General features: G+C 56.6%; 47 protein-coding genes and 2 riboswitches (1 of these 49 only partly in view). Of the genes, 32 read left to right on the top strand and 15 right to left on the bottom strand.

Going from position 1 to position 57,671, the window contains the following annotated elements:
* Positions 1-203: 203 nt before the first annotated feature.
* The 15 genes from MKZ35_RS17925 to MKZ35_RS17855 all read left to right on the top strand — a co-directional run bounded on the left by MKZ35_RS17925 (position 204) and on the right by MKZ35_RS17855 (position 17,347).
* Positions 204-593, top strand: a complete 390-nt coding sequence (locus MKZ35_RS17925) for a gluconate 2-dehydrogenase subunit 3 family protein (protein ID WP_482514552.1) — start codon at positions 204-206, stop codon at positions 591-593.
* Positions 512-802 (top strand): gluconate 2-dehydrogenase subunit 3 family protein, encoded by a 291-nt coding sequence (locus tag MKZ35_RS17920; RefSeq protein WP_482514790.1) that lies wholly within the window; start codon positions 512-514, stop codon positions 800-802. Before MKZ35_RS17925 ends, MKZ35_RS17920 begins: the two co-directional genes overlap by 82 nt.
* An 82-nt stretch (positions 803-884) precedes the next feature.
* On the top strand, positions 885-2,192 hold the full coding sequence (locus MKZ35_RS17915) for a GMC family oxidoreductase N-terminal domain-containing protein (protein WP_482514551.1): 1,308 nt from the start codon (positions 885-887) through the stop codon (positions 2,190-2,192).
* Positions 2,114-2,557: a GMC family oxidoreductase gene (locus MKZ35_RS17910; protein WP_482514550.1), complete on the top strand. Its 444-nt coding sequence runs from the start codon at positions 2,114-2,116 to the stop codon at positions 2,555-2,557. The genes MKZ35_RS17915 and MKZ35_RS17910 overlap by 79 nt, the downstream gene beginning before the upstream one ends.
* 311 nt (positions 2,558-2,868) lie before the next feature.
* The gene (locus tag MKZ35_RS17905) at positions 2,869-4,209 is read left to right on the top strand and encodes a family 1 glycosylhydrolase (RefSeq protein ID WP_482514789.1); all 1,341 of its coding nucleotides are present in this window, start codon (positions 2,869-2,871) and stop codon (positions 4,207-4,209) included.
* A gap of 282 nt (positions 4,210-4,491) precedes the next feature.
* The gene (locus MKZ35_RS17900) at positions 4,492-5,925 is read left to right on the top strand and encodes a M16 family metallopeptidase (protein WP_482514549.1); all 1,434 of its coding nucleotides are present in this window, start codon (positions 4,492-4,494) and stop codon (positions 5,923-5,925) included.
* A 187-nt stretch (positions 5,926-6,112) separates the two neighbouring features.
* Positions 6,113-7,468: a M16 family metallopeptidase gene (locus MKZ35_RS17895; RefSeq protein WP_482514548.1), complete on the top strand. Its 1,356-nt coding sequence runs from the start codon at positions 6,113-6,115 to the stop codon at positions 7,466-7,468.
* A 186-nt stretch (positions 7,469-7,654) separates the two neighbouring features.
* Positions 7,655-8,824 (top strand): signal peptidase I, encoded by a 1,170-nt coding sequence (lepB, locus tag MKZ35_RS17890; RefSeq protein WP_482514547.1) that lies wholly within the window; start codon positions 7,655-7,657, stop codon positions 8,822-8,824.
* Positions 8,825-9,049: 225 nt separating this feature from the next.
* A riboswitch (SAM riboswitch) is annotated at positions 9,050-9,156 on the top strand.
* Positions 9,157-9,211: 55 nt separating this feature from the next.
* On the top strand, positions 9,212-12,940 hold the full coding sequence (metH, locus tag MKZ35_RS17885; RefSeq protein ID WP_482514788.1) for a methionine synthase: 3,729 nt from the start codon (positions 9,212-9,214) through the stop codon (positions 12,938-12,940).
* A gap of 357 nt (positions 12,941-13,297) precedes the next feature.
* Positions 13,298-14,254 carry a methylenetetrahydrofolate reductase [NAD(P)H] gene (gene metF / locus MKZ35_RS17880; protein WP_482514546.1) on the top strand — a complete coding sequence of 319 codons (957 nt, stop codon included), beginning with the start codon at positions 13,298-13,300 and terminating at the stop codon, positions 14,252-14,254.
* 194 nt (positions 14,255-14,448) lie between these two features.
* Entirely contained in the window at positions 14,449-14,646 is a 198-nt protein-coding gene (locus MKZ35_RS17875; RefSeq protein WP_482514545.1) for a hypothetical protein, read from the top strand.
* Positions 14,643-14,924 carry a hypothetical protein gene (locus tag MKZ35_RS17870; protein ID WP_482514544.1) on the top strand — a complete coding sequence of 94 codons (282 nt, stop codon included), beginning with the start codon at positions 14,643-14,645 and terminating at the stop codon, positions 14,922-14,924. Before MKZ35_RS17875 ends, MKZ35_RS17870 begins: the two co-directional genes overlap by 4 nt.
* Positions 14,925-15,406: 482 nt before the next feature.
* On the top strand, positions 15,407-15,976 hold the full coding sequence (locus tag MKZ35_RS17865; RefSeq protein ID WP_482514543.1) for an energy transducer TonB: 570 nt from the start codon (positions 15,407-15,409) through the stop codon (positions 15,974-15,976).
* Between the two features lie 87 nt (positions 15,977-16,063).
* Positions 16,064-16,615 (top strand): hypothetical protein, encoded by a 552-nt coding sequence (locus MKZ35_RS17860; RefSeq protein WP_482514542.1) that lies wholly within the window; start codon positions 16,064-16,066, stop codon positions 16,613-16,615.
* A 195-nt stretch (positions 16,616-16,810) separates the two neighbouring features.
* Entirely contained in the window at positions 16,811-17,347 is a 537-nt protein-coding gene (locus MKZ35_RS17855; RefSeq protein WP_482514541.1) for a hypothetical protein, read from the top strand.
* Between the two features lie 44 nt (positions 17,348-17,391).
* On the opposite strand, the gene MKZ35_RS17850 is transcribed toward MKZ35_RS17855, so the two are convergent.
* A complete protein-coding gene (locus MKZ35_RS17850; protein ID WP_482514540.1) occupies positions 17,392-18,066 on the bottom strand; it encodes a hypothetical protein in 675 nt (224 codons plus the stop codon).
* Between the two features lie 199 nt (positions 18,067-18,265).
* Between MKZ35_RS17850 and MKZ35_RS17845 the strand changes: the two genes are divergently transcribed.
* The 4 genes from MKZ35_RS17845 (at position 18,266) to MKZ35_RS17830 (ending at position 22,043) form a co-directional block, all read left to right on the top strand.
* Positions 18,266-19,765 (top strand): N-acetylmuramoyl-L-alanine amidase, encoded by a 1,500-nt coding sequence (locus tag MKZ35_RS17845; protein WP_482514539.1) that lies wholly within the window; start codon positions 18,266-18,268, stop codon positions 19,763-19,765.
* Positions 19,766-19,935: 170 nt separating this feature from the next.
* Complete coding sequence (locus tag MKZ35_RS17840; RefSeq protein WP_482514538.1) at positions 19,936-21,339, top strand: L-lactate MFS transporter; 1,404 nt, start codon at positions 19,936-19,938, stop codon at positions 21,337-21,339.
* Between the two features lie 43 nt (positions 21,340-21,382).
* Entirely contained in the window at positions 21,383-21,529 is a 147-nt protein-coding gene (locus tag MKZ35_RS17835; RefSeq protein WP_482514537.1) for an MFS transporter small subunit, read from the top strand.
* A 184-nt stretch (positions 21,530-21,713) separates the two neighbouring features.
* Positions 21,714-22,043 carry a putative signal transducing protein gene (locus MKZ35_RS17830; RefSeq protein ID WP_482514536.1) on the top strand — a complete coding sequence of 110 codons (330 nt, stop codon included), beginning with the start codon at positions 21,714-21,716 and terminating at the stop codon, positions 22,041-22,043.
* A gap of 214 nt (positions 22,044-22,257) precedes the next feature.
* Here the strand turns inward: MKZ35_RS17830 and MKZ35_RS17825 are convergent, their stop codons facing one another.
* Positions 22,258-22,938 (bottom strand): NHL repeat-containing protein, encoded by a 681-nt coding sequence (locus MKZ35_RS17825; RefSeq protein WP_482514535.1) that lies wholly within the window; start codon positions 22,936-22,938, stop codon positions 22,258-22,260.
* A gap of 192 nt (positions 22,939-23,130) precedes the next feature.
* Positions 23,131-23,221: riboswitch (SAM riboswitch) on the top strand.
* Positions 23,222-23,807: 586 nt separating this feature from the next.
* Here MKZ35_RS17825 and MKZ35_RS17820 point away from each other — a divergent pair.
* Genes MKZ35_RS17820 through MKZ35_RS17810 form a run of 3 tightly spaced genes read left to right on the top strand, consistent with a single transcriptional unit; the run spans position 23,808 to position 25,806 of the window.
* Positions 23,808-24,566, top strand: a complete 759-nt coding sequence (locus tag MKZ35_RS17820; RefSeq protein ID WP_482514534.1) for an ATP-grasp domain-containing protein — start codon at positions 23,808-23,810, stop codon at positions 24,564-24,566.
* Positions 24,536-24,790, top strand: coding sequence for a hypothetical protein (locus MKZ35_RS17815; protein ID WP_482514533.1), 255 nt, complete (start codon positions 24,536-24,538; stop codon positions 24,788-24,790). Before MKZ35_RS17820 ends, MKZ35_RS17815 begins: the two co-directional genes overlap by 31 nt.
* Positions 24,787-25,806, top strand: a complete 1,020-nt coding sequence (locus MKZ35_RS17810; RefSeq protein ID WP_482514532.1) for an LLM class flavin-dependent oxidoreductase — start codon at positions 24,787-24,789, stop codon at positions 25,804-25,806. Before MKZ35_RS17815 ends, MKZ35_RS17810 begins: the two co-directional genes overlap by 4 nt.
* A gap of 171 nt (positions 25,807-25,977) precedes the next feature.
* Here the strand turns inward: MKZ35_RS17810 and MKZ35_RS17805 are convergent, their stop codons facing one another.
* Complete coding sequence (locus tag MKZ35_RS17805) at positions 25,978-27,195, bottom strand: molybdopterin molybdotransferase MoeA (protein WP_482514531.1); 1,218 nt, start codon at positions 27,193-27,195, stop codon at positions 25,978-25,980.
* Positions 27,196-27,519: 324 nt separating this feature from the next.
* Between MKZ35_RS17805 and moaC the strand changes: the two genes are divergently transcribed.
* Positions 27,520-28,011 carry a cyclic pyranopterin monophosphate synthase MoaC gene (gene moaC, locus MKZ35_RS17800; RefSeq protein ID WP_482514530.1) on the top strand — a complete coding sequence of 164 codons (492 nt, stop codon included), beginning with the start codon at positions 27,520-27,522 and terminating at the stop codon, positions 28,009-28,011.
* 573 nt (positions 28,012-28,584) lie between these two features.
* Positions 28,585-29,199: an NTP transferase domain-containing protein gene (locus MKZ35_RS17795; RefSeq protein WP_482514529.1), complete on the top strand. Its 615-nt coding sequence runs from the start codon at positions 28,585-28,587 to the stop codon at positions 29,197-29,199.
* A gap of 248 nt (positions 29,200-29,447) precedes the next feature.
* Here MKZ35_RS17795 and MKZ35_RS17790 read toward each other — a convergent pair whose 3' ends face one another.
* Together MKZ35_RS17790 and MKZ35_RS17785 are read right to left on the bottom strand one after the other, a co-directional pair.
* Positions 29,448-29,864 carry a molybdenum cofactor biosynthesis protein MoaE gene (locus tag MKZ35_RS17790; protein WP_482514528.1) on the bottom strand — a complete coding sequence of 139 codons (417 nt, stop codon included), beginning with the start codon at positions 29,862-29,864 and terminating at the stop codon, positions 29,448-29,450.
* Positions 29,865-29,978: 114 nt separating this feature from the next.
* Positions 29,979-30,221, bottom strand: coding sequence for a MoaD/ThiS family protein (locus tag MKZ35_RS17785; RefSeq protein ID WP_482514527.1), 243 nt, complete (start codon positions 30,219-30,221; stop codon positions 29,979-29,981).
* A gap of 155 nt (positions 30,222-30,376) precedes the next feature.
* Here MKZ35_RS17785 and moaA point away from each other — a divergent pair, with 155 nt between their 5' ends.
* From moaA to MKZ35_RS17770, 3 genes are all read left to right on the top strand, one after another.
* Positions 30,377-31,366, top strand: a complete 990-nt coding sequence (moaA, locus tag MKZ35_RS17780; RefSeq protein WP_482514787.1) for a GTP 3',8-cyclase MoaA — start codon at positions 30,377-30,379, stop codon at positions 31,364-31,366.
* 217 nt (positions 31,367-31,583) lie between these two features.
* Positions 31,584-31,787 (top strand): hypothetical protein, encoded by a 204-nt coding sequence (locus tag MKZ35_RS17775; protein ID WP_482514526.1) that lies wholly within the window; start codon positions 31,584-31,586, stop codon positions 31,785-31,787.
* 395 nt (positions 31,788-32,182) lie between these two features.
* Entirely contained in the window at positions 32,183-32,557 is a 375-nt protein-coding gene (locus tag MKZ35_RS17770; RefSeq protein ID WP_482514525.1) for an alpha/beta hydrolase, read from the top strand.
* Between the two features lie 264 nt (positions 32,558-32,821).
* On the opposite strand, the gene MKZ35_RS17765 is transcribed toward MKZ35_RS17770, so the two are convergent.
* From MKZ35_RS17765 to moeB, 3 genes are all read right to left on the bottom strand, one after another.
* Entirely contained in the window at positions 32,822-33,982 is a 1,161-nt protein-coding gene (locus MKZ35_RS17765) for a putative sulfate/molybdate transporter (RefSeq protein WP_482514524.1), read from the bottom strand.
* A 66-nt stretch (positions 33,983-34,048) separates the two neighbouring features.
* On the bottom strand, positions 34,049-34,477 hold the full coding sequence (locus MKZ35_RS17760) for a hypothetical protein (RefSeq protein ID WP_482514523.1): 429 nt from the start codon (positions 34,475-34,477) through the stop codon (positions 34,049-34,051).
* Between the two features lie 84 nt (positions 34,478-34,561).
* Positions 34,562-35,671 carry a molybdopterin-synthase adenylyltransferase MoeB gene (gene moeB, locus MKZ35_RS17755; protein ID WP_482514522.1) on the bottom strand — a complete coding sequence of 370 codons (1,110 nt, stop codon included), beginning with the start codon at positions 35,669-35,671 and terminating at the stop codon, positions 34,562-34,564.
* Between the two features lie 202 nt (positions 35,672-35,873).
* Between moeB and fdhD the strand changes: the two genes are divergently transcribed.
* From fdhD to MKZ35_RS17740, 3 genes are all read left to right on the top strand, one after another.
* Positions 35,874-36,806: a formate dehydrogenase accessory sulfurtransferase FdhD gene (fdhD, locus tag MKZ35_RS17750; RefSeq protein ID WP_482514521.1), complete on the top strand. Its 933-nt coding sequence runs from the start codon at positions 35,874-35,876 to the stop codon at positions 36,804-36,806.
* Entirely contained in the window at positions 36,790-37,113 is a 324-nt protein-coding gene (locus tag MKZ35_RS17745; protein WP_482514520.1) for a DUF7009 family protein, read from the top strand. Before fdhD ends, MKZ35_RS17745 begins: the two co-directional genes overlap by 17 nt.
* A gap of 214 nt (positions 37,114-37,327) precedes the next feature.
* Complete coding sequence (locus tag MKZ35_RS17740) at positions 37,328-39,910, top strand: FdhF/YdeP family oxidoreductase (protein ID WP_482514519.1); 2,583 nt, start codon at positions 37,328-37,330, stop codon at positions 39,908-39,910.
* Positions 39,911-40,067: 157 nt separating this feature from the next.
* Here the strand turns inward: MKZ35_RS17740 and MKZ35_RS17735 are convergent, their stop codons facing one another.
* From MKZ35_RS17735 to MKZ35_RS17705, 7 genes are all read right to left on the bottom strand, one after another.
* Entirely contained in the window at positions 40,068-40,271 is a 204-nt protein-coding gene (locus MKZ35_RS17735; protein ID WP_482514518.1) for a helix-turn-helix domain-containing protein, read from the bottom strand.
* Positions 40,272-40,274: 3 nt separating this feature from the next.
* The gene (locus tag MKZ35_RS17730; protein ID WP_482514517.1) at positions 40,275-40,802 is read right to left on the bottom strand and encodes a DUF2975 domain-containing protein; all 528 of its coding nucleotides are present in this window, start codon (positions 40,800-40,802) and stop codon (positions 40,275-40,277) included.
* Positions 40,803-40,977: 175 nt separating this feature from the next.
* Positions 40,978-43,443, bottom strand: a complete 2,466-nt coding sequence (gene tamL / locus MKZ35_RS17725) for a translocation and assembly module lipoprotein TamL (RefSeq protein WP_482514516.1) — start codon at positions 43,441-43,443, stop codon at positions 40,978-40,980.
* Positions 43,444-43,543: 100 nt separating this feature from the next.
* Positions 43,544-48,040, bottom strand: a complete 4,497-nt coding sequence (locus MKZ35_RS17720; protein ID WP_482514515.1) for a translocation/assembly module TamB domain-containing protein — start codon at positions 48,038-48,040, stop codon at positions 43,544-43,546.
* Positions 48,041-48,054: 14 nt separating this feature from the next.
* Positions 48,055-48,726 carry a DUF748 domain-containing protein gene (locus tag MKZ35_RS17715; RefSeq protein ID WP_482514514.1) on the bottom strand — a complete coding sequence of 224 codons (672 nt, stop codon included), beginning with the start codon at positions 48,724-48,726 and terminating at the stop codon, positions 48,055-48,057.
* A gap of 262 nt (positions 48,727-48,988) precedes the next feature.
* Positions 48,989-50,617, bottom strand: coding sequence for a DUF4394 domain-containing protein (locus MKZ35_RS17710; protein WP_482514513.1), 1,629 nt, complete (start codon positions 50,615-50,617; stop codon positions 48,989-48,991).
* A gap of 424 nt (positions 50,618-51,041) precedes the next feature.
* Positions 51,042-52,667, bottom strand: coding sequence for a DUF4394 domain-containing protein (locus MKZ35_RS17705; protein WP_482514512.1), 1,626 nt, complete (start codon positions 52,665-52,667; stop codon positions 51,042-51,044).
* Positions 52,668-52,870: 203 nt separating this feature from the next.
* Between MKZ35_RS17705 and MKZ35_RS17700 the strand changes: the two genes are divergently transcribed.
* Both MKZ35_RS17700 and MKZ35_RS17695 read left to right on the top strand, forming a co-directional pair.
* A complete protein-coding gene (locus MKZ35_RS17700) occupies positions 52,871-55,618 on the top strand; it encodes a 4-alpha-glucanotransferase (RefSeq protein ID WP_482514511.1) in 2,748 nt (915 codons plus the stop codon).
* A 1,099-nt stretch (positions 55,619-56,717) separates the two neighbouring features.
* Positions 56,718-57,671 carry the start of a right-handed parallel beta-helix repeat-containing protein gene (locus MKZ35_RS17695; protein WP_482514510.1) on the top strand. Its footprint extends 3,531 nt past the window's final position, so 954 of the gene's 4,485 nt are visible here — the first part of the coding sequence; the start codon lies at positions 56,718-56,720; its stop codon lies beyond the right edge, outside the window.

Raw genomic sequence — 57,671 nt, 5'->3', positions numbered from 1 at the left:
CGTTCTGCGATACGCGAACTGAAAGTTCGCGCTACCAACAACGATTCCCCAAGCTCCAGCTTAGGGTTACATTTCCGGCAACTATAACCCCAGCTCATCAGTAAGCAAAAAAGCAGGCGCTGACGCAATACGAGGGTGCGGCGGGAAGTTTTGGCTTCCAGGCAGTTTACTACCTGTAGCTTCCCTTATCAGTTGCTTTGCCCATGACTTCTCCCCACTATCCGGACGGTACCGTGCGTGCTCTGCTCGACACTGAACTTGTAACCGAGGCTACCCGCGCCGCCCTTCTGGCTCGCCTTAATGCGCCCCCTTACGAGCCCCGGTTTCTGGAGGCTGCTACCTATGATTTGCTGCGCGCTGTGGCCGATTGTCTTTTCCCCCAGCCCGACCGCCCTGAGCCCATCGAGCTGGCTCCCGGCGTCGACCAACGCCTCGCCGAAGGCCGCAGCGACGGCTGGCGCTACGATACCATGCCCCCCGACCGCGAAGCCTATCGGCTAGGTCTGGGGGCATTAGTCAAAGCGCCCACGCTTTATTCCAGCAGGATTTTCGGGCCCTCACCCCCGACGACCGGGCTAGAGTACTCCAGCTAGTACAGGAAGGAAAAGCTCCCGGTGAAGCGTGGGAAATAGTGCCTGCGGTTCGGTTTTTTGAAGAAATGCTGGCCGAGCTTACCGAGCTCTACTACGCCCATCCCCTGGCTCAGGAGGAAATCGGCTACGTAGGCATGGCCGACGCGCTCGGCTGGACGCGGCTGGGTTTGAATGAGTTGGAGCCCCGCGAGCCAGAACCAGGTGAATGAGTGAATAGGTGAATGAGTGGATGCTTATCACTCTATCGCCTACCCACTTATTCACCTATTTACTCATTCACCCATTGTCCTCATGCCCGACGAAGAAATCATAGAAGAAGGAGTATTGAATCCGCTGAAGCCTACGGTGCAGGACCCTCTGCTCCAGCAGATTCTGCAGGAATCGGCTCTCGAACCCGAGCCGCAGCCCGCCGAAATTCCTCTACCCACCGATGAGGTTGATTGCCTGGTTATCGGGACAGGGGCTGGCGGAGCGCCGCTTTTAGCGCGCCTAGCTATGGCCGGCCTGAAGGTGGTAGCCCTGGAAGCCGGCCCCTGGCACGACCCCAAAACCGACTTCGCCACCGACGAAAAAGCCCAGGAGTTTCTATTCTGGAACGATGAGCGCCTTTCGGCGGGCCAGGACCCCGTGGCCTTCGGCAAAAACAATTCCGGTACCGGCGTGGGCGGCTCCACCCTGCACTATACCGCCTATACGCCCCGCCCCCACCCCGACGACCTCCACCTGCACCGCGACTTCGGCGTGGGTGTCGATTGGCCGTTTGGCTACGAGGAGTTGGAGCCCTACTACGAGGAGCTGGAACATTTTTTGGGCATTTCGGGCCCAACGCCTTACCCCTGGGGACCCCAGCGGCGCCGCGGCTACCCACTGGCACCGCTCCCACTCAACGGCGCCGCCCAGCTCATGGAGCGGGCGTGCCGGCAACTCGGCATCCAGACGTCGCCGGCGGCCAATGCGGCCCTGTCGGCGCGCTACTACCAAGAAGGCGTGGGCTGGCGCGAGGCTTGCACCAACCGGGGGTTCTGCCAAGCAGGTTGCAGCACCGGCGCCAAAGCCAGCATGGACGTCACTTTTCTACCTCTGGCCGTAGCCCACGGCGCCGAAATCCGCCCCGATTGCTTCGTAACCGAAATTGAGCGCAACGAGCAAGGTCGCGTAACGGGCGTGGTATACGAGCACAACGGTATTACGCAGCGCCAGCGCTGCCGCCACTTATTCATCTGCGCCGGCGCCGTTGAAACGCCGCGTTTGCTACTACTGAATGAGTTGGCGCTGAGCAGCGGCCACGTCGGGCGCAACTTTATGGCTCACCCTGGCGTGCAGGTGTGGGGCACCTTCCCAGAGGATATTCGCCCCTACAAAGGCATTCCTGGGGGGCTTATTTCAGAGGATACCCACCGCCCACCAGATGCCGATTTTGCCGGCGGTTATCTATTGCAAAGCATTGGCATGATGCCCGTTACCTTTGCCGGACAGGTAGTACGGGAGCGGAAGTTCTGGGGGCAAAATTGCGCGACTACATGCGCAATTACAATCACATCGCCGGCATCAATATCCTGGGCGACTGCCTGCCTCACGAAGAAAATTTCCTGGAGCTAGCCGAGGAAAAGGACGCTCGCGGCTTGCCCAAGCCGCGCCTGCACTTCACTTACCACGACAACGAAATAAAGATGAACCGCCACGCCGAGCAGCTTATGCGCCGCATTTGGAAAACCGCCGGCGCCACCGATATCTGGGCGTTTCCGCGTTCGGCTCACGTCATCGGCACCGCCCGCATGGGTCTCTCCGGCGACGATGCTGTGGTAAACGCCGAGGGCCGCGCCTTCGATGTCCCGAACCTGTACATCTGCGACAACTCTGTGTTTCCCAGCGCCTTAAGCGTCAACCCGGCCCTTACCATCATGGCACTGAGCCTGCGCACGGCGGATAAATTTTTGGAAAGCCAAAGGAAACGAGACAGTTGAACATCAAACTCCCCTCCTCAGATGAGGAGGGGATGTCGAAGCGCAGCTGAGACGGGGGTGGTTGCGGTCGTTGTTTAGGGGTTTAATTGCACGTCATGCTGAGCTTGTCGAAGCATCTCGCGTGTTTAGCAGGATTAGTAATCAGACGTCAGCACGCGAGATGCTTCGACAATCTCAGCATGACCGTCTTGAGTTTTCAATTAAACAACATCAGCAACTAAACAACGCCCTTAACCACCCCAGCCGTGCCTGCGGCTCGGCATCCCCTCCTCAAATGAGGAGGGGAGTTTTCGTGCTTATTTCAGCAACTCATCATGGCGAAAGGCTTTTTAACCCACATCATAGACAAGTTCGGCAGCGGCGGCTACGAGGGCGACCAGTACGGCGGGGCCAGCGGCCACGACGGCAGCGGCTTGCCTACAGGCGCTTCCGGCAACTTCATGTTTGCCACCGGTATTGAGTGCTCCTACCCCACTATTGACAATGGCCGCACCCGCCGCGACTTGCTGGCCGAGTGTGGGCACTATGAGCATTGGCAGAAAGACTTGCAGCTTGTCAAAGACTTAGGACTGAAAGTGCTACGCTACGGCTTGCCGTACTACAGCATGCACAAAGGACCAGGCCGCTACGACTGGGAGTTTGCCGACTTGGTGATGGCCGAGATGCAGCGCCTGGAAATCACGCCCATCCTGGATTTGCTGCACTTCGGCGTGCCCGACTGGCTGGGCAACTTCCAGAATCCCGAGCTGCCCGTGCACTTTGCGGCCTTTGCCGGGGCGGTGGCCAAGCGCTACCCCTGGGTGCGCTACTACACGCCTATCAACGAAATCTTCGTCACGGCCCGCATGAGCGCCAAAGACGGGGCGTGGAATGAGCAGCTGCGTACTGATAAAGGCTTCGTGACGGCCATGAAGCACTTGGTGGCGGCCAGCATTATGGCCAACCAAAAAATAGCCGAACAGCGCCCCGATTGCATCATTGTGCAGAGCGAATCGGCGGAGTACATCCACGAGTTGCGGGCTAGTCCGTGCGCCGAAATCAAGCTCGATAATAAGCTGCGTTTTCTGGCTCTGGACCTCCTCTACGCCCACCATCCCGACGCCGACGTGCTCACGTATCTGCTCGATAACGGCCTGACACGCAAGGAGTACGACTGGTTTATGGCTGGCGAGCCGCCCGGCTACCAGATTATGGGCAACGACTACTACGGCCGCAACGAAAAGATTATTCTGCCCAGCGGCGAAATCTGTACCAGCGTGGATGTGCTGGGTTGGTACAACATCACCCTGGAGTATTACCGGCGCTACCGCAAGCCCGTGATGCACACCGAAACCAACGTATTCGACGCCAAAGAAGCGCCTACCTGGCTCTGGAAACAGTGGGTCAATATCCTGCGAATGCGCCAGGAAGGCGTGCCGGTGCTGGGCTTCACCTGGTATTCCCTCATCGACCAGGTAGACTGGGACATCGGCCTGACGCGCAAAGTAGGCACCGTAAACGCCTGTGGCCTCTACGACCTCGACCGCAATCCGCGCCCAGTGGAGGCGGCATACCGACAGTTGCTGCAGGAGTACGGCCAAATCACGATTGTGCCGCATGGTGAGCTATTTGTTGTCACCAAGCAGCCCGCCACGCTGAAGGTAGAGGTATAGCTTCTACATATAGCCGTCATGCAGAGCAGAGCGAAGCATCTCGCGTGCTGATGTTGCATTGTTACTTCAACTAAACACGCGAGATGCTTCGCGTTGCTCTGCATGACGGCCATATGTACCTGTGTAGTATCCCTTAAAGCCATTATCCATCATCTGTAAGCAAGTAAATAGCGGCTTCTGGAAAGCAACGGTTCAACTAAGAATGGCATCTTTTATATAAATGCTTAGCTTTTCTTAATATAGCACATCCAAAATCCTTCCACCCTCCAGCTTCCACTATTTATGCTTTCAACACGACGCTTACTTCCTGGTCTGCTATTGGGTCTGGGGGGCTTTTTTGCCCTGAATTCCTGTAGCCAGAAAACCACCTCGGGCGTGGCCGGCGACCAAAAAGCCCCCCAGGCTACGCCGATAGCCAAAGTAGCTACCTACCAGGTGCCAGTGGAGTATTTCACCCTCGACAACGGCCTGAAGGTGGTGCTCTCGCCCGACAAAACGGCCCCCGTTGCCACCATTGCGGCGTATTACAATATTGGCTTCCGCATCGAGCCCCGCAACCGCACTGGGTTTGCGCACTTGTTTGAGCACATGATGTTTCAGGGCTCCCAAAATCTGGGCAAGATGGAGTTCATTCAGGTAGTGCAGAAAAATGGCGGTGTTTTGAACGGCTCCACCCGCTTCGATTTCACCAACTACTTTGAAATCGTGCCCGCCCACAAGCTCGAAACTATGCTGTGGGCCGAAGCCGACCGCATGCGGGGCCTCAACATCACCCAGGAAAACCTGACCAATCAGCAGGGCGTGGTGAAGAACGAGGTAAAGGTAAACGTGCTCAATCAGCCCTACGGCGGCTTTCCGTGGCTGGATATGCCCCAGTACGCCAACAAAAACTGGCACAACGCTCACAACTTCTACGGCGACCTGAAAGACCTCGATGCGGCCAACCTGGAGGACGTTCAATCTTTCTTTAAGACCTTCTACGCCCCCAACAACGCGGCCCTCGTCGTAGTCGGCGACTTCAACCCCGCTGAGGCCAAAACCTGGATTAAGAAGTATTTCGATAACATTCCAAAGTCTACGCTGCCCGCCAAAGTAGACCTGACGGAGCCTCGCCAGGACAAGGAGCAGCGCTTCAGCAAAGACGACAAGCTGGCCACCAAGCCTGCCCTGGCATTCGCCTACCATATGCCCGACAAAAACACGCCGGAGTACTACGCCATGGGCCTGCTCGACCAGATTCTATTGCAGGGCAACGACAGCCGCTTGTACCAAGCCTTGGTGCAGGAGCGCGGCTACACGGGCTCGGTGAGCGGCGGTATCAATTCGGGCCTGGGCAACATGTTCAACTACAACGGGCCCATGCTCTGGGATGGCAGCCTGGTATATGATAAGAATGTGTCGGCCGACTCGGTAGTAGCGGTGCTGGACCGCGAGATTCAGAAGCTTGACAAAGAAGGCGTAAGCCAGGAGTTGCTGGACCTGGCCATCGTTAAGATGCGCTCCGACTTGTATGACCAAGTAAGCCAAACCTTCGGCTTCGGGAAGGCTGATTTGCTGGCCACTTTCGCTTTATTTGAAAACGACCCCAAGCGGATAAACCAACTGGAAACCGAGTTTCGGAAAGTGACGCCGGAGCTGATGCAGAAAACGCTGCGCGAGTATCTGCGCCCCACGAACCGGACGATTCTCACGATTAATCCATTGGCGAAAAGCTAGTAACGCGAAGCGGTGCTTCGCTCGTTGTTTAGCAGAACAAGTCTTTGCAAAAAGCCTCCAGCCAGGTCGTTCAACGAGCGAAGCACCGCTTCGTGCTACACCCCAATGATTCTCCAAGCCGAAGCTCGGCCCTACACTCAAAGAATTACCTCATGAAAAATATAGTTATCGGCTTACTAAGCGCCGCGTGCGCCCTCAGCACCCCAGTGTTGGCCCAAAAAGAAACTCCCCCGCTGGCGGCTCGCCCCGCGACTTCACTTTGCCCCCCAAGACGGAATTCACCCTTGATAATGGCCTGCAAACCACGCTAGTGCCCTACGGCGAGATTCCGAAAGTAACGGTAAGCATGATCGTGCAGGCGGGCAACGTGCACGAGGCCGCCAACGAAAATGGCCTGGCCGACATCGTCGGGAATCTTATGCGCGAAGGCACCACAACCCTCTCCGCCAAGCAGATTTCGGAAAAAGCAGCCCGCATGGGTGGCTCGCTCGATGTATCTGTGGGGCCTAACCAAACAGTGATTTCGGGTTCGGTGCTATCCGAGTATGGCCCGGAGCTGGTGCGGCTGATGGCTGACTTGGTGCAAAATCCCGCCTTCCCGCCCTCCGAGATTGAGCGCATCAAGAACGACTTTAAGCGCGAAAGCAACCTCTCGCGCTCCCAGCCCGGCACTCAGGCCCGCACGAAGTTCACTATGGCTCTCTACAAAGGGCACCCCTATGGCCGCGACATTCCCACCGACACCGAAATAAACGCTTATGGCCCGGAGCAGGTACGCGACTTTTACACCAAGCAGTTTGGGGCCCAGCGCACGGCGGTATATGCCGCCGGCAAGTTTGATGAAAAGGCGATGCGCGAGGCGGTTACATCTTCTCTAAGCAACTGGACCAAAGGCCCCGCTCCGCGCATTGAGATTGCCAAGCCCGTCACCAAAACGGACCTGATGGTGCAGGACCGACCCGGCGCACCGCAATCTACGTTGGTTATCGGCCTGCCCGTCGTCGATCCTACGCACCCCGACTTTACGCGTCTGCGCGTGATGAACTCCTTGCTGGGGGGCTCCTTTGGCTCGCGCATCACCAGCAACATTCGCGAGAATAAAGGTTACACCTATTCTCCCTCCAGCGGCGTCAATGCCCGCTACCGCGTGGGTGATTGGTCCGAAGTGGCCGACGTAACGACGGAGCACACCGGCAATTCACTCAAGGAAATTGTCTACGAAGTGGAGCGTCTGCAAAAAGAGGCGCCCACAGCCGAGGAGCTGGAAGGCATCAAGAATTACGAGGCGGGTTTGTTTGTGCTGCGCAACTCCACGCCCGCCGGCATTATCAGCCAGCTCAGCTTCCTCGATCTGCACGGTCTGCCTGACAGCTACCTCACGAACCAAGTGAAAGATATTCACGCCATTACGCCCAAGGAGATACAGGACGCCGCTAAGAAATATGTCCGCGCCGATGAGATGACCATCGTTGTAGTAGGCGATAAAAAGGTGATTGACCCGCAGCTGAAGAAGTTTCAGGCGGAGCGGAAGAAGGCGCTTTAAGCTGAGGAGCAAATGCCCTTGCAGAGGCCTCACTCGCTAGTTCCCTCTATAAGGAAGGGAGCTAGGGAGTGAGGCCTTTGTTATTCGACAGCCACCAACAGATGCTAGACAGCAAGAAAGGAGTCAGTAAATACCAGAACAACAACTTTATTCGTTGCTGAGCTGCAATTACTAAAATAACTCTATATGCCGTTTTTTACTCGTAAGCGCTCTGGCCAAGTAGCCGAACCCTCGAAACCGAAAAGCGCCGCGCGCGGCTGGCTGGACGCCGTGATTTTTGCCGTGGTGGTAGCCTCATTTTTTCGCTGGTCAACAGCGGAGGCCTATTATATTCCTTCCGAAAGCATGGAACAATCCCTGCTGGTCGGAGACTACTTGGTGGTAAGTAAGCTGCACTATGGGCCTATCACACCCCAGACTCCGTTGCAGGTGCCGCTCACGCACCAGACCCTGCCGGTTGGGGACGTCAAGAGCTATTCCGACCTGATTCAACTGCCCACCTACCGCTTCCCGGGCTTCAGTTCCATCCAACGCAACGATGTGGTGGTATTCCATGTGCCGCATGAGCAGCAGCGCCCCGCCGACCTGCGCACCAACCTGATCAAGCGTTGCATCGCCGTGGCGGGTGATACTATCTCTATTCATCAGGGTCAGGTATTTCTTAACGGCCAACCTGGTGCCGTTGCCGGTCAGCCCCAGACAACTTACTTCCTGGAGGTGCCCTCCCCCAACGATGAGGTACGCCAAGCCCTGCACGCCCAAGGCGTAGTGGACTATCGGGAGCCTGACGGCATTCCGGCGGCAGTCACGAATCCAGAAACCGGGAAAACAGGCTTCTTCATCAGCTGCCCGGCATCCATCGCTACGTACTTTCGGCGGCAGCCCTACGTCAAGGCGCTTACTGTAGCTGGGGCCGAGGTACCCGCCGGCTCACTGTTCCCGGATGCGGCCGACTTCCACGTGTCGGCGGCTACGAGTGCGGTGCAGCGCGGCTGGCAACTTGACGATTACGGGCCGCTGCCAGTGCCCAGGAAAGGCCAAACCATCAAGCTGACAAGAGCTAATGCCGCGCTGTACTACAAAATCATCGCGCAGTACGAGCACAACCAGGGCATTACCTGGCAGGATGGTATGATTCAGCAGAACGGACGGCCGCTGACCAGTTATGTTATCAAGCAGAACTACTACTTCATGATGGGCGACAACCGCCACAACTCAGAAGATTCGCGCTTCTGGGGCTTCGTCCCCGAAGACCATGTAGTGGGCAAAGCGGTATTTGTCTGGCTCTCAATTGACCCGTACGCCAACTTGCTGCACAAAATTCGGTGGAGCCGTTTATTTCATCCGATTAGCTAAGGCAGTCTGTCGCCACATACGAAGCCCCCCATTCCTTGTCGAGTGGGGGGCTTTTTTGCTTTTAGCAGAAGCTTTTATCATCTGGTAACCGAGCCGGGCCAGCCGCCGAATATAGATTTCGCTCGGCGGCGACATTTGCTCTGTGGCGGCTGATGCTTTCCCGCTAACAGCCAGTGCTCAACCAAACCAAACTTTTTTCGTCGTCTTGCTGTATCTTTGCTCAGCTACTTATCCAGAAAGACCGAGGGACTGGGCCCTGTGACGTCTTGGCAACCTGAGTAAAACAAGGTGCCAACTCCCATTTTGCCCCCCAGGGCAGAAGAAGATAAGTACGGAGCCCTCATTTCGAGGTCCTCTTTCTGGATAGGCGGCGCTACAAACGCCTTTATTCGCAGGAGACCTTATGCAAACGACCCGCCCCGCCTCCCCCTCTACGACATCCTCCAACAGCGCATTCTGGTGCTCGATGGCGCCATGGGTACCATGATTCAGCGCCATCCGCTGACGGAGGAGGACTTCCGGGGTACGCGCTTCGTTGACCATCCCAAGCCTTTGCGCGGCAACAATGACCTGCTCAGCCTCACCCGCCCCGATATTATCAGCGGCATTCACGCCGAGTATTTCGCGGCCGGCGCCGACATGGTGGAAACCAACACCTTCAGCGGCACCACCATCGCCCAGGCCGATTATGGCCTGGAGCATCTGGCCTACGAGCTGAACTACGAGTCGGCCCGCCTGGCCCGCGAAGTAGCCGACGAGTTTACGGCCCGCGAGCCCCACAAGCCGCGCTTCGTGGCCGGCGCCGTAGGTCCCACCAACCGTACCGCTTCGCTCTCCCCCGACGTGAACCGTCCCGGCTTCCGCGCCGTAACCTTTGATGAGCTGGCCATTGCTTATCTGGAACAAGTGCGCGGCCTGGTGGAAGGTGGCTCGGACACGCTGCTTATTGAAACCATCTTCGACACGCTCAATGCCAAAGCGGCGCTGTATGCCGTGCAGAAGTACTTTGATGAAGGCGGCCGGGTAGTACCCGTCATGATTTCGGGTACCATTACCGATGCGTCGGGCCGCACGCTTTCGGGGCAGACGGTAGAGGCGTTCTGGAACAGTATCAGCCACTTGCCACTGCTGAGCGTGGGCCTGAACTGCGCCCTCGGCGCCGACCAGCTGCACGTGTACGTAAAGGAGCTGAGCCGTATTGCCGATGTGCACGTGTCAGCGTACCCGAACGCGGGTTTGCCCAACGCGTTTGGCGGCTACGACGAGTCGGCCCAGGAATTTGCGGCCGTGGTGGAAAATTACCTAAAAGAAGGCATCGTGACGGTGGCGGGGGGCTGTTGTGGCACCACGCCCCAACACATTGCCGAGCTAGCTAAGCTAGCCGAGAAATACCAGCCGCGCCAGCTGCCGGAAGTGCCCAAAGCTACTCGTTTAGCTGGTTTGGAGCCGTTCGGCATTACTCCTGATAGCCTATTTGTAAACGTGGGCGAACGGTGCAACGTGACCGGCTCGCGCGCTTTTGCCCGCCTCATCCGTACGGGCGCCTATGAGCAGGCCCTGCAAGTGGCCCGCGACCAGGTAGAAGGTGGCGCCCAGGTGCTCGACGTGAACATGGACGAAGGCATGCTCGACTCCGAGCAGGCCATGACGACCTTCCTCAACCTGATAGCCTCCGAGCCCGACATCTCGCGGGTGCCGGTAATGATTGACTCCTCAAAGTGGAGCGTGCTCGAAGCCGGCCTGAAGTGCGTGCAGGGCAAGAGCATCGTGAATTCTATTTCGCTGAAAGAAGGCGAGGAAGTATTCAAGGAGCGCGCCCACACCGTGCGCCAATACGGCGCAGCTATGGTGGTGATGGCCTTTGATGAGAACGGCCAAGCCGATTCTTTCGAGAAGCGCATTGCCATTTGTAAGCGCAGCTACGATATTCTGGTAAATGAGGTAGGCTTCCCGGCCGAGGATATCATCTTCGACCCCAATATCCTGACCGTGGGCACCGGCATGGAGGAGCACCGCAACTACGCGCTGGACTTCATCGAGGCCGTCCGTTGGATTAAGGCCAATCTGCCCGGCGCCCTCACCAGCGGGGGCGTCAGCAACATCAGCTTTTCCTACCGCGGCAACGACGTGGTGCGTGAAGCCATGCACACGTCTTTCCTCTACCACGCCATCCGCGCCGGCCTGGACATGGGCATCGTAAACCCCAGCCAGCTGGGCGTGTACGACGAGATTCCGAAAGATTTGCTGGAGCTGGTAGAAGACGTACTGCTCAACCGCCGCCCCGATTCTACCGAGCGCCTCGTGGACTTTGCCGAAACGGTGAAGCAGAAGGACAAGGTGGAAGTGGTGGCCGACGCCTGGCGCGGCCTGCCCGTGGCCGAGCGCCTACAGCACGCCTTGGTGCGCGGCATCACCGAGTTTATCGACGAAGACACCGAGGAAGTGCGCCAGCAAGTTGGCCGGCCGCTGGAGGTGATTGAGGGCCCGCTGATGGCCGGCATGAACGTGGTGGGTGACTTGTTTGGGGCCGGCAAAATGTTCCTGCCCCAAGTGGTAAAGTCGGCGCGGGTGATGAAGAAAGCGGTGGCTTATCTGGAGCCTTACCTGCTGGCCGACAAGCAAGGCTCGGAGCGGCAGACGGCCGGCAAAATCCTGCTGGCCACGGTAAAAGGCGACGTCCACGACATCGGCAAAAACATCGTGGGCGTGGTGCTGGCCTGCAACAACTTCGACATCGTGGACCTGGGCGTAATGGTGCCGCTGGAGCGCATTCTGGACGAAGCGGCCAAGCAAAACGTGGACGTTATCGGCCTCAGTGGCCTGATTACGCCCAGCCTCGACGAGATGGTGTACGTGGCCCAGGAAATGGAAAAGCGCGGCCTCAAAACGCCGCTGCTGATTGGCGGGGCTACCACCTCGCGCCTGCACGCGGCCGTAAAAGTGGCTCCCAACTACTCCGGCCCCATGGTACACGTGCACGATGCCTCGCGCTCGGTGGGCGTAGCGGCCAGCCTGCTCGGCTCCAGTGGCGACACCTATGCCCAGGCCGTGCGCGATGAGTACACCACCCTGCGCACCGACTACGCGGCTCGCCAGCGGGAAAAGAATTATCTGACCATTGAAGCCGCCCGCGAAAACCAGGCGAAGGCTGACTGGGAAACCGCGCCCATTACCAAACCGACTTTCCTGGGCACCAAAGTGCTCGATAACTACCCGCTGGCCGAACTGGCTGAGTACATCGACTGGACGCCGTTTTTCCACACCTGGGAGCTGAAAGGCCGCTATCCGCGCATTCTGGAGGATGAAAACCTGGGCGAGGCGGCTACCAAGCTGTTTGCCGATGCCCAGGCCATGCTCCGGCAGGTTATCAGCGAAAACCTGCTCACGGCCCGCGCCGTGGTGGGCTTCTGGCCCGCCAACACCGTCGGCTACGACACGATTGAGGTTTATACCGACGACCAGCGCGAGCAGCTGCTAACCGAGTTTTTCACCTTGCGTCAGCAAAGCGAAAAAGCCCCCCAGGTGCCTAATCTGGCCTTTTCCGACTTCGTGGCTCCCAAAGATTCGGGCCGGCAGGACTACATCGGCGGCTTTGCCGTGACGGCGGGCCTGGGCATTGAAAAGCTCATCGAAAAGTTTGAGGCCGACCACGACGACTATTCCAGTATCATGATCAAGGCCCTGGCCGACCGCCTGGCCGAGGCTTTTGCCGAGCGCCTGCACCAGCGCGTGCGGGAGGAGTTCTGGGGTTATTCGGCCAACGAAAAGTTGACGAAGGAAGAGCTGATTCAGGAGAAGTACCGCGGCGTACGGCCCGCCCCCGGCTATCCCGGCTGCCCCGACCACACCGAGAAAATCACCCTGTTTCAACTGCTTGATGCTGACCAGCAAACCGGTATTATCCTCACCGAAAACCTGGCCATGTACCCCGCGTCGTCGGTTAGCGGCCTCTACTACGCGCATCCCGATTCGCGCTACTTTGGCCTCGGCAAAATAGCCCGCGACCAGGTAGAAGACATTGCGCAGCGCAAAAACATGCCGATTGCGGAGCTGGAACGCTGGCTTTCGCCCAACCTCAACTATAACCCCACCAGCGTACCCGTTACCGCGCTGTAAGAACAACAAGCTCCCCTCCTCAGATGAGGAGGGGACGCCGTGCCGAAGGCGCGGCTGGGGTGGTTGCGGTCGTTGTTTGATTGTTTAGTTGTCATCCTTAATCTGACGTGCCGAAGGAAGAACCTTATCACAGCTGAACGAGTCGTTGATGCGCTAGTCGTTCGCATCTCTATAAGGTCCTTCGCCAGCGGACGCTAGGTCAAGGATGACATAACTAACACGAAGCTCCACTTAAACAACTAAACAACGCCCTCAACCACCCCCGTCTCAGCTTCGCTGAAACATTCCCTCCTCATCTGAGGAGGGGAGCTTAACGACCAACTACAACTATTCACCAGCCTGCTGCTGGTGTTCTATATGAAAGTAACCGACCACCTGATCCAAGCCGACGGCAAAACGCTGTTTTCCTTCGAGGTTTTGCCCCCCAGAAAGGGCGAGAACATCCAGAATCTGTTTGGCAATATTGAGCCGCTGATGGAGTTCAAGCCGCCTTTCATTGACGTGACCTACCACCGCGAAGAGTACGTGTACCGCAAACAGCCGAATGGCTTTTTGGAGCGCAAAACCGTGCGTAAGCGGCCCGGTACGGTAGGCATTTGCGCGGCTATCAAAAACCGTTTTGACGTAGATACGGTACCGCATCTGACGTGTGGCGGCTTCTCAAAGGAAGAGACGGAGAATGCGCTGATTGACCTGCACTTTCTGGGCATCGACAACGTGCTGGCTTTGCGAGGCGACCCGATTAAGTCAGAGCCGCACTTTGTGCCCGAGCCCGACGGTCATGCTTATGCCAGCGACCTGATTGAGCAGGTGGCCTGCATGAACAAGGGCAGCTATCTGGATGAGGATCAGGAGGACACGTTTCCTACTAACTTTTGCATCGGCACGGCTGGCTACCCGGAGAAGCACTTCGAGGCACCCAACTACGGCTCCGATATTCGCTTTCTGAAGCAGAAAATGGACCGCGGCGCCGAGTACATCGTCACGCAAATGTTCTTCGACAACGAGCAGTTTTTCAACTTCGAGAAGCGCTGCCGGGCGGCGGGTATTACGGCGCCTATCATTCCGGGCCTGAAGCCGATGACCACCAAAAGCCAGCTAACGATGCTGCCGCGCACGTTTTTCCTCAACATTCCGGAAGAGCTGGCTGAGGCCGTGAGTCAGTGCCGCGACAACGAGGATGCGCGCCGCATTGGCATTGAGTGGTGCATCAACCAAAGCCGCGAGCTGATGGCCCACGGCGTGCCCTGTCTGCACTACTATTCCATGGGCAAGTCGGAGTCGATTCGGCGCGTGGCCAAGGAGCTGTTTTAGACAGTTATCAGTTAACATTTACCATTTAACAGGCAGCCAGCAGTCAGTTAACATTTATCAATCAACATTTAACCCCTTTACCTGACATCAACGCGCGGCTCGGTTTTGCAGTAAACTGATAGGTCAGCTCTTTTCACAACAGGTTAAGTGGCGCCATCTGAGGGCGGCCAGAACTGTTAAATGTTAATTGATAAATGTCAACTGAACTAGACGATCTGTTTGCCCGGTTGCAAGAGGCGGAAGCGCCAGCAGAGATTGAGGCGTTGCAGAGCGGCATCTGGCAAATCTGGCTTACTACCAGCGACCACGCGCTGGACAAGCACTTGGAGGCCGGCATGCGGGCCTGTCGGCCGGCGACTATACCCGTGCCATTGCCGACTTCACCTACTTGATTGACACCCAGCCGGATTTTGCCGAAGGCTGGAACAAGCGCGCCACTGCCTATTACATGCGGGGCGAGTACCGCGCTTCCCTGCTCGATATTACCGAAACCCTACGCCGCGAGCCGCGCCACTTTGGGGCCCTATCGGGCTGGGCTGCTATACTACGCATGCTGGGCGAAGACCGCAGTGCCCTGCGCGTGCTGCGAAGGTTGGCTAAAATCTGTCCGCACTTTCCTGGTTTGCAGGGTCAGCTACGCGACCTGCGCGACCGCACCGACGAGGAATAACCAAACGCTGGAAAGCGCTGGCTGGGGGGCTTTTTGGGGCCAAATCTCAGCACTATTATCTATAGAAGCTTCCGACAAATCAGGCCGCGCCGCGCTAGTTAGCGGACGTGGCCCGGTCTGATTAGTCGGAAGCTTCTCTTTTGCCCTTATACGAGGCTTTTTGCCAGCTTCAGATTCTGAGTGAGGCCTTAGCTTTATCCATAAATAGTGGTGCTTGCTCTATAAATCGGTTTTTTATAATATCTACGCGTATTAGAATATTTTCTATACAGCCACTACAAAATGGTTTACTTTTTGAAGTTAACACTCCACTTATTCAACTGATTTATGGAAAAAAAGCAGTTTATTACTGCGTCGGGCTAAAATCAGGTCATCCTTATATTTATGACTTTATCCATAAATTATTTAATCAAGCTAGTATTCAGTTTTGTATTTTCTCTTCTCTGCCCTTCTTATACTACCCTGTATTTTTTAGCGTCTTTATGAAACGACTTCTACTTCTAGCAGTGCTGTTTGCCTTGTATTGCGCGCCCGTGCAGGCCCAACGTCTTCGTAAAACGGAGTGGGAAAGCGGGATGCAGGAAAAAGGCGAAAAAGTGGGCGTGTGGGAGTACTATGGCTATACCCGCGAAAGACGACAGGTGGTGATACAGCGCTACGACCACTCCGCCAAGCAGCTAGTGTACTTTCGGCCCGTCGAAGATGTGGCCTACGAGATGGCCCAGGGTACTACCTGGGTGCGCGCCCACGTAGATCAGCCTCCTATTTTTATTGGCGGTGATGCAGCCTTGGCTACGTACACCACCAAAGTTAGCTACCCCGAAAAGGCCCGCACTCAGAATATTCAGGGGCGAGTGGTGGTTTCTATGACTATAGATACGCTGGGTAGGGCCTCTGACTACAAAGTGGTACAAAGCATTGGGGGTGGCTGCGATGAAGAGGCCCTGCGCGTGAGCCGAACCATTCCGGCCCAGTGGATAGCAGCACGCAAGAATGGGCATGCAGTCGTAGTGCGGCACGAGCAGCCATTCACGTTTAAGCTTAAGCAGTAGAGGTAACCTGGTACTGCCATGTTGATGGTTGAGACTATTTGCGAGCAAGCGGATATCTAACTCGGCGGCTGGCGCGTACAAATACCTATGAAAGCTTCCACCACTTCTTCACCTCAATTAGTTTCAGTTAGAGGCTTATCCTTTGCCCTCCTCTTCCTACTTGCCGCCTGCGATACTACGCCCCGCGAGCGCCAAGAGATAGTGCGCGAGGAGGCCCGCAAGCTGGATACCCTGGCCGACCGCGCCGGCGACCGGCTTAGTCGGGCCGGCGACCGCGCCGCCGACTACACCGCCACGGCCCGCGCCCGCAATCGCCAGCCCCTCGACCCAGCGGCCGAGGTAGCCTTTACCACCGAACTGCTGGGCACCTACGCCACCATCGATAAGCTCACGCCCCAGAGCATTGAGCCGGCCTACACGCAGCTGCTGCGCCAGACCCGCGCCAAGCGCCGCGAGTGGACCCAGCGCGACTGGGACTACGCTACCAGCGTGTACAAGCGGCTCAACTACCGGCTCAAAGAAATCCGGCTGGATGTAGTAGGGCGCGATGAGCTCCGTATTCGGGGGCTGCAAGCCGAGTTTATAGCCATGGAATCGGGCCGCGATGTAAAGGATTTGGGGAAAGCGGTGAAAGAATGATTTTTGCCGCCTGGCTAAGCCCATTGCAGTTCTGGTTATTTTGCCTATCTTAAAAAAAAGCCTCAGATTTTATAGCTGGGAGCTTTTTTAGAATATTTTCAAGCGTTGCCGAAGCCTGTCACAAACCCGTTCGCACACCTTGGGTAAGGTGATACTTTGCAGCTCTGCTCCCAGATTTTCAGCCACATACAGGGGTTGATTCCGCTTCTTTCGTCCTGCCCGGCCGCCACCTTTCTTTCCTATGACCAGCGCTTCCCCCCCGATTCGTCCGTGCTCCACGATATTGAAGAGTTCACTTCCTTGTTGCAGCGGCACGGAGTTCATGCTGCGCTTCAATACCTGAATAGCCGCACGCCGCACCGCTACACCGGCGTATTTCGCTTCGATGGTGACCAGTTACGCAATGAGGCCCTTTACGACCGCCGCGACCCCATTAACGTGCTGCAAGGCACCGACGCTCCGATGGAGGCCACTTACTGCGCCTTGGTAGGCCGTCAGCAGGCACCGCTGGAAATCACGGATGCCACCACCGATCCGCGCGTTAAGGGCCTGGTTGATACGCCCGTGGTTTCCTATTGCGGGGTCCTTATCCGGGACAGTGAGGGCAGGGCATTTGGCACGCTTTGTCACTACGATATGCAGCGCTGCCAGGAGCGCACCACCGACTTGCCGCTGTTGGAAGCCGCCGCCGGTCTGCTGTACAACCATTTGTACCCTACTGACGCCAAGTAGCTGTTTAGCCTGACAGAGCGTTTTCCAAGCACAAAATGTTATGCCTAGAAGGCAAACGTAGCCCGTAGCCGCATGGCGGGGCGGTGCATGGTCGTGGTTTCCTGATAGGCAGTAGGTAGCATGAGGCTGAAACTGCGGTTGTCCCGGTGCGTCGTTTCATCACGGGCTCGTAGCACGTCGTAGTAGATTTCCGGGCTTAGGTAAACGTTTTTAAACACCTTTATCCTGGCTCCAATGCCGGCATTCAGGCCAATCCCGTTGGAAGTGCGGGTTTCCGTAACATCCAGGCAGCCGCAGAACCCACCCGTAAGGTCTCCGGTGGAGGTGTAGCGGCGGTAGTAGAGGTCGGTGAAAACATACAACCAATCGAATTTTTTCAGGGGCGCATACTGGACGCCAAGCTTTACTTGCAGTTCCTTGTCCGTTACTTTTCCCTCCAGGCAATCGGCGCAATAATCATAGCTGGGCTTCACAGTGCCTTGGCTAAAATTGCCCCCCAGTCGCACCCCGAACCGATTAGGAGTGTACCGAAAAAACGCGCCTGATACCCACTGAGCCGAGGTATTAGCGGATGAGTTGTCGTAGCGGTGCCCCTTGCCCAATGGGTTATAGTTGACTACTTCGATGCCGGCTTCAATAGGTGATTTTGGCTGATCTTGCGCTTGGGCAAACAGAGCGCAGCCTAGCAGGCAGACAATTAGGGTTAGCGTTTTTATCATCACTGAGGTAGACAAGAATAAGGAGGAGGAGAAACTGAGGTAGCGCTGTGCCGTAGCTGCCTCTTACTACACGGACGTAAGTGCTGGGCCAGCAGTTGTGGCTATGATCTTAGTAGAAGGCAAATGGTTGCAAACCTTTAAAATTCAATTATTAACTGCTGGTTCTGCTTCCACTAAGCCATTTTCATTCTAACGCTTCATGGATATACCTAAACTTTTGCTGCGGCTGCTCTCAGTTACTACTGCACTGGCGCAAGCACCGCTGATCGACACGGTCGAAACCGTACCGGCCGCCGATCAGTGGTTGCAGCCCGGCGACCGGCTGCACGTACGCCTGAAAGGGCAGCCGGGCGCCAAGGCCGCCTTTCTGGGGGGCAAATCGATGATCGAATTGCCCCCTACGCTCACCAATGGCCAGCTCGGCATCTATCAGGGCACCTACGTGGTACAAGCCGGCGACACGCTTTTGGATCGGCCGATTGCCTTCGAGCTGCTCACCCCAGACAGCGTGCGCACCGTGGCGTTCAGCCAACATAAGGTGCGTTTTCTGGATGAAAATACCCCCCAGCTCGCCGTCACGACAGGCCCCTTGGCTTACCTGAATTATGGCTTGGGCGAAGACCGCTTAGGAGGAGCTAAAATGGGTTACCTCGATTCCTTGGTGGTGCTGCATATTAATGGCAAAGTAGGCGACCAGTATCGGGTGCGACTAGTTGAGAACCAGACCGCTTGGGTGCCGCAGAATAGTGTGCGTTTTTTGCCCCCTGGCGGCTTTGTGCCAGCTTCGCTTACCGGCTCCTGGAGCGTGCAGGGCGACTCGCTCTACGACTACGTGCGCGTACCGCTCACCGAGCGCCTGCCCTACCGCTCCCAGCTCCTGACCGAGCCCAGCCGCCTGGTCATCGACGTATTTGGGGCTACTTCCAACACCAACTGGATAACCCAGCGCGCCGGCCTCCAAGCCCTCGGCGACGTGTACTACGAGCAGGTGCAGCCCGACGTATTTCGGCTGGTGCTGCACCTGCGCCACCGCCAGAGCTGGGGTTACAGCATTGGTTACCAGAAGAATGTGCTAACTATTCGCGTAAAACGCCCCCCAGCCAAGATGAGCCTGCGAGGCCTGACCGTAGCTGTGGATGCCGGCCACGGCGGCTCCAATACCGGCGCCGTAGGAGGCAGCGGCGCCCGCGAAAAAGACCTCACCCTTGCTATTGCCCAACGTTTGCAGCGTGAGCTAGAGCGCAAAGGAGCCCGTGTGCTTATGACGCGCGAGGCCGACGTAAGCGTAGACAACGGCGACCGAATCCTGCGCTTACGTCAGGCCAACCCCGATTTGCTGGTGAGTATTCACGTCAACTCCTCCGGCAACAAGGCCGTGCGGGGCACCAGCACCTACTACCGCTACGTGGCGTTTCGGCCCCTATCCACTGCGCTCTACGCTGAGATGCTGGCTACGGGCTTGCCGGGCTTTGGCAACGTAGGCACTTTCAACTTCGGGCTCAATGGCCCAACTGAATACCCGAATGCCCTGGTGGAAACTGCCTTTGTCTCGAACCCCGACGATGAGCGCCTCCTGACTTCCCCCGATTTTCAGCAGCAGATGGCTAAGCGTATGGCCAAGGGCCTGGCCGGCTTTCTGCGCGCCAGTCGGCAGCCGGGTCTGCGCGGTTGGCTAAGTCGTAAGCCTGCTGAGCAATAGGTTGGGGGCTATAAGCTATAGCTGTTTAGCAACATTTATAGCTGTTGGGTTGATAATCTGCTAGAAAAAATTCTACCTTCCTGATTCTCAACCCCGGAGGCTCATTTTTGGCCTCCACTCTATCCTAGCACTCTCCCGTTCACCTATTTCTCACTACTTCCCTTTACTGCATGGCAACCTCTACCTCCTGGCTGGACCGCAGCCGAACCATTGCCGGACCAGGCTTTAACCGCTGGCTGATTCCGCCGGCCGCCCTGGCTATTCACCTCGCCATTGGGCAGGCGTACGCCTTTAGCGTATTCAAGAAACCAATGGGGGCCCTCATTAGCGGTGATGTAAATGCGCCCGCCCCTACAGACTGGACGCCTGGTCAGCTCGCGGTTATCTTTTCCATTGCTATTGTCTTGTTGGGCTTGTCGGCGGCGGTATTTGGGAAATGGCTGGAGCGCGTGGGTCCTCGCAAAGCAATGCTGGCCTCCGCTTTGTGCTTTGGAGGGGGCTTTTTTATTTCGGCGCTGGGAGTGTCTATGCACAGCATTTGGCTCGTGTATTTCGGCTACGGCTTTGTGGGGGGCATCGGGCTGGGTATCGGGTACATCTCGCCGGTAAGTACGCTTATCAAATGGTTTCCGGATAGGCCGGGCGTAGCTACCGGTATGGCCATCATGGGCTTTGGTGGGGGTGCTATGATTGGCTCACCGCTGGCTGTGGCCCTGATGTCGTACTTTAAAGATTCGGCCCCGATGGGGGTAGCGCCTACCATGCTCACTATGGGCGCTATCTACTTGCTGTTCATGATGTTTGGGGTATTCACAATTCGGGTACCGGCGGAGGGCTGGAAGCCGGCTGGCTATGTGCCTGCCACCAAGAACACGGCTCTGATAACTACGGCCAACGTGGACGCTGATACGGCCATTAAAACGCCGCAATTCTGGCTGCTGTGGGTGGTGCTATGCATGAACGTGACGGCCGGTATCGGGGTGCTGGAAACGGCCTCTCCGCTTATTCAGGAAACCTTCTCCGACGCCTCCATGGGGCAAGGACTAGGCGTAACGGCCGCCGCTGCCGCCGGCTTTGTGGGGCTGCTGAGCTTGTTCAATCTGCTGGGGCGCTTTTTTTGGTCGTCGGCTTCGGATAAGATGGGTCGCAAGCCTACCTACATGATTTACTTTGGCCTGGGCATTTTGCTTTATGCGCTGGTGCCCACGCTGGCAGCTAATCACTCGCTGACGCTGTTTGTCATTGTGTGCTGCGTGATTCTGAGCATGTATGGGGGCGGTTTTGCTACCATTCCCGCTTATCTGCGCGACTTGTTTGGCACCATGCAGGTAGGAGCTATCCACGGGCGCCTGCTCACGGCCTGGTCCACGGCCGGCATTTTGGGGCCGCTGATTGTCAACTACCTGCACCAAAGCCAGAAGGACAAAGGGCTGACGGGCGCCGAGGCCTATCAAACGGTATTTTACGTGATGGCCGGTGTGCTGGTGGTGGGCCTGATTGCCAATATGCTGGTAACGGCCGTAAACGACAAGTACCACTACAAGGAAGCTGCGGCGCCCAAAGTAGCCGCCTGATTCCCACTCTACTTTCTGTCTTTGCTCGCTAAACTTTCTTCCTATGGAAAATCGAATCAATACTACCGCCGACGCTGATGCTACACCTTCGTCGGGCCTCCAAACGGCGCTGGCTTGGCTTTACGTGGGCGTACCGCTGCTGTGGGGCGTTTCCCAGACGTTTATTAAAGCGCTGGACCTGTTCAAGTAGGGGCGCGTTGCACGCGCCCGTCGCTAGTTAACGCTGACCTCCGGTTGTTTAGTTGAACGACCTGAATTAACAACTAAACAACCACGGGCGCGTGCAACGCGCCCCTACAGGCCGGCGTATAGTTTTTACCACGCGAAGCACCTAATCGGGTGCTTCGCGTGTTTTAATGAAAACTCAACCTTCTATGTTCATCGAGCCACCTGAGGGCAAGGTCGTGCTGCTGGAGTCGTTTGCTAACTCTATTTCGGCGCACCTGGCCAAGAATCAACTGGAAGCGGCTGGCATTGTCTGCTTTATCAGCAACGAGAATCGGCCCTACGGCCCGATTTCGGGCGGCGTACGGCTCCATGTGCGCCAGCAGGATCTGGAAGCCGCCCAGCAGGTTCTTTCCGACCACAGCGCCCTGATGTCAGCTGTACAGGATGACGACCCAGATACGGCTCCAACGACTTCAGCAACTTCTGGCTCATCGGGTAGCCTGCTTACCCGGTTGCGGGCGTGGCTGCTTTCGTAGGCGCCGTATGGCCGCTACATCTACGGGTTGAATTTATAGAGACGTGCCACTTCGCGCCTCCTAATGTGGGTATGTATTCGTTTAGCAGGAAGACGTGCAATGGCGCGTCTCTCTGGCAGTGGGGAAGAAATAGGCAGGCGGCTTAGCCTTGCACCTTTTTTACCTTGGGCGGAGCCCCCAGAGGAACATGTATCTGTATGCTGTGCAAAATAGGCTAGAGGGTATAAATACCATTACTTAGCTGCACAATTTCCTTGTTTTTAAAGCGTCTATACTGCCAAACTGGTTGTTCAAACGTGCGATATGTACCAAAGCTTTTCTTCCTAGTATCTAACAGGACTATTCGGTAATTGCCCATATCACTAATGAAAGCATAATCATCGTAGATGCTAATGTATTCTGGATGGTTGAACTCTCCAGGGTCCCAACTGCCTCCGAGTTCATATAGCTTAGTCCCTGAAGCAATTTCGTACTGGGCCACCTGATGAAAAGACGGCAGTACTGTCCACAGGTGGCCATCAGCATCAAGGGCAATGCTATAAATACCAGTTACTGCCTCTATGGATGAGGGTAATTTTCGCAACAATACCCCCGTAGGACTGAATATGCGAACTATTGAATCCTGAAAATAGCAACGTAGCGTATTCCCGTTTGGCATAAAAATTACCTCTTCTCCGTTCTCGCACGGTGTTATAGGCGCACGGTATTTAGCCAGATTGAACTCTTGCTCTGTAACCTCAATATTCTGTATTAGATCGTTTTTGAAGTACGCACAAGGCTTGTCCTTCACTCTAGTAAGACTGATTCGATAGTACATCCAATCGTCTGTGAATGCCAAATCATAAGCACCTGTTTCGGCCTCTATCTTAACATCTGATAAACTAATTCGCAACAAAAGGGAAATAAAAGAAACCTGACCGAGTAGAGGAGCACCTGCCGTATTCCTTCTTAGCTGACACCTCTACCAACCAAATTCGCTTTGGGTGAGCCGGGTGAAGGTAGAACATACTGCCTGTTGCCCAAATTTGGAATGTTAAGAAACGAGTTGGTACATTTGTGCTACCAATTCTTTCCCATCAAAGGATTGTTTTTATAAAGAGGCGCAGAGAGACAGGCTCCGCGAAGCGCCGGCAACCCCCACCCCCGTGGAACGGTGCCAAGTCCTGACCATATAAAAACAAGTTGCCGTGGATTTTTTCAACACCTCCGCTTTCTCCTCACCCCTCGTTGCTTCGCAACAGTGCTGTTGCGCGCAGTTCGCATCAGCTGTCTGTTGTATGCGCCCGGTAGGACAAGGTTGTTGTTGATTTACTTTTCCCCTTTCCTGCCAGCATATTAGCCTGACGCTTTTTCAGCGGCTGGTGTGCTCCTGTTCGTTTCCGTTACCCGCACGTAGCCAGCTAGAATAGCTGTAGAGGATGTAGCGCGAAGCTTCTGCTTCGCGCATCGTTGAACGACTCATGGGGGGCTTTTTTACCAACGAAACAACAATACGCGAAGCAGAAGCTTCGCGCTACATCTATACACTAATTCCGAAATCGCTTTAGCTAAGCTACTTCGTGCTTGGAACTAACGCATAGGGCCTTCTCCGCTTTCTGTTTTCAACCCTACTGCCCGTAGCCACGCCTCACGGAGCGCGTTCTGCCTGCTCAACTGAAAAAGCCCCCCAGCATCGTCTTCATCAACCTTTAGGGCTACGGCCTCATAAAAGCCGGAAAAGCGCAAATCCCAACCGTTTTCACTTCAATACTATAACACCTTAACATGTCTGATTTACAGAAGCCTATCGGCATTTATTACGAGCACCCTGAATGGTTTAAGCCGTTGTTTGCGGAGCTGGACCGGCGCGGTTTGGCCTACGAAAAGATTGACGCTGCCCACCACCTGTTTGATCCTGCCGAAAAGGAAAGCCCCTATGCGCTGGTGGTGAATCGGATGAGCTCTTCGGCCTACCTGCGCGGACACGGACAAGGCATTTTTCACACTGCTGGATTCGCTACTCATCTGGAGCGACTTGGGGTACGCATCATCAATGGCTCAGCTGCTACGGCAATTGAGACCAACAAAGCCCGTCAACTCTCGCTGTTCGAGTCGCTGGGGTTGAGCTACCCGAAGTCGTTCGTGATAAACCACACCTCGCGGGCCGTGGACGCGGCTCAGCAGCTGCGCTTTCCGATTGTGGTGAAGGTGAACATCGGTGGCAGCGGCGCGGGCATTATTCGCTTCGATACACCTGAAGGCCTGCAAGCGGCCGTAGACGCTAATCAAATTGATCTGGGCATTGACCAGACGGCGCTGGTGCAGGAGTACGTGACGCCGCGTGGGGGGCATATTACCCGCGTGGAAACGCTGGATGGCAAGTTTTTGTACGCCATGAAGGTGTATACTACCGGTGAGAGCTTTAACCTCTGCCCCGCCGAAATCTGCCAGATACCCGACGAGCCCACGGCCGGCGATTTCTGTCTGACTGAGGCACCAAAAAAGGTATTCAGGTGGAAGCCACCACGCCGCCCGCTGAGATAATTGAGGCCGTGGAGCGTCTGGTAGCCGCCGCCAAAATTGATGTGGGTGGCATTGAGTATCTGATTGATGACCGCACCGGTGAGGCCCTGTTTTACGACATCAACGCCTTATCCAACTTCGTGGCCGATGCCGTGAACGTGGTCGGCTTTGACCCCTACGCCCGCTTCGTGGATTACCTGGAGCAGCAACTTGAATTATCCACCGCAAACGCCCTCACGATATGAAATTCGGCTATTGGCTTCCCATTTTCGGCGGTTGGCTCCGCAACGTCCCCGATGAGCAAATGCCTACGTCGTGGGATTACGTAAAACAGCTGGCCCAGCGCAGCGAGGACTGGGGCTACAGCCTCACGCTCATCGCGGAGCTGTATCTGAACGATATCAAAGGTCAGGAAGCACCAGCCCTCGAAGCTTGGAGCACGGCCGCAGCCTTGGCTGCCTCGACTAAAGAGCTGGAAATCATGGTTGCTGTGCGGCCGACTTTCCACAATCCGGCCTTGCTGGCCAAACAAGCGGCTAACATCGATTTGATTGCGCCGGGCCGCTTGTCCCTGAACGTGGTATCGTCGTGGTGGCGCGATGAGGCGACCAAGTACGGCTTGCATTTCGAGCAGCACGACGACCGCTACGCCCGCACCAAAGAGTGGCTGGACGTGGTGACCAACGTGTGGGAGAAAGACCATTTCTCTTACGAAGGCAAGTATTATCAGCTGACTGATAACGTGTTACAGCCCAAGCCTGCGAAGAAGCCTTTCCTGTACGCCGGTGGCGAATCGGAAGCGGCGAAGGATCTGATTTCCTCGCAGTGCGACGGCTACGTAATGCACGGCGACTCGCCGGAGCAAATCGGGCAGCGTATTGCCGACATGCGCCGCCGCCGTGAGCAAAAGAATTTGCCCCCCATGAAGTTTGGGGTGGCCGGCTACAGCATCGTGCGTGACAGTGAGCAGGAAGTGAAGCGCGAGCTGGACCGCATTACCAATGTGCAGGCCTCTGCTGCGGGCTACGGCAACTACCAGCAGTGGCTGGCCGGCACGCAGCTGGAGCAACAGGTGTCGCTGCATGACTACTCTGTGTCGAACCGCGGCCTGCGCACCGGCCTCACCGGCACGCCCGCCCAGATTCAGGACCGCATCGGCGCTTACGAAGCCGTCGGCGTTGATTTCTTCCTATTGCAGTGCAGCCCGCAGCTGGAGGAAATGGAGCGGTTCTCAGAATCGGTGATTAATGTGTTTGCGTAGGCTCTTTTAAAGTCAAATGCCAAGCAATATGACTGCTAATTAGGCCGTCATGCAGAGCGGCAGCGAAGCATCTAGCGTGCGGTCGTGGGATTAGTAATCCAGTGTCAGCACGCGAGATGCTTCGCTTTGCTCTGCATGACCGCCTTTTGCTTGCTCTTGGGATTTATAGCGTTACTCACGAAACCGCAGTAGTGGCCAAGCCTCGCCGGCTGGAAACTCCGTCGGCTCGGGGGGCAATTCCAGGAAACCGTCGCAGTGGAGCAGGCTGGCTAAGTCGCCGGAGCCGCCGGCTCGTTGCGGATGGGCCAGCAGACGACCGTCTGAGGTCATTTCGAGTCGTACAGGCAGGAAGTGTGTGAGGCGCGGGCGGAAGCTGACAGAAGTAGCCAGCACAGCTACTGAGGTAAGCGTGGGGGGCATTTTGGGTGATTGGCAGGCGCGGAGCCAGGGCTGCACGTAGCGGTAATAATTCACGAAGGTGGACACTGGATTGCCAGGCAGGGCAAATACCACCGCCCCACTTGGCTTCTGCCCAAACCAAAACGGCTTGCCTGGCCGCTGCTGTACTTCGTGAAAAATCTGCTCGACATCGAGTTCACGCAGCACGCCGGGCAAAAAATCGGCTTGTCCTTTTGAGACGCCACCACTAAGCACCACCGCATCGAAGCTGCTCAGGAGTTTGGGCAAGCCTTGGCGCAATATTTCCTGATCATCGTTGAAGTGAAACGCTTCGGTCGTGGCGCCGGCGGCTTGGGCGGCAGCTTGCAGCATCGTGGCGTTGGAACGCCGGATCTGGTGGGGCAGCGGCATTTCACTGATGTCTACCAATTCATCGCCGGTGCTGACGATGGCCAGGCGGGCCAGCCGCGTAACCGACAGCGTGGCTGCGCCAATGGTAGCGGCCACGGCTATTTCGGCCGGGCCAAGGCGAGTACCGGCGGGCACCAGTAAGTCGCCTTGGCGGCGGTCGGCGGCGCGTGCGTGCACGTTGTGGCCTACTCGCTCGGGCAACACCTGCACAGTGGCTACCCGCTGACCACCAACTACTTGAAACGACAGATCTTCGTAGCGAATCACGGTATCGGTGCCGGGGGGCAACACGGCACCGGTCATGATTTCAATGGCCGCCCGCGGATTCTGGAGAGGCTGCGGCGGCGCACCCGCAAACTGCGTGGCCTCAATAGGAAATTCAATTTGCCCCCCAGACACTGCTTCAAATGCCAAGGCGACGCCATCCATTGCCACTCGGTTGAAGGGCGGAAAGTCACGGTCGGCGGTGAGGTCTTGGCGCAATACGCGGCCGGTTGCTGCTAGCAAAGGCACGTTTTCAGTCGGTAGCGGACGAGCGGTTGCTAAAACAAGACGAGTAGCTTCGGCGACTGAAATCATAGGAGCGAGCAATAGTTGGCGAAAAGTACCGGAGCACGTTTGGGGTTGCGTAACGTAAATTTGGGTTATCCGGCCTGTTTGCTGCCAAAGCTGTTATACTTTCTTTGTGTAGCCGTCTACTTTTCGACTCTGCTTATTAGTAATAAGCGGTCATGCAGAGCAACGCGAAGCATCTCGCGTGCGGTCATCGAATTGGTAATTCAGCTAAACACGCGAGATGCTGCGCTCCCGCTCTGCATGACGTTCGCTTTGAATTGTTTTTGCAAGGCTCAAAGTCAGAAATCAAGTGTGCCGTTGTGTCTTTCTAAAAATATCTTTCCGTTTATGTCCGACTCTCGCTCACTTACTCATCTCAATGCTGCTGGCCAACCGTCTATGGTCGATGTGGGGGGCAAAATTGCTACGCGTCGTGTGGCTCGGGCCCGCAGCCGCGTGGTGCTGGGAGCCGAAATTGTGCAGCTAGTGCAGGCTGGCGACTTGCCCACGCGTAAAGGTCCGGTGTTTCAGACCGCTATTCTGGCCGGTGTAATGGCCGCCAAGAAAACCGCCGACCTCATCCCGCTTTGTCATCCATTGGGTCTCGATGACTGTCAGGTGCGAATTGAAGTAGCCGCGCCTGATGCCATCGTTATTGAATGTACGGCCACTGTAACCGGCAAAACGGGTGTGGAAATGGAGGCGCTGATGGGTGCATCCGTGGCTGCGCTTACGGTGTATGATATGTGTAAGGCATTGTCGCACAACATTGTTATCAGTGAAACCCGCCTGATCGAGAAGACCGGCGGTAAAAAAGATTTTCATCATGTCGACGAGTAATATTTCCACCGATTTGCCCCCCAAGCCACGCACCAAGCACGCGGCCCTAGCTCGCCCTAACATTGGCGAGTTCGGCCGCCACGAGCTGGCTATTCTAGGTGCGCCTTGCGGTAAAATAAAGGATTTGGTAGCCCGTCTGCTGCCGCACTTGGCGCCTGCCCTGAGTGTAGGCTATGTGGACGCTGACCATGCCACGGCTGATGCCGACGACACGGCTGGCGCCAGCCCCATGCTGCAAGCCGGCGCCACGGCCGAGCTGACCGATAAGATTCAGTTTCGGCGTTTAGACCAGCCGCGGGCAATGGATAAGTTTAGTCAACTGGAATGGCTGGCTCACCAGAGTTTGGTACTGGTAAATGGCAACCATTTTCGCGCAAAGCAGCAAATCATCCTCCTCGACCCAGCCAAGCCACTGGACCGCAAGCTCGACCGCCTGACGGATGTGCAGCTCATTCTGCGCATGACGGCAGAGCAAGAGCTACCTGAGTATCTGAAGAATCATTTACCTAACGCTGGGCAAATTCCAGCCCTCAACCTAGCCGATACGGAAGGCATTGCCGCATTTATAAAGCAATGGTGGCAAGCCAGCGCACCACCATTGCGCGGCCTGGTGCTGGCTGGGGGCAAAGTCAGCGCATGCAGACCGATAAAGGCCGCCTGCAATACCACGGCCGCGAGCAGCGCGAGTACGCTGCCGAGCTACTGGCCGCAGTATGCACCGATGTACACGTATCCTGCCGCCCCGACCAAGCCGCAGAGTTACCCGCCACGCTACAACCTCTCCCCGACCGCTTTCTGGATTTAGGGCCACTGGGGGGCATTTTGTCGGCCTTCCAATTTGATCCCAACGCGGCCTGGCTGGTGGTAGCCTGCGACCTGCCTTTCCTCTCCGCCGGCACCCTACACCACTTAGTAGCACACCGCCAAACCGGCAAGATGGCCACCGCCTTTCAAAGCCCACACAATGACTTCCCCGAGCCGCTCATCACCATCTGGGAGCCCAGTAGCTACGCCACACTGCTGCGGTTTCTAAGCTTAGGCTACTCGTGCCCCCGCAAGGCGCTCATCAACTCTGACATAGCCATTTTGAAGGCACCAGATGTCCGTGAGTTGCGCAATGTGAACACGCCCGAGGAGCGAGAGGCCGCGCAACGGGAGTTGGCCTCACCCCCCGGCCCCCTCTCCTAGGGGCGAGGGGGAGCCTGGCGCTCCGCCAACGTGGCTCCGTTGGCTCTTGCCTCCGCAACCGCTATCCATTTCATGTATCCTTAAAAAAGAAAAGCCAGCGACAGGTAATCGTTGGCTTTTGCTTTATAGGGACAATTTAATCGTCAATAGTTAGAAAGGTAGCTGTCCTGGAGGCGAGAGCCGACAGGGCGGCGCAGGCCGGGCGTCAGGCTCCCCCTCGCCCTTAGGCGAGGGGGCCGGGGGTGAGGCTACGGATGCGCGGCTACCCACACCTGCCCATCCTCAAACTCTTCTTTCTTCCAAATAGGCACTACCTTTTTAATCGTGTCGATGATAAACTGGCAGGCAGCAAACGACTCGGCGCGGTGGGGCGTAGATACAGCCACCACCACGGCTACATGACCGATTTCCAGGGTGCCTTTTCGATGTACCACGGCTATTTTCTGGAGCATGGGCCACTGTGCCTGAGCCTGCTCGGCTACGCGGCGCATTTGGTGCAGGGCCATAGCATCGTAGGCTTCGTAGTGCAGGCGCACCACTGGCCGGCCAGTCGATTGGTTGCGAACTGTACCGATAAAGGCGTTTACGGCACCCGCGCCGTCGGCCTCGACGGCGGCAATGGCAGCAGCTACGTCGATGGGCTGGTCGGTGAGTTCAATAAGCATAGTGAGCAATTAACATTTATCAATTAACATTTATCAATGAGCAATTAGATAAGCCTGCTTCAAGTAGGCAGCGTAGCCATTGTTAATTACTCACTGTTAATTGTTAATTGAAATTTAGCCACCGCTTACGGGCGGGATAAGCGCAATTTCGTCGCGCTCATGCAGTTGATAATCATCGGCGGCATACTCGCTGTTTACGGCCACGGCGCAGCTGGTCAGGTTGCGAAGCTGCGGGTAATCGGTGCGAAGCTGCTCCATCAGGCCGGCCACTGACTGCGTGTCGGGCGCGGTTAGCTCTAGCTCCGAGCTGCCGACGATTTCTTTTGTAATGCCGAAAAGAGAAAGCTTAAGTTTCATTTGTTGAGATGTGAGTTCGTAAATTGAGCGTAGGCAGAGGCGCTACCTAAGCAAAGTACGTCGAACCATTTTTGTTCCGAAACCGTCCGGCTTACGCCACCGAACGTTATAGATTGCCGCTGCGTTTTACCTTATCTATGTCTGTTGCTCCATCCATTTTGTACGATAACCACGGCCGGCCGCTCGAATACGTGCGCGTGGCCGTTACGGATCGGTGCAACCTGCGCTGTTTTTACTGTATGCCCGCCGAGGGCATCGACTACATGCCCAAGCGCGCCTTGCTGAGCTACGAAGAAATGGAGCGCGTAGTCGGTATTCTGGCCGGACTGGGCGTGCGTAAAGTACGCCTCACAGGCGGCGAGCCGTTCGTGCGCCGCGACCTGGTGCCCTTCATGAATCGGCTAAGCCAGATTCCAGGCATCCAAGACATCAGCCTGACTACCAACGGCGTACTCACGGCTCCGCATATACCAGAACTGGTGCGCATGGGCATTCGCAGCGTCAACCTGAGCCTCGACACGCTTGACCGGGCCCGCTTCCTGCGCATTACGCGCCGCGACGAGCTGCCGCAGGTCCTCGACACCTTGCACGCTCTGCTGGCTACCAATATTGCGGTAAAGATAAACGCCGTGGTGATGGATGGGCAGAACATCGAAGACCTGATTCCGCTGGCCGAGCTCACCCGCGAGTTGCCCGTGGATGTGCGCTTTATTGAAGAAATGCCTTTCAACGGCGGCAGCCACGGCGCCATTGCTTTGCCCTGGAACCACGTTCGGATTCGTGAGCATCTGCGGGGGGCTTTTCCAGGCTTGCACGCCCTACCCACGCCGGCTGGCGCTACGGCTACGGCCTACGCTATTCCGGGCCACTTGGGCCAAATCGGCATCATTGCCGCTTACTCGCGTACTTTCTGCGGCACCTGCAACCGCATTCGGCTAACGGCCGAAGGCGGCCTCAAAACCTGCCTCTACGACCAGGGCGTGCTGGATGTGCGGGCTTTGCTGCGTAGTGGCAGCTCCGACGAAGACGTACGCGACGCGCTCATCTACGCTTTTCGCCACCGCGCCGCCGATGGTTTCGAAGCCGAGCGACAACGGCCCGTCCATCAGCTCAGCTTCGAGTCGATGTCGACAATTGGGGGCTAATATTTCAGTTCTAAGGCCGTGCTTACAACGGTTAGTGCAACGGTTGAGTTTATGATTTTAACTGCATATCTGTCTCGCATTTGTCTAAAACAACTTGCTCTGCTAAGTATTAATGCATACTTATGCTAGTAATATCGTTCTGCATTTCAGTATTTTTTCAAGAAACAAAGATCCTGTTCAGCTTGTAAGGAAGGCAAAGAGGTTGGAAATTGCAGATATGAAACCTTTGCAACCTTCCGACTTGAAGCAGCGTGATAAGCGTGAGCGGGCAGTAGCCTGGGCGCTTACGCTTACCAAAAACACCCGGCTGGCGCCCGCACAGCGCGAGCAGCACTTACTGAATCAATTCATAGCAGGACAACTCTCTCTGGATGAGATAATTAGTCTGCTTGATGAGGGGGAGGCAGGGAGCTCTGAGTAGCTATCCGGTTTGTATTTAGCCCTTCATTGATAGTAGCGCAAAAAGAGCAGTGCGTTCGGTTTTTGCCCACGCCCGGCAGCCGGTAACGTTCTTCTACGCTCTTGGCAATGGCGCACTCATCGTTGTCGTGATATACATCCATGACTCCGATACCGCGCACTAAGGAATGAAATGGAGGGATGCGTTTCATAACAAGCTCAACGACACACAACCGATTTGGTTGAGCCCAGCCAGAGGAATAAGCTTAATGCGGCTCCAAGCTTACTTACTGACAGATAAAAGGTTACGTCAGGTTGCCGCCGATTCTTACGGACCTCTGCTGACCCTGTTCCGCCGCCTGCCGTAGTATAGTGGCTTACTTACCCGGCCACCAGCAAACAGCGCAAGTCTATGCTATGAAACTTTTTCTCATTGCATTTGGCGGGGTCTTCGTGCTGTATGTGGCGGTATGCTGCCTGCTGTATCTCAAGCAGGAAAGCCTGCTGTTCTTCCCGCAGAAATTGCCCCCCACCTACCGCTTTACTTTCCCCACGCCTTTCGAGGAACGCTGGATACCGACTGCCGATGGCGCCCGTCTGCACGGGTTGCTCTTTACTACGCAAGCCCCGAAAGGCCTCGTCTTTTATCTGCACGGCAATGCCGGCTCGTTGGCCAGCTGGGGCGACGTGGCCCCCGTGTACACCTGCCTGGGCTACGACGTGTTTATGCTCGATTATCGCGGCTACGGCAAAAGCGAGGGTACTATCAGCAGCATTCTGAGTGCGCCGTAGCCGCTAGAACCTCCGTTATTCTTTGAGCCAGGCGGCACAATTTTGCCGTCTTCGCTGAAGCGAAAAATGTCGATGCCGGCGTAGTCGTGAAGGGTGTGGACAGTTGCTAAAAGAACGTATCTCGCTCGCGGTAGTAAGGTTACTACTCTCGCATCAGCACGCGAGATGCTTCCTTCGTCAGCATAACGACCTCACAAGGTTGACAGTCCACACACCCTGGACAATTGTGTGTATTTGCAGTTGAGAGCAGCGGAAAGCCGAAGCTTACTTGCCCAGGCCTGCCCAGCCGCGCTGCATGGCATAATACACTGCCGTACCCACCACAAGGCCCACCAGATAGCCGTAGGGCAGTCCGCCGCACAACAGGCCCACCAGCAAGGCCACCAGCAAATCGGTGCGGGAGTTGGTCAGGTCGCGGATAAGAGCGGCCAGGGTCAGGGATTCAAATAAGAGCAGAATGCCGAGGATAGGTAAAGGAAATATCTGCACTATCTGGGCGAAGCCCTGGCTGAAAAATAGCCCCAGTACCAAAAAAAGCCCCCCATACAAAATAACCGAGCCGCCGGAGCGCGCCCCAAACGCGTGGTGCCCCACCAGCCCACCCGAGCCGTGGCACACCGGAATACCGCCAAAAAACGGATTGACCAGGTTCATCAGCGAGTACGTGAAGCTGATTTGGCGGACGGTGATGCGGCGCTCGGGGAAGAAATCGGTGAGGACCTGCTTGGTGGCCAGAATGGAATTGCCCAGGGACAGCGGAATCTGGGGCAGGGCCAGCAGCAGGGCGCCGGTCAGGACATCGGCGCGGTTGGGCGTGTGCCAGGCAGGCAAATGGAAGCCCAGCGCGGCGTAGGAAGAGGTAAGATCGAGCTTGAAAGCCAGGGCATAAATGCCTCCCAGCGCAATAACCAGCAGAGCCGCCGGCCAGCGCCGGTTGCCGAGCAGCGCCACCGTGACGCCAAACGCGGCGGCGGCCAACAAATAGCCCCCCAGTCCATCGGCGGGCACATATTCTTTGAGCGCCAGCGAAGCCAGCTGCAACGCCAGCCCCAGCTGAATACCGCGCACCACGGGCTTGGGCACCAGTCGGGCCAGCCCATCAATCAGCCCCAGCACCGAGAGCAGGAACATGACCACTCCAATGGCCAGCCCACCGCCAAAGATGACGTTGCCGGGCAGTTTCTGGGCAATAACCAAAGCTGCAAATGCTTTCAGCGGCTGCACTGGCATCGGCAGTCCGTACCAAAACCCGGAAAACAGCTGCATCAGCCCAAACATCACCAGCACGCTGGCGCTATCAACATTGGAGGCCGCAATGATGCCAATAAGCAGGGGCAGATCGGTGCCTAAGTCCCCGAAGGCTCCCGCCAGCTCATTGCGGTCAAAACGAATGCGGCGGGGCGTCGGAGCGATGCTGGGGGGCATTTATGGTAACTATAATCTTAACAAAGGAAGCTTAGGCAGGTAACGGCAACTCTACGCTGACGACCCCTATGCCTTCTGCAGCCAGCGCGTGGCCTCGCCTTCATCATCAAAAACATTGGTCAGGAAAGGACGCTCCGGCGCGAGCATATACGCCACGTACTGCTGATGCACCGGGTCGTTGCGGAAGCGGTCGTAGATGTAAGTGGAGTTGAGTACGCCTAAGTGCAGACGCTGGGGCAGTAGTCGGGTGGCGGCCTGGGGGTAGAAGGTAGTGCTGGCCCACGCGCTGAGCTGCGGATCGGTGTCTTCGCGCCGGCGCACATCCAGCAGCCAACGGGCGCAGTTATGCTCGGCAGCTACTTCCAACATGGCTTGGTAATCGGCCTGCAAGATTGACAAGGCAGCATCCTGATGCCAGCGCACAATTAAAATTTTCAGATCGGGGCGGTAAGCAATGGTGCGCGTGGTGGTAGACAACGGGGCAGAGTGGGACATAGCTGGTAGCGTGGGGTCAAAGATGCAACCAATGCTATTACTGCACGGACGCATTAATAGACTAATATTTTCTGAATTTTTCCCTCAGTATTGTGGCATCGTGCGGTCAACCTCTAATGCCCAGGCATGAATGCCCCCCGTCAGGTTTTGCAGATTGGTAAAGCCGGCTTTGGTTTGCAGCTCCGTAATAGCCGCAGCGCTCCGCCCGCCGTGGTGACAGTATACTACAATAGGGTGATGGCGAGGCAGCAAGCCGGCCCGCGCTACTACCTGGCCCAGCGGAATAAGCGTGGCCCCCGGCAAATGAAAGCGGTAGTACTCCTCCGGCTCGCGCACATCCAGCAAAAACGGGGGTGCCTCGGAGGCCAGCAGCTCCGCCAACTCCTGGGCCGTTACGGCCACTGGCGTGGGCGAGCAAAGCTCCGCGTAATCGGCGGGGGAAGCCGTGCTGAGGTTGAGTAGTGAGTGCTCGGGGTGGCGCGGAAAGCGCAGCATGCGCGACTGGAAGCTCAGCGCATCGAACACCCAGAGCCGGCCGCGCAGCACTTCACCCAGCCCCAACAGCACCTTGAGCGCCTCAGTAGCCTGGGCACAGCCAACGAGGCCGGGCAGCACGCCCAGCACGCCGGTGGCGTCGCAGTTGGGCGCTTCGGCGGCCGAAGGCGGAGTTGGGAACAGGCAGCGGTAAGTAGGCCCATCTTGGTAATTGAACACCGATACCTGGCCCTCAAACTTATAAATGGCCCCCGACACCAGTGGCCGGCCAGTGCTCACGCAGGCGTCGTTGAGCAGGTAGCGGGTAGCAAAATTATCGGAGCCATCTACCACCAGATCGTAGGCGGCCACCAGCTTTTCGACACTGGCGCGATTTACCCGTTGCGCGTGAATCTCGCATTTGATAGTTGGATTGAGGCGCTTTACGGCGCGGGCCGCGGCCTCGGCTTTTAGCTGACCGATATCCGCGTTGCCGAACAGAATCTGGCGCTGGAGGTTGCTGAGCTCCACCCGGTCGGAGTCGGCAATGCCGAGCGTCCCGACGCCCGCGGCGGCCAGGTATTGCAGCACCGGGCAGCCCAGGCCGCCAGCGCCTACTACCAGCACCCGCGCGGCCAGCAGCCGCGCCTGGCCTTCTTCCCCTATTTCGGGCAGTTGCAAGTGGCGGCGGTAGCGTTGGCGGTCTTCTTGAGTGAGCATTTTCAATTAACATTTAACACTGAGCAACTAACACTGAGCAGAGAGCAACGGATAGTGCGTAAAACCTACGCCGTTCTAATAAAGTTAAGAGAATGGATAAGCTCCTGTACTATTCATTTCACTCACCTATACTCGTTAGCTTCTGTTTTTCGAGCCAAAGGTTTCTTCTCGTAAGTGTTAATTGCTCATTGTTAAATGTTAGTTGTCACTTGAAAACCTTCCTCCCCCCACCAGCTACGACTACGTCACCGTGCACAAGGTGCAGGGCCAGAACGTGGTGGTAGCCTCCGATGTGCTGGCCGCCGAAGAGCCGCTGGAAATTCGGATCGGCTACGGCCCCAGCGGCCAGCGCGAGCACCGCACGCTGTCGATTACCATGCGCACGCCGGGCCACGACTTTGAGCTAGCCGCTGGTTTTCTGCTCACCGAAGGCATCATTCGGGGCCGTCAGGATTTGCAGGGCATTATCTACTGCCCGGATGTAGAGAAAGAGGAAGAGCGCGAAAACGTAGTGCGGGCCGAGCTAGCTCCTGCTGCTACTCCTGACTTGCCGCGCCTGGAGCGGCACTTTTATACCAGCAGCAGCTGCGGCGTGTGCGGCAAAACCAGCATCGACGCGGTGCATGCGGCTTCCTGCCCGGTGCTGCCCAAAAATGCCCCCCACGTAGATGCAGCCGTCATTCATCAGCTGCCGGAGCGGCAGCGGGCGGCGCAGGCCTTGTTTGAGCAAACGGGCGGCCTGCACGCGGCAGCTTTATTTTCGCCTGAAGGTGAGCTGCTCATTCTGCGGGAGGATGTCGGGCGGCACAATGCGCTGGACAAAGTAATTGGTGCCGCGCTGCTGCAGGAGCAGCTGCCCTTGCATAACTCGGTATTACTGGTGAGCGGGCGGGCATCGTTTGAGTTGGTGCAGAAAGCCGCCGTGGCTGGCATCCCGATCATGGCCGCTGTGGGCGCGCCCAGCTCGCTGGCGGTGCAGGCGGCCCAAAACTTTGGCATGACGCTCTGCGGTTTCGTTCGTCAGGGGCGCTACAACGTATATTGTGGGGAATGGCGCATTCGTACCGGTTCCACCCCCGCGGGCCCGGCTGCGCCGGGCTCTGAAAATCCGACTCCTTATGAAACTTCGCATTGAAGACAGCTCCCTTCGCCTTCGCCTCTCCGAAGCGGAGGTCCAACAGTTTACCGATGCTGGTCGGGTAGCGGCGGTGCTGCCGCTGGGCCCTACTGCTGCCGACACCTTAACTTACGCCCTGGAACGAGTAGAAACGGAGCATTTTCGGGTGACGTACGGGGCCGGGGCCATCACCGTAAAGGTGCCCGCCACCCTAGCCAACCAGTGGACCAGTACGGACCAAAACGGGCTTTCGGCTACGCTTCTGCTCACCGATACTCAATCGCTCACCGTTTTAATAGAAAAGGATCTGGACTGCCGTCATTAAGCAGCAGTCCGTAGTAGTTGACACGGTTATTTTAATTCGTTTTATCGCTTAACGCCTCCGCCCTAACCGAACATATTGGCCCTTCTTCATGGCCTGAAAGTGATTAAAAACCAATAATTACTTAATTTGGTTGAGTAAGAACTGAGCATTGACTTTCAGCAAGTTCGGGTCGCTGCCTTCCCACACTTTTCTACACCGCTTATTCTCTCACCCCATGGAAGATTCTCCCCAGACCGATCCCAGCAAAGCCGGCAAAATCCACGAGCAGGCCGCCAGCATCGCCCCCAAGAGTGGGGAGCGGCCCGACCAGGGCGCAGCTCCCACGCCCGACTACGAAATTCCGAACGCCGATAATCCGACCAAAGTGGAGCACGAAGCCAGCGCCGACGCGCCAACTCACCACATTCCGGCCCCCGAAGTAGCCAATGCCAAGTACCTGTTCCCGATTCTGGCCCAGCCCCCCGAAGAGTTGACGGGTCTGCGCCTGGAAGGCCAGGCTAAGGTGGCGGCCGGCGTCACGGCCGTACTCAAATCCATGCAGTTCAGCTGGGGCGAGGGTGGCGTGAATCGCGGCTCTAAAGTACTGCTGGCGATGAATCAGAAAGACGGGTTCGACTGTTCTAGCTGCGCCTGGCCCGATCCGGATGAGCACCGCTCCGTGGCCGAATTTTGCGAAAACGGGGCCAAAGCCGCCGCCTCCGATGCCGACGATAAAGCCGCCGGGCCGGATTTTTTCGCCCAGCACAGCCTGGCCGACCTTTCGCGCATGACCGACCGCGACCAAAACAACGCCGGCCGCCTTACCCATCCGCTCGTCAAGCGCCCCGGCGCCGACCACTACACCCGTATCGAGTGGCTGGAGGCTTTCCAGATCATCGGCCGGGAGCTGAACGCGCTGGCCTCGCCCGACGAAGCCGTATTTTATACCTCCGGCAAAGTGCCCAACGAGCCAGCGTTTTTGTTTCAGCTGTTCGTCCGCCAGTTTGGCACCAACAACCTGCCCGACTGCTCCAATATGTGCCACGAGAGCAGCGGCTCAGCCCTCAGCCCCACGCTGGGACTGGGCAAAGGATCGGTCACGCTCAACGACATTCACGAGGCCGAAGTCATTCTGATTATTGGTCAAAACCCCGGCACCAACCACCCACGGATGCTTTCGGCCCTGCAAAAGGCCAAGCGCAACGGGGCCAAGATCATCAGCATTAACCCGCTGATTGAAGCTGGCTTGGTAGCCTTCAAAAATCCTCAGGATTTCATGAATCCGCTCCGGGCGCTGGGCGCTTTGCTTGGCGACGGCACGCAAATCACTGACCTCTACCTGCAAGTGCGGGTGGATGGCGACATGGCCCTGCTGCGCGGTATTATGAAGCACCTGCTGGAAGCGGAAGACCGCAACCCCGGCCAGGTCATGGACCGCCCTTTCATTGAAGAGTTCACTACGGGCTTCGAGTCGTTTGAGCAGAATATCCGCAACACCAGCTGGGAGGATATTGAGGCGGAGAGCGGCATCAGCCGGGCACAGCTGCTGGAGGCGGCCAACATCATCGCGCCTAAGCAGAAGATTATCACTTGCTGGGCCATGGGCGTCACGCAGCAGCGCCAGGGCGTGCAGACGATTCAGGAAATCGTGAACCTGCAACTTATGAAAGGCGCCATTGGCAAGCCCGGTGCGGGCACCTGCCCGGTGCGTGGGCACTCCAACGTGCAGGGTGACCGCACGATGGGCATCTGGGAGCGGGTACATTCCGGCTTCCTAGACGCGCTGGAAAAGGAGTTCCAGTTTACAGCTCCCCGTGAAGACGGCCTCGATGTAGTAGAGAGCATTAAGGCTATGCGGGAGGGCAAAACCAAGGTTTACTTCAGCCTGGGGGGCAATTTGCTGGCCGCCGGTCCCGACACGGAGATGATTGCCGAAGGAATGCGCCGCCAGAAGCTGACGGTATTCGTGGGCACAAAGCTCAACCGCGGCCACCTCGTGACGGGCGAAACCAGCCTGCTGCTGCCCTGCTTCACGCACGCCGATATTGACATGCAGCAGTCGGGCCTGCAGATGACCTCCTGCGAGAATTCAATGGGCGTGGTGAGCCAGAACAAGGGCATTCTGGTGCCCCTGGCCGGTGAGATGCTCAGCGAAGTCGCCATCATCAGCGGTATGGCCATCGCCACCCTCGGCGACCGCACCACCACCGACTGGGTAGCCATGACCCGCAACTACGACGTTATCCGCGACCATATTTCCCGCGTGATTCCGGGCTTCGAGAAATTCAACGAGAAGCTGCGCAAGCCGGGAGGATTTTATTTGCCCAACGGTCCTCGGGAGCGGAAGTTTACGACCAAGAACGGCAAGGCCAATTTCAGCACCACCACTCTGGAGAAGCACACGCTGGAGCCCGGCCAGCTGGTACTGATGACCGTGCGCAGCCACGACCAGTTCAACACGACCATCTACGAGTATAACGACCGCTACCGCGGCATCCACAACGAGCGGCGCGTACTGTTCATGAACGAGCGGGACATGGCCGAGCGCGGCCTCAAAGCCAAAGACCTGATCGACATTACCAGTCACTTTGAGAATGAGCAGCGCACGGTGGAGAAATTCGTGGTCGTGCCGTATGATATTCCGAAAGGCAATGTCTGCGCTTACTTCCCCGAGGCAAACCCACTGGTGCCCATTTCCAGCGTAGCCAAAGTGAGCAATACGCCCACCTCTAAGTACGTGGTAGTAACGGTGGTGCCTTCTCCCGTGTCTAACGGTGCGGCGGAGAAAGTCATGGCGCACGAGGCAGTGGAAGCGTAAGCTTTCCAGCCTACTATAAAATTCCACAAAAGCCCCCAGAACTTGTCTGGGGGGCTTTTGTGGAATTTTAAGTTTATGTAACGGGGGCAGTAAGTGGTGGTACCAGCGCAGCTTCATGGCCGCGACGTGGCACGGGCTGAAGCCCGTGCCACGTCGGTTACTCCACGAATTCCAGAATATCCCCCGGCTGGCAGTTCAGGGCCTGGCAAATAGCCTCAAGCGTACTGAAGCGGACTGCTTTTGCCTTGCCGGTTTTTAATATGGAGAGATTGGATAAGGTTAGATTAACTTTTTCGGAAAGCTCATTCAAAGACATCTTGCGCCTGGCCATCATTACGTCCAAATTCACGACTATGGGCATAGCTCAGACGGTTAGCTCGTTTTCGGATTGAAACTCAACCCCGCGTTTGAATACCTGCGCGACGATAAACAGCACGCCGGCCAGAAATAAAAACTCGCTGCTGCCCCACTCCTGTTGCAGGGACACGCCTTTTTTGATCAACCAGTCGCCATAGCCGTTGGCCAGCAACCCCACCACACCCGCTCCCAAAGCGACGTGACTGATTTTCGTTATCAAAAAGGAAACGTTGGCATCAAAGGGATGCGTGAAATTAAATCGCAAAAAAATCTTTACGACCAAATAGGCGATATAAGCCTTCAGGCCGGATAAGGCAATCATGAGCGACACCAAAAAAGTGTAGTAGCGGGTATCGAGCCGGTAAAGGTCGAATAGGTTGAGCCCTGAGTAGAGGTTGCGCGCCCCTTCCGGATTAACAAACAGGCTCACCAGAAAGGCCATGAGCAGGGCACCAGTTTTGATGCACAAGCCGATAAACAGAACCCAGAACACTACGTGCACGGTTGTCAGGATAAACTTGTCTTTTGCTTTCATGGTCGTTTGCATGAACTATTGTACATAAATTACAATAAAAATTTATTGATAAGCAATAAATAATCTGTTTATTTCAATCTTTCTCCTTGGGTTGAGCACCAAAAAAGCCCCCCGGATCATCTCTGGGAGGCTTTTTTATATAGCGGTGACTTGTTGTGTGCAACGGGAGGTGAGGCTAGAACGGATAGCCGATACCAATATTCAAACGCACGGCTTTAAAGCCAGAATCCAGCTTATCGTACACATCCCCATTAGGCGCTTGGAAAGTTGAATTCTCAAACGGATAAATGAGCGGGTAAGCAGCATCGAAGCGAATAACGAAGAACTGCACGTCGATGCGAATGCCCGCGCCGGCACCCACGGCTAACTCCTTAAAGAAGCTATTGAACTTGAACTGGCCGTTTTTGCCGTCGGGCTGGCCGTTCGCGTCAAAGGTGGGTCGGTCCGCATCGGCATTAATAAGCCAGATATTACCGGCATCCACGAAGAGCGCACCCTTCACATAGGGAAACAAGTCGTGGCGGTATTCGATGTTGGCTTCCAGACGCATGTCGCCCACCTGGTCGTAGAAGCTGGTTACGTCCTCCGGGTCCTGGGAGCGGTACGTGCCGGGCCCGATGCCCCGCGCGGCGAAGGCCCGCACGCTATTGGGGCCGCCAATACCGTACTGCTTCAGGTAAGGCAGCGCCTCGGAGTTCTTGTACGGCACGCCCACCCCAATTAATAAGCGCGTAGCAAAGCGGTTGCCGCTGGTCGGGTCGGGCGAGATGCGGTAGTAGTTGCGCAGCTCCAGATTGACTTTCGTATACTGCGCGAACTCCTGTCCGAACAGGTTATAGTCGCCAAACTCATTCTGCGGAGCCCCGCGCAGGCTCTGGGTCAGGTAAGCCAGGTTGCCGGCCAGCTCAATACCACCGTTGAAATAAATCTGGTTGCGGCGCTGCTCCAGCACCTGCTGATTGTAGGTGTAGCTGTAGCTGCTGCCCAGAATAAACTGCTGCCGGAAGCTATTGGCCAGAAACGGCCGCTCCGCCAACAAAGCATCAAAAGCCGTGTCGGTGTTGGCCAGGCGCAAGAACTCTATGTTGATGGGCTGAAGCTGCTGCTCGTTGGTAAGCTTGGTTTTCCAACTGTAGCCATAGCCGAGATTAAATACATCCTGCTGGAAAAAATTGGTACGCAGCACATACTTATAGCCCGCATTGAAGAAGGTGCGCGGCTGGAAATCCGAATTGACCAAGCGGATATTGAAAGGGGGCGTAATCAGGCGCGGCACCAGCAGCTGCGCATCGGCCCCGATGGTAGTAGACGTAACGCCCGACTGAATGCCATTGCCGGTTTCAAACGAGGCGCGCGCATTAATCAATAGCTGCTCGGCGCCGCGCAGGGCGGAGCGGTTGCGAAACTGCACCACCACGCCCGGCCCGGTGAAGATGTTGGACACGTTCATCTGTACTTCCGCCCGCAGCGACTTTTTGGGCACCTGCGTCATGCGCACCAGCGCGTTAAGCTGCCCATACGCAGCCGAATCGGGTGCGTTGCGGGCCGGTCGGTAGCGGATATCCACAAACTTAAAGGTGCCCAGGCTCATCAGCCGGCTCAGCGTCTGGTCGGAGCGGCGGCGGCGGTAGATGCTGTCGGGGTAGATGAAGGTGGCGTTGGTAATGGCTTTGGCCTTAAATACTTCCTCGTCCGGGAAGTACCGGTAGCCCCGAAACATGAAAGGCTCCTTAGCTCCTTCGGTGGTATCGGAAAGGGTATAGTCGGTGTTCAGCGTTACCCGATTAAGAACGTAAGGCTTGGCAGCCTGGGGCGGAATCGTGCCCTTGATTTTCAGGTAGACATTCGCCTCATTATCCAGGGTGCTGTCTACCTGAAACAGAATATAATCGGGGTTGAAGTAGTAATAGCCCTGATTCTTGAGCGCCGCGTCAATGCGCACCCGCTCATTTATCATGGTTTGCAGATTGTACGGGTCGCCTACTTTCAGCAGCGAGTTTGGCTCCGTGGCCCGGATGGCGCGGTCGAGGAGCGTGTCGCGGTCGGGGAAGTGGATTTCCTTGATCAAATATGGCTTGCCCACCGTGGCCACGTAGTCAACGGAGGCCGTGTTGTCCTTCACTTTTACCTTGCTGCTGACCGCGGGCTTGAAATAACCGTTGTTGTACAAACGATTGGTCATCAAGCCCTTCACGTTGTTGGTATCCACGGCACTCAGCAGTACGGGCTCTTCGCCGTATTTATCGGCCAGCCACTTGCCCAGGCCTTTGGTCTTGCCCTCGCCCATGTGCCAGAAATAAAGCTTGGGCCGCAGCCCCAGAATGGACGTGTTAGGCTTGGGCGTAATCACCGCTTCCAGCTCCGTGGTCAGCGCCGATTCGTTCGGAACGGGGCTTTCCGACTTAATCGTAACGGTGCTGCCGGTGTAGAGCCTGCTGCCTTCGGGAATAAACTTGGTGCCAGAGCACCCGGCCAGTACCAGCAGCAGGGCAAAAAAGCCCCCCAGCCGCCATTGGGGGGCTTTTTTTGAAGAGAAAAGAAAGGTGTAGGTCGTAGAAAGCACGGATTTGCGTTGGATGGCGTGAGCAAACAGATGGAACGTCATGTATAAAAGAACGTCATGCAGAGCAGAGCGAAGCATCTCGCTCGCGGTAGTAGGATTACTACTCCAGTGTCAGCACGCGAGATGCTTTGTCGCTGCTTCATGCGCAGAATGCTCTGCATGACGTTCGAACAAAAAACTACCGACCCGAAGTAGTCTGGCGCCGGGCCAGGCGCCCCGCTTCGCGCCGGGGCGTAGCCACGGTTTGCACGGAGTCTTTAGCAGCTTTGTCTTCTTCTTTTTCGCGTTTGCGGTTTTGCTTGCGCTCTTCTTTCACGTCTTTATCAATGCCCTGAAACAGCTCGGCCAGGTTCTGATAGTCGCGCTGGTAGATGAGAGCCGCGCCGTTGCGCACGTATTGTCCATCAATGTCGCCGTAGGCGTTGTTGCGGTAGGCGCGCAGGCGCAGGCGGCCGTTGGCCAGAATATCATATTCAATGCTCACGTCGCCGGCGAAGTTGCTTACACTCTGCTGCCCGCTGGAGGCTTGGTTGCCCCCGGCCAACGGCACATCAGTACCCAGGCGCACGGTTACGCGGTCGTTGAAAAGTTGACGCCGCACGGCCACATTCAGATCGGTGCGCGTTTTCTCCGAGCCTGAAGAGAAGTCAGCCTGCGAGTTTACGCCCAGCTCCACGCCTAAGTTGGAAAGGTAGCTGCCCGTGAGCTTGTTGAGTTGCTGGGTAAGCACCTGGCTGGCGCTGCCTCGCAGCTGCTCCGCCACCAGGCTACCCCCGCTCGACTCGAAAGGATTGGCGGCCAAAAAGCGCTCCAGCACCAGCAACGAAAATACCTGCTTGTTCAACTCGTCGGTCTGGCTGGGCTGGCGCAGCTGAGCCAGGCGATTTTCAATCTGGGGCCGCAGCTGGGTGCGGGCGTCTTCGGGTAGTTGAATATCGAAGCTGATGACGGGTTTGAGCAGGTCGCCGTTTACTTTCAGCAGTACCTCAAAAGGCAGCTGGTTGCGGCCAATAGCTTGCAGACTCTCATCCGCTTCGCCCTGACCAGCCAGCAGCTCAGCCGGGGCCGTCCGCACGTTATAAATGGCCGTCACGTTGGTCTGCGCGTTGTAGGGGTCGCCGCTCCAGACAATAGAGCTGCCCGGCGCGATGTCGAATTCCCGCGAAGCCAGATCATACAGTGACATGGCATACTTGCCCTCCGTCACATCCAGCCGGCCGCTGAGCGTGATGGTGCCCGCCGGATCGATGGCGGTGTTCAAAGTGCCCGCGGCCCGCACTTGCAGGTTGTCGCCGGAGGCCTGGTCGATAACGATGGTAAAGGGTGTCTCGTCGGTCACGGTGACGACGGCGGCAATATCGAAGCCCTCCGCCGTTTGGGCCGAATCGACGGGCGCCTGGCGGGCCAGCATGGTATCGAGCGGGGCGCTGAGGTCGATGAATTCCACGATGCCCTCGCGCTCCACGGCCACGGCCTCATCATTGGGTACCACTACGGTCAAATTAGAGCCTTCCACCACCGTGGCCGTAGTGCGGATGCGCGGCAGCGTGAGGTTGCCGGTAATGCGCGTGTCCGAATCGACCAGCAGCTTGCCGTAGAATATCTCGTTGTCGCGCTGGGTGCTTTGCACTGCCAGGAAGTCATTGGTTACGGCCCGCAGCTGAAAGCGGTAGTCATCGATGTAGTTCTGCGTGTACACGTAGCCATTGATTTCCGCCTTGTTGTTCAGCGAATCCAGGATGGTGAAGTCCTGGAATTTAATGCCCTGCTCATCGAAAATCAGGCTTTCGTCGGGCAAAGTGAAAGGCGCGCCAAGCTGGGTAAGTGTAAAGCCGGCGTCATTGGTGGTGAGCGTACCTCGCACTTCGGGGGCAGCTGTAGTACCTCGTACCGTAAAATTACCCGTCAGGTAGCCGGTCATCTCGCGCACTTCGCCGAGGGCAAAAGGCTCGGCCGTATTCAGATTGAGGCGAGCCACGTTGATGGCCATATCCAAGGTGCCAGCCGCTAGATAATAACCGGTGGCGCGCACCTCGTTGTTATTGGGGCCGCCCGTCAGCCGAGCGTCCACTTGGTAGCGGTCGGCGGTGGGGTTGGTAGCATTCAACGACAGGTCACCGATGATCGATTTGTTGTAGGCAAAGCTGCTCAGGATCATATCAGCGGTGAACGCCTGGCGCGGCTGGCCGAGGCTCCGCACCACCGCCTGCCCGTTGAGCGTGCCGCCTACCAAGGAATCCTGCAAGCCCCCCGCCACGGCCAGCATATTCAAATCGAGGTTACCCAGGCGAGCCTGCAACGGATATTCAGCTCCCGGTAACGTCTGCAATTCGATAAACTGCTGACCCTGACTTAAACGCACATTCTCGGCCCGAATGGCCCCCGAAGCCAGCGTGTAGCGCACCTGGTTGTTGGGCGCTACCGTCCATTTCTGATTGTTTACCACCAGGTTTTCATCAAAGCTGAACGCGTATGCGTCGCCCTGATTCAGTACTTGCAGTACCCCCGCCAGATTCAGCAGCTGGGCGCTATCCGATTCCGCGATACGCACGTTGGTAGCCACCTGGTTGTTGGCTACGCTGCCGGTCACGCTGGGGTTGGGTAGGCGTAGGCTGGTATCCTGGCTGACCTGACGCATCCGCAGCGCATAGTCCAGCTTTTGGGGGTCAGAAGCAATAGTAAGCTGCGTGGAATCGAGCCGGTATCCACTGTAGACGATAACCGGAATGCGGCTGTTCAGCGTCAGGTTTGCATCCCGGCTATCAAAGCCGCCGGTTAGGTTGAAAGGCGAGATTTTGGTTAGGCCCGGCACCAGCGCCGCAATCGGGCGGGGCTCCAGCACGCGCACATCGAAGGTGAAATTGCGCGCCGGACCGCCCGCTACGTAGCGCACGTCAGGCAGATCGAAGTAGCGGTCAATGTGTTGCTGCAACACCGTTGCCAAGTCACCCAGAGGCGTATTGCCGTCCAGCTTCACCGTAAACATATCGGAGGTAATATCTACCGCCGAGCGACCGGGCTGCTGCACAATTTTACCTTCCAGCTCTCCGAAAGCAAAAGGCTGATTATCGCGCACAACAACCACATTCTGCCCCGAGAAGGTACCGTTGATGGAGTTAGCGTCAGCACCGCTGAGGTTGGCCGTCAGGTTACCCTGCACGCGCAAGTCGCCGCCGGTGTAGAAGCCCAGCGCCGTCAGATTTGCCCCCCGCAGGTTCAGTGAGCTAATTTCGTAACTCGGGTTGTTGGCGTCGCGCAGATTCACGGTAGCCAGCAGATCCAGATTCAGATTGGGATCGGTTTTGCTCTCGGCGGCAATCACGTAGCGGTTGCGGTCGATATCAACGGTGGCCGCGATGTCGCGGTAGGTGTAGCCATTATATTGGGCCCGCTGCACATCGGCCACCAAACGGCCCTGCATAGTAGCCGGGTTGAGGCCGCGGGCGTTCAGCCGGCCGGTGGTCGTAATGCGGCCAATAGTAGGATCGCGCAAAATGGCCCCCACGTTGAAGTTTTGCACCGAGAAGCTGGCCGTAATAGGTTCCCGTCCGACGGGGCCGGGCTCCATATTTACGACGGCCGTTGCGTTGCCAAAGCTGGTATTTACTTTCAGATTGGTGTCAAACACCATCGCCGTTGGTCGGCCCCGAAAAGTACCCGACACGGCAATACGCGGCGGCAATTGGTATTCGGGCGGAATAGTGCCGGCCGGAGCCATGCTCTTGATATCGGCGGCCGTGGTGGTAAACTGCGCAATATTTAGGTTAGTGTAGAGGCGGCGGTCCACTTCGGGCAGGCCCTGAATGCGACCACTGGCGCGCAGCACGGTGTTGCGGAAGCCGACCACATCCAGGTTTTGCACCCGAAAGTCGCCCACGCGCCCATCTATCCGTCCACTGATAAGCACCGACTGATTGGGCCCCGTGGTGAAGGGCGGCGTGCTGGCTAGGTCGGGAGCTAAGTATAGAATATCGCGAAAGCCGAGGCGTGTTTCGCGTAGATCAGCTTCCAAACTAATCTGCCCGATTTGGGTGGTATCGGCCAGCGCATCCAGGCTTTCGTAGCCAAAGGCTAGGGTGCGGCGGATGCGGGTGTGGGGCGTAATCAGGTCGAGGTTGTCGAGGCGGGTTTGCACCGAGTCGAAGATTACATCGGCCGTAGCGCTTTCCACTTCAAATCCGCTTTGCTCCTTGCCCGCCAGATTCACGATGCGGCCCGTGGTGCGGTTTTCGGAGTAAAACAGGTTCTCCGTATTCAGGATCAAATCCGTGAACTTGAGGTGGTTGTAGTCCATGCCCCGCACGCGGGTTTTCTGGGCGGGCTCGTCGAAGTTATCAAAGGCCACGTCCACGCCGCTGATGTCGGAGCGCTTCAGCGTAACTACCCAGCTGGCTTCCTCACCACTCGCCTTTTCCACCGATTCATTCAAGTCGCGCACCGCCTCGGCCGGGTTGATGATGCGCTCCTCTGTCGGCACGTTTTCGTTTTGGGCGTAGGCGAAGGTGGTGTTGCGCAGGCGCAACGTATTTAGGTCAACGCGAGCATTGGCTAAGTCAATGTTATCAGCCGTGATTTCGGCCTGCCCCACGCGCGTATCGATGTACTGAGCCGAGGGGGCGTTTTTGTACGTCAGGCTGACGTTGTCGAGCAACGCCTTGTTCAGACCCAACTCCAACTCCAGCGGCTCGCTTACGGCCGTGTCCGGGGGGCATTTTTGCTCTGCACAATAGTGATGTTCGTATTGCGCAGCACCGCCTGGTCGATGCGGTAAGTAGAGGCGTCCACATCCACGGCGTCCATGTTCACGCCCAGTTCGCCGACGCGCGTCTTCACGGCCATGCCTTCCACCTGGTCGTCGTAGGTGAGGCGGATATTGGTCAGGCGGGCATCGCCGATATTGTACTGGAAGCCCGCGCTGGCGGTATCTACCGGGGCCGTGGTGGTGTCGCCGGTGGCAAAGGCCGCCGTGATATAGTCGAAGTTGAAGGTGCTGTCGGGTAGGGTGCGCGTGATGCCCACGGTGCCGTCGTTCAGCTCCACCGACTTCACATTAATCTGCGACTTGGTCAGCGCCCACAAGTCGATATTGACGCCCAAATGCCCTACAGACAGCAGCGTATCACCCTTCTGATCCTCCAGGTACACATCGTCGAGGGAAATGGCGTTGCGCCAGTCGGTGCGGAATTTCCCGATTCGTACTTCCGTACCAATCTTATCTTGCAGATAGCTGCTGGCTTTGCGGGCCGCAAAGTCCTGAGCGGCCGGAAACTGCAGCGCTACCACTACCAGAATTACCAGTGGGACAACAAAAGCCAGCAGCCCCAGAATACCATAGAGGATGCGGCGAACGTACGTTGGCAAGGATTTGATAACTCAGTTGTGCTTAAAGTGTTCAGTATCACCCAACGAAAAAAGGCGGGGCGGGGTTGGCTGGGGGCTTTTTTGGTAGTAGAACGCGCTATGTATCGCAACTGATGCAGCGGGAAGCACGAAACCTGCAAACTGATAAGCCGTAGCGGCGGACTTGGTAAGGCTTCTATTCGCACCTCTCTGCTAAAAGCACTTTTCATAAAAAAGCCCCAGCATAGGAGCTGGGGCTTTAAGTATATCACCGGATGATAACTTAGAAACCTAAACCGATGGCAAAAGCGGTACCGTCAATACCAGGCGTAAAGCTAAAGCGGCCTATGGTGTTGCTAGCGCCCGTCGCCAAATCAATCTTGTTCACAACGTAGGTCTCGCCTTGAGTAGTGAATCCATAGGCGGTATTGGTGGTGCCGCCAATATCCAGATACGAAGTCCGGAAGATGTCCCCCACTTCCACCAAGGTTCCCGCGTTCGGCGGGTTTATTTGGTAGAGCTTCGCGCTAATGTTCGCGCCCACCGCGTACAGTGTGGTGCTCGTGGCGCCGGCAAAATTGTTGGTATACGCTACTGAAAAAATCGTCGCGCCGCTCGGATTGATGGGCGTGTCCTCAGTGACTACACCGTCCGCTGGATTCACCCGCAGGTTTCGGCCCGTTCTGGTCACGATGCGAATCCGGTCGGCCACGGGATTGAAGTCAAAGGCGTAGGCCTGCCCAAAGGGTAAGAGGACGCTCAGATCAGCCGCGCGCGTTGCTCGGCCGGTACCTAGGTCAATGGTGTACAGGCGAGTACTTTCTGTGTAAATGGTGCCATCCCTGTAGGGGCCGCCTTCGCCCGTTACCAGTGCGTAGAGCTGGCCCGTGGCGGGACGAAAATCCAATCCTACCACTGTTTCATTGGGAGCAAGCCCCATGGACTTTCTCGCGGCAGCCGTAGGATCAGATAAGTTGGTGGGGTCAAAAATAGATAACTCGTTTGCTGCTCCCCTCGACGGCTGTCTGAAATAGCCAGCGGCATACGCCACGGGCCGGGTAGGAATAGCCAGGCCGCTGTAGTTCAGGTTGGCCGCGTACTGCGCTAAGGAACGCGCGGCGCCGGTGCTCAGATCGACTGCAAAGAGCGTGGGGTTACCATTGACTGCGTACAAGCCCAGGGCTGTACCGGTTGTGGCATCGATGTCGAAGCCGCCGTTGTCCGTGATGTTCAAACTCAGGTTGCCGACGGGTACGAGCGTACCGTTATTAGGCGGGTCCTGGCGGTAGAGCTGATCGGTAGTCGGGTCCAGGTCGTAGAGCACCGTCGTTTCGGCCCCAGCCACATTGTTGGTATAAGCTGCGCCGGTAATGGTAGCGCCCGCCGCCCCGTTGAGCACGCCATCGGTAGCGGCCACGGTGCCGGTCTCGGGATTCAGGCGCAGGTTCTGGCCCGTGCTGGTTACCAAGCGAATGCGGTCCACGGTGGGGTTGAAGTCAAAGCCCACTAAGTTGCCCTGCACGGCCGGCGTGAAGGCACCCGCACCAATAGCCCGCGCGGTGCCCGTGTTCTGGTTGATAACATACAGACGGCTACCGCTGCTCACGCCGTAGAGCTGGCCCGTGGCGGGACGGAAGTCGATGGCTAATAAGGTTTCGCCACTGCCCAAGCCTGTAATAGCGACGGAACTGGTACGGGTGGCCGCGTTGCCTGTATTATAAGCATCGAGCCGGGTCCCTCCCGACAAGGCGAAGAAGGCAATGTCCTGGCCTAAGGGCGGAAAGGTAGGGATGGTGGGTGGCGTGGGGGTGGGCTTGGGGAAGTACTGCTCCAGGATGTCCTCGCAGCTCGTGAGCGAGGATACTAACAGGACAGCCGCGCCCCACTTGGCGAGGGAAGAGGTTTTTAGCATTCCAATGGGATTATAGGATGGAAAGAAGAAAGAATTGAATGAAGACGTTTCACGCCTTACGCAACTCTACAGTATTCGGATGTTATTATGGTGGTAGTTATTGCCGTCCCTCACCTGCTACATAAAGGAGTACAAGCTGGTTATGACTGCTAAAGAGGCTTTGGCTATACACCGAGCTTAGCTACTCCTTAAAACACACTAGCCCTGGCTTATCAGCCAGGGCTTTGTTTTGATACTCAACTAAAGCACCTAGGATACCTTAGAAGGTGGTTGAAGTAAGTTTTGGGCCGCTGAAATGGTGTAGAGACACACTGGTTGGCGTCTCGTGGTTGCAGGAACCTGCTGGAAGGAAGCACGAACGGCGCAGACGGCCAGACGCCGACTAGTACGTCTCTACCATATCCCTGTTCACTCAAATGGCTTCTTAAAAGCCTAAGCCCACGGTAAATCCTCTCAGCCCTGGAATTACGATATTGTAGTTGCCGCCCTCATTCAGCCGCGGGGCGTTACCCGTAGTCAAATCGATAGCATACAAGTCGGTAGAGCCGAAGATATTTAGCATAGCATAGCCCTTATTGCTGGTGCCGCCAATATCGAAAGTACCACTCGCTACGGCCTGTATGCCTAAATCACCGATGCTTACGAGGGTGCCATCGTTAGGCGGCGTTTGCTGGTAAAGCGTCGCGACAGCGGGAGCCCCCCGCCCGTTCCCTACGCCTACTCGGCCTATAACATACAAGGTAGTAGTCGTTGCGCCCGCAAAGTTATTGGAGTAGGCGGCCGCATAGATGCCCTTGTCGCTTGGATTGAGAGTGCCATCTACGACGACCGTGCCGTCTATGGGATTGACCCGTAGGTTCTGGCCCGAACTACTCACAACGCGAATGCGGTCCGCGACAGGATTGAAGTCAAAGCCTGGGTCGTCAGAATCTACTCGAACACTTAAGGTAGCCACTAGCGTAGCGGCGCCCGTTGCCGCGTTGATTGTGTACAGCCGGTTATCACCCTGCGGAGCCGGAGCAGGTCCCCTTTGCACGGCTAAAGCATAGAGCTGCCCAGTGGCCGGACGAAAGTCAAGGGCAATAAACGATTCGTTTGGCCCCAACCCTGTGATTGGTTTGTTAATGGTAGCCGAGGCGGCAGGATTCGTAAGATCAATAATGGACAATGTGCCCGAGTTGCTGCTGCCACCCAGGGCATAGGCCACAGCTCGCGTAGGAATCGCAATTCCCGAATAATTCAAGCTCGCCCTGTACCGGGCCAAGGGCCGCGCCACGCCCGTGGTTAAGTTCACAGTGAAGAGAGTAGGGTTGCCATTGACGGTGTACAAGCCCAAAGATGTGCCAGTCTTGGCATCGATATCGAAGCCTCCGTCGCCCGTGATATTCAGGTTCAGGTTGCCGACCGGTACGAGGGTGCCATCATTCGGCGGGTTCTGGCGATAGAGCTGATCCGTCGTAGGGTCCAGGTCATAGAGCACCGTCGTCGTGGCGCCGGCCGTATTGTTGGAGTACGCCGCCCCGGTGACGGTGGCCCCCGCCGCCCCGTTGATAGCGCCGTCGGTGGTGGCCACCGTGCCCGTCTCGGGATTCAGCCGCAGGTTCTGGCCCGTGCTGGTCACGAGGCGAATCCGGTCCACGGTAGGGTTGAAGTCGAAGCCCACCAAATTGCCCCCCAGCGCGGGCGTGAAGGCCCCAGCGCCAACTACGCGAGCGACGCCCGTGTTCTGGTTTATGACGTAGAGGCGACTCGCGCTGCTCACTCCGTAAAGCTGGCCCGTGGCCGGCCGGAAGTCAATAGCCAGGATCTGCTCGCCACTTTGCAAACCCTTAATAGCCACTGAAGCAGTACGGGTAGCCGGATCCTTGGTCGAATACGCATCCAGCGTCGTACCGCCTGATAGCGCGTAGAAGGGAATGTCTAGGCCCAGTGATGGAAAGGTAGGGGTAGGCTTTGGAAAGTATTTCTCCAGTATGTCTTCGCAGCTGCTCAGCGACGATGCCAGCAAGACGCCCATGGCCCACTTGGCGAGTGTAGGAATTTTCATCATTTGGGATTCATTAGTATGTTTAAATAAAGAAATACTAGAACTTATTCAATTAAGTACTCTATTTAAGTATATAGATTTAGATTATCAAACTTTTGTTAAAAGGTCAAGCCTATCCCAACCTTGCCAGCTTAGATAGGTAGCTATGAGAGCACGGCAGAAACCCTGGTAACCCTTATCTTTCGCGCCCATCCTGATTTCTTCGAATGATTATTCGCTTCTCTCTCCCCTACTTCACCGAGCCCGGCCAGCGCATCGCGGTCTGCGGCTCCGAGCCCAGCCTGGGCCAGTGGAACCTCGACCACGCGCTTTTTTTGCACTACGCTGCCCGCACGGGCCAGTGGACCCAGGAAATCAGCGTTCCGACTGATCACCCTCTCCCCATCGAGTACAAGTATGTGCTGCTCGATGAGCGCGACGGCAGCAAGCACTGGGAATGGGGCCAAAACCGGGTTGTAGCTGATTCTGGAAGGCTTTTTCCTCGCCTTACAGTAGAAGATTATTGGCGCGCGCCCGCCGAGCCCGACAATGAGCTGCACACGGCCGCCTTTACCAAAGCCTTGTTTCGTCGGGGGCCGCACCCGACTCCTGCAAGCCCTACCGCTTCGCGAGCCCTGACCGATGCTTCGGCCGGCACCGTACGGTTTCAGCTGGTGGCCCCGCGGGTAGCGCCTCACCACCAGATTTGTATTCTGGGCTCCGATGAAGCGTTGGGCGCCTGGGATGCGAGTCGGGCCGTTATTCTCGACGACCAGCAGTACCCTACCTGGACCGCTGAAGTAACCTTGGAGCAGCCCGATCAGAACACCCAATACAAGTACGCTATCCGCAACCCGCAAACCGGCCAGATCATTCATCTGGAGACCGGCGACGACCGGGTAATTTTGCCCCCCACGCCCGCTAACACCCTGCGGGTGCGGGCCGATGAAGGGTTCCGCTACCCGGCCGGCAACTGGCGCGGAGCCGGCTTGGCGCTGCCGGTTTTCTCGCTGCGCACGAAGCAGGGGTTGGGCGTAGGCGAATTTTCGGACCTGAAGATGCTGGCCGACTGGTCGGCAGAAGCGGGCCTGAAGCTAATGCAGATTCTGCCCATCAACGACACCACCGCCACCCACACCTGGGTCGATTCGTACCCGTACGCGGCCATTTCGGTGTTTGCCCTGCATCCGCTCTACCTCCACCTGGATGGTATCGCGGAGCTGGCTGATGCCACTGACCGCACCGAGCTAGTCCGTCTGCGCGAGGAGCTGAATGCCCGCGACTTCGTAGACTATGAGCCGGTGATGGAAGCCAAATGGAAGTTCATCAAGCGCTTGTATGAGCAGGAGAAGACTGCTTTCCTCGCCGACCCCGCTTTTAAAGCTTTCTTGGTGGAGCAAAATGAATGGCTGGTGCCCTACGCCGCCTTCTCGGCCCTGCGTGACCGGTTTGGCACGGCCGATTTCCAGCAGTGGCCCGCCGAGTTTCAAACGCCCCAGAATCTTGATGAGCTTACGGCCCCCGACCAGCCCGATTCCGACGAGTTCGGCCTGCACTTCTTCACCCAGTTTCACCTTGATAAGCAGCTGCGCGAAGCCGTGGAATACGCCCGTGAGCGCGGCGTGGTGCTCAAGGGCGATTTGCCCATCGGTATCTACCGCCACTCCGTAGACGCCTGGACTCAGCCCGAGCTGTACCACATGGACCGCCAGGCCGGCGCTCCGCCAGATGATTTCTCGGTTACGGGCCAGAACTGGCGCTTCCCCACCTACAACTGGGAGCGCATGGCCGAGGATAATTACCAGTGGTGGCGCAACCGCCTGAGCCACCTGGCCCGCTACTTCGACGTGCTGCGCATCGACCATATCCTAGGCTTTTTCCGCATCTGGGAAATTCCGGGTCATTCGGTGGAAGGTCTTTTGGGGCACTTTGCGCCCGCCTTACCCCTGCACCGCCACGAGATTGAGCAGCGCCTGGGCTGGTTTGATTATGGCCGCCTGTGCGAGCCGTATATCCGCTGGCACATGCTCCAGCACATCTTCCACGCCCAGGCCCAGGCCGTGTTCGATGAGTTTATGGAGGATGCCGGCTACGGCGCTATCCGCCTCAAAGACTACGTGCGCACCCAGCGTCAGATGGAGGCATTATTTGACCAACGAATTGCCGCAGATCCAAACAATGCCGAGCACCTGCGCTGGCTGCGCACGGGCCTGTATCGGTTGGTAAACGAGGTGCTGTTTGTGCCCGCCGACGAGCCTGACTTCTACCACCCGCGCATTACGGTGTATCTGAGCACATCATTTAAGGAGCTGGATGATCATAATCGCCATCTGATCAATGAGATCTACAACGACTTTTTCTTCCGTCGCCACGAGGATTTCTGGCGGCGCCAGGGCCTGGTAAAATTGCCCCCCGTACGCTACGCCACCGACATGCTCATCTGCGGCGAGGACCTGGGCATGGTGCCCGCCTCCGTGCCGGGCGTGATGCGTGAGCTGGGGATGCTGGGCCTCAACATCCAGCGCATGCCCTCCGACCCCAAGGTAGAGTTCGGCCACCCCATGCATGCGCCTTACCTGTCCGTTGTCAGTCCCGGCTCACACGATATGAGCACTTTGCGCGGCTGGTGGGAAGAAGACCGCGACCTTACCCAGCGCTTCTTCGAGGACTTACTCGGTCATCAGGGCGAATCTGCCCCCCAGTACTGCGAACCTTGGGTAGCCCGCGAAATACTGGTGCAACACCTGCATTCACCCGCCATGTGGGCTATTTTTCCCCTTCAGGATTTGCTGGCTACTGATGTTGGCCTGCGCCGCGAAAACCCGCAGGAGGAGCAGATTAACGTTCCGTCCAATCCGCAGCACTTCTGGAAGTATCGGCTGCATTTGAATCTGGAAGAGCTGGCGCAGGCAACTAACTTCACCCGTGAGCTGCAAGAGCTAGTTGATACCAGTAAAAGGAGCCAGGTATACTGACCTGAACGAAGTCAAACAGTTAGTAATAGTAGTAGGACTTACGCAGTTGCTTTTACCAAACCGCTTTTACAGCCCCTGGGGGGCTTTTTCAAGTTTCTTGAGCAGCTTTTATACCTACCGTAACTGCTTGGCTATCCAGTTCTTTTGTTTCAACTGCGTAAGTCCTAAGTAGATAGGCGGCAGCTGATGGGGAAGATTTCCTCTCAGCTGCCGCCTGTTTTTTTCACAGTACCTATATCAACCGAAATATTTGACAGCCTTACCACTGACTAAAAAAGCATTTTCGTGACTTAAAAGGCGCCTTTATTCATCCTGCGAAGTAAGACATGCTGCTGTAGTTATTAGTTATGTTTTATAGCGTACACTCGTTATTGATTTTTCAATTTAAACAGTTCAACTTATTCTTTTATCGATTCTAAAAAAATATAATTATATCATTTTAAATTATACTCGTTACTCTATCTAATTATTTGCAAGCATTATACAATTGTCAGATATACGGCCAATAAAAAGTGTGTTTCATCGAAAATAGGCTTATTCTCAATAATTAAGGCAACATATTTGATTGATATAATATAAAGCTATCCCTTTTTTAGCGTCTGACTCTCATATCGGATTTTTAGATCTTTTCATGAAGAAACTTGTACAGTCCTTATTCCTAATTTTAGTACTAATTCCTTTTGGTGCCCGGTCAGAAGGCTCTAGGCAGCTTACCCCCAACCGTAACCCAAACTTGGCGTTAACAGATGTGAATAACACGCGCTCTGGCTACTTATCGCACGACGCCAACTTTAGTGGGAGTGCAGCATCCAGAGCCTTCCTAAAGCCATCCGGATTTACGCGGAACGGTGGTGTTTACAACGACAATCAGCGTATGTATGTGCTGGTGAAGCCCGGAGAGACCGTCTATTACGGCGTACATCGCACGCCTCATGCCCAAGGGAATCTTAACCAAGGAAACCTTATTATTAGCACCCGCTGGAGCAATGATGGAACTGGCGCAGGAACTTTAGGCAACATAACAAAGCTTTATCGCGACTCCGCCTCAGCCCGACAAACCCTTCTTCTGACCAATCAAGCGGGCGTTATTGCCGATACCGTGCAGAATCGCGTCGGGCCCAGAGTCGGGGGCTTACCAGTTAATGGGTACTCGCCGCTTTCCTACAGCAACACCACCACCACCACGCAGTATGTATGGTTTGAATTTGTGCAGCAGGGCGAAAATGCAATGGCTGATGGTGAACGTTTTTCCGTGTATGACTTCTGGGACTTTACGGTAAAGACGACCGCCGGCGTTACCAAGCCTGGCCGCTTGTTCAGCAAGCAATGGGCCTTCTCGGCTGGCGACATTAACGGCCGCTTTTCGGCTGAGTTTAACATGTACCCGCTTATCCCCAGCCCGAAAGAGCCGGGCAAATACTTTGTCAAAAAGTTTGAGCTGGCGGGCCTGGCGCCGCAGAACTTCTTTCGATTCGTGGCCAACAGTAAGGGAGCTGATCCCGCGCTGGTTACCCCCAATGACTTTCTCTCTACCACCAAAAGCCAGACGACAGCCATTGACTACCCCGAGTACTTGAGCTTCGTGAATGACCCAGACCCGCAGGTATGGCCCAGCGCCGCTGACCCTGACTTGCGGATAGTCTCGACTGCTTCCTATTGCAACGGCACGGGCGGCGTTATGGAATTCTTCCTGCGCTCCACTTTAGGCGGCAAGGTCAATATTATAATTGACCTTGATGGCGTGCCGGGCTACCAAGCCAGCGGTACCGACGTACTGATTACGCAAACTATTCCGGTGGGCAACTCCCGCATAGAGTGGAACGGTCGCAATGGACAAGGCGCGGTGGTTGTTTCTGGCACACCGGTGTCGCTGACATTCAAAAATGACGTCTCGCCCATCGCGCCGGTAAACTTCCCGGTTCTGGACGCGGAGAATAACCTGGACGGCTTCCGGATTCAGAACGTGCGGCCCGGCTCGCAGGGCTTCGACGTGCTGTACTGGGATGACAGCAACTTACAAGCTGCTAGGCCCGCTAAATTTCCCACTCCATTC

The organism is Hymenobacter sp. R533113 (assembly GCF_056835965.1).
Note: the sequence above shows the minus strand (reverse complement) of the source record. Positions and strands in the feature narration are given on the sequence as shown.

What these genes read in the sequence shown, in the direction of transcription:
- MKZ35_RS17705 (WP_482514512.1), bottom strand. Translation starts at nt 52,667, where the DNA reads ATGATGAAAATTCCTACACTCGCCAAGTGGGCCATGGGCGTCTTGCTG.
- MKZ35_RS17730 (WP_482514517.1), bottom strand. Translation starts at nt 40,802, where the DNA reads ATGAAAGCAAAAGACAAGTTTATCCTGACAACCGTGCACGTAGTGTTC.
- MKZ35_RS17745 (WP_482514520.1), top strand. Translation starts at nt 36,790, where the DNA reads ATGAAACTTCGCATTGAAGACAGCTCCCTTCGCCTTCGCCTCTCCGAA.
- MKZ35_RS17875 (WP_482514545.1), top strand. Translation starts at nt 14,449, where the DNA reads ATGTCAACTGAACTAGACGATCTGTTTGCCCGGTTGCAAGAGGCGGAA.
- MKZ35_RS17830 (WP_482514536.1), top strand. Translation starts at nt 21,714, where the DNA reads ATGTTCATCGAGCCACCTGAGGGCAAGGTCGTGCTGCTGGAGTCGTTT.
- MKZ35_RS17915 (WP_482514551.1), top strand. Translation starts at nt 885, where the DNA reads ATGCCCGACGAAGAAATCATAGAAGAAGGAGTATTGAATCCGCTGAAG.
- tamL (WP_482514516.1), bottom strand. Translation starts at nt 43,443, where the DNA reads ATGCTTCGCTCTGCTCTGCATGACGTTCTTTTATACATGACGTTCCAT.
- MKZ35_RS17805 (WP_482514531.1), bottom strand. Translation starts at nt 27,195, where the DNA reads ATGATTTCAGTCGCCGAAGCTACTCGTCTTGTTTTAGCAACCGCTCGT.
- MKZ35_RS17765 (WP_482514524.1), bottom strand. Translation starts at nt 33,982, where the DNA reads ATGCCCCCCAGCATCGCTCCGACGCCCCGCCGCATTCGTTTTGACCGC.
- MKZ35_RS17925 (WP_482514552.1), top strand. Translation starts at nt 204, where the DNA reads ATGACTTCTCCCCACTATCCGGACGGTACCGTGCGTGCTCTGCTCGAC.
- MKZ35_RS17820 (WP_482514534.1), top strand. Translation starts at nt 23,808, where the DNA reads ATGTCTGATTTACAGAAGCCTATCGGCATTTATTACGAGCACCCTGAA.
- metF (WP_482514546.1), top strand. Translation starts at nt 13,298, where the DNA reads ATGAAAGTAACCGACCACCTGATCCAAGCCGACGGCAAAACGCTGTTT.
- MKZ35_RS17860 (WP_482514542.1), top strand. Translation starts at nt 16,064, where the DNA reads ATGAAAGCTTCCACCACTTCTTCACCTCAATTAGTTTCAGTTAGAGGC.
- MKZ35_RS17900 (WP_482514549.1), top strand. Translation starts at nt 4,492, where the DNA reads ATGCTTTCAACACGACGCTTACTTCCTGGTCTGCTATTGGGTCTGGGG.
- MKZ35_RS17700 (WP_482514511.1), top strand. Translation starts at nt 52,871, where the DNA reads ATGATTATTCGCTTCTCTCTCCCCTACTTCACCGAGCCCGGCCAGCGC.
- MKZ35_RS17710 (WP_482514513.1), bottom strand. Translation starts at nt 50,617, where the DNA reads ATGCTAAAAACCTCTTCCCTCGCCAAGTGGGGCGCGGCTGTCCTGTTA.
- moeB (WP_482514522.1), bottom strand. Translation starts at nt 35,671, where the DNA reads ATGCTCACTCAAGAAGACCGCCAACGCTACCGCCGCCACTTGCAACTG.
- MKZ35_RS17785 (WP_482514527.1), bottom strand. Translation starts at nt 30,221, where the DNA reads ATGAAACTTAAGCTTTCTCTTTTCGGCATTACAAAAGAAATCGTCGGC.
- MKZ35_RS17760 (WP_482514523.1), bottom strand. Translation starts at nt 34,477, where the DNA reads ATGTCCCACTCTGCCCCGTTGTCTACCACCACGCGCACCATTGCTTAC.
- MKZ35_RS17840 (WP_482514538.1), top strand. Translation starts at nt 19,936, where the DNA reads ATGGCAACCTCTACCTCCTGGCTGGACCGCAGCCGAACCATTGCCGGA.
- MKZ35_RS17810 (WP_482514532.1), top strand. Translation starts at nt 24,787, where the DNA reads ATGAAATTCGGCTATTGGCTTCCCATTTTCGGCGGTTGGCTCCGCAAC.
- MKZ35_RS17740 (WP_482514519.1), top strand. Translation starts at nt 37,328, where the DNA reads ATGGAAGATTCTCCCCAGACCGATCCCAGCAAAGCCGGCAAAATCCAC.
- MKZ35_RS17735 (WP_482514518.1), bottom strand. Translation starts at nt 40,271, where the DNA reads ATGCCCATAGTCGTGAATTTGGACGTAATGATGGCCAGGCGCAAGATG.
- MKZ35_RS17910 (WP_482514550.1), top strand. Translation starts at nt 2,114, where the DNA reads ATGCGCAATTACAATCACATCGCCGGCATCAATATCCTGGGCGACTGC.
- MKZ35_RS17775 (WP_482514526.1), top strand. Translation starts at nt 31,584, where the DNA reads ATGAAACCTTTGCAACCTTCCGACTTGAAGCAGCGTGATAAGCGTGAG.
- MKZ35_RS17835 (WP_482514537.1), top strand. Translation starts at nt 21,383, where the DNA reads ATGGAAAATCGAATCAATACTACCGCCGACGCTGATGCTACACCTTCG.
- moaC (WP_482514530.1), top strand. Translation starts at nt 27,520, where the DNA reads ATGTCCGACTCTCGCTCACTTACTCATCTCAATGCTGCTGGCCAACCG.
- MKZ35_RS17770 (WP_482514525.1), top strand. Translation starts at nt 32,183, where the DNA reads ATGAAACTTTTTCTCATTGCATTTGGCGGGGTCTTCGTGCTGTATGTG.
- MKZ35_RS17795 (WP_482514529.1), top strand. Translation starts at nt 28,585, where the DNA reads ATGGTGGCAAGCCAGCGCACCACCATTGCGCGGCCTGGTGCTGGCTGG.
- MKZ35_RS17845 (WP_482514539.1), top strand. Translation starts at nt 18,266, where the DNA reads ATGGATATACCTAAACTTTTGCTGCGGCTGCTCTCAGTTACTACTGCA.
- lepB (WP_482514547.1), top strand. Translation starts at nt 7,655, where the DNA reads ATGCCGTTTTTTACTCGTAAGCGCTCTGGCCAAGTAGCCGAACCCTCG.
- MKZ35_RS17850 (WP_482514540.1), bottom strand. Translation starts at nt 18,066, where the DNA reads ATGATAAAAACGCTAACCCTAATTGTCTGCCTGCTAGGCTGCGCTCTG.
- MKZ35_RS17790 (WP_482514528.1), bottom strand. Translation starts at nt 29,864, where the DNA reads ATGCTTATTGAACTCACCGACCAGCCCATCGACGTAGCTGCTGCCATT.
- MKZ35_RS17865 (WP_482514543.1), top strand. Translation starts at nt 15,407, where the DNA reads ATGAAACGACTTCTACTTCTAGCAGTGCTGTTTGCCTTGTATTGCGCG.